The 55,216-nt window shown below is 70.4% G+C and carries 54 protein-coding genes and 2 pseudogenes (2 of these 56 running past the window's edge); 42 read left to right on the top strand and 14 right to left on the bottom strand.

The genetic code is table 11. The features are described 5' to 3' along the window. Together murJ and ACFVY3_RS09730 are read right to left on the bottom strand one after the other, a co-directional pair. Nucleotides 1-361, bottom strand: the start of a protein-coding gene (gene murJ, locus ACFVY3_RS09725) for a murein biosynthesis integral membrane protein MurJ (protein ID WP_400159569.1). Its footprint begins 1,763 nt before the window's first position; only the first 361 of its 2,124 coding nucleotides appear in the window; it begins with the start codon at nt 359-361; its stop codon lies beyond the left edge, outside the window. A 62-nt stretch (nt 362-423) separates the two neighbouring features. Beyond that, nucleotides 424-975: an NUDIX hydrolase gene (locus tag ACFVY3_RS09730; RefSeq protein WP_290257121.1), complete on the bottom strand. Its 552-nt coding sequence runs from the start codon at nt 973-975 to the stop codon at nt 424-426. Between the two features lie 171 nt (nt 976-1,146). On the opposite strand from ACFVY3_RS09730, the gene ACFVY3_RS09735 reads away from it, so the two are divergent. The 5 genes from ACFVY3_RS09735 to ACFVY3_RS09755 all read left to right on the top strand — a co-directional run bounded on the left by ACFVY3_RS09735 (nt 1,147) and on the right by ACFVY3_RS09755 (nt 7,183). Continuing rightward, nucleotides 1,147-2,613 carry a CCA tRNA nucleotidyltransferase gene (locus ACFVY3_RS09735; protein ID WP_290257122.1) on the top strand — a complete coding sequence of 489 codons (1,467 nt, stop codon included), beginning with the start codon at nt 1,147-1,149 and terminating at the stop codon, nt 2,611-2,613. Continuing rightward, the gene (locus ACFVY3_RS09740; RefSeq protein ID WP_290257124.1) at nt 2,613-3,197 is read left to right on the top strand and encodes a histidine phosphatase family protein; all 585 of its coding nucleotides are present in this window, start codon (nt 2,613-2,615) and stop codon (nt 3,195-3,197) included. The genes ACFVY3_RS09735 and ACFVY3_RS09740 overlap by 1 nt, the downstream gene beginning before the upstream one ends. A 727-nt stretch (nt 3,198-3,924) precedes the next feature. Then, the gene (locus tag ACFVY3_RS09745; RefSeq protein WP_290257125.1) at nt 3,925-4,065 is read left to right on the top strand and encodes a hypothetical protein; all 141 of its coding nucleotides are present in this window, start codon (nt 3,925-3,927) and stop codon (nt 4,063-4,065) included. 189 nt (nt 4,066-4,254) lie between these two features. Further along, nucleotides 4,255-5,730, top strand: coding sequence for a glycosyltransferase family 87 protein (locus tag ACFVY3_RS09750; RefSeq protein ID WP_290257126.1), 1,476 nt, complete (start codon nt 4,255-4,257; stop codon nt 5,728-5,730). Then, complete coding sequence (locus ACFVY3_RS09755; protein ID WP_400159570.1) at nt 5,723-7,183, top strand: phytoene desaturase family protein; 1,461 nt, start codon at nt 5,723-5,725, stop codon at nt 7,181-7,183. The genes ACFVY3_RS09750 and ACFVY3_RS09755 overlap by 8 nt, the downstream gene beginning before the upstream one ends. On the opposite strand, the gene ACFVY3_RS09760 is transcribed toward ACFVY3_RS09755, so the two are convergent. Together ACFVY3_RS09760 and ACFVY3_RS09765 are read right to left on the bottom strand one after the other, a co-directional pair. Continuing rightward, the gene (locus tag ACFVY3_RS09760; protein ID WP_400159571.1) at nt 7,180-7,875 is read right to left on the bottom strand and encodes an ABC transporter ATP-binding protein; all 696 of its coding nucleotides are present in this window, start codon (nt 7,873-7,875) and stop codon (nt 7,180-7,182) included. The two genes, ACFVY3_RS09755 and ACFVY3_RS09760, sit on opposite strands and share 4 nt — an antisense overlap. A gap of 62 nt (nt 7,876-7,937) precedes the next feature. Beyond that, nucleotides 7,938-9,029: an ABC transporter permease gene (locus tag ACFVY3_RS09765; RefSeq protein WP_400159572.1), complete on the bottom strand. Its 1,092-nt coding sequence runs from the start codon at nt 9,027-9,029 to the stop codon at nt 7,938-7,940. A gap of 185 nt (nt 9,030-9,214) precedes the next feature. Between ACFVY3_RS09765 and ACFVY3_RS09770 the strand changes: the two genes are divergently transcribed. The 12 genes and pseudogenes from ACFVY3_RS09770 to ACFVY3_RS09825 all read left to right on the top strand — a co-directional run bounded on the left by ACFVY3_RS09770 (nt 9,215) and on the right by ACFVY3_RS09825 (nt 23,753). Then, nucleotides 9,215-10,489, top strand: coding sequence for a sensor histidine kinase (locus ACFVY3_RS09770; RefSeq protein ID WP_400159573.1), 1,275 nt, complete (start codon nt 9,215-9,217; stop codon nt 10,487-10,489). Next, entirely contained in the window at nt 10,486-11,148 is a 663-nt protein-coding gene (locus tag ACFVY3_RS09775; RefSeq protein WP_364138116.1) for a response regulator transcription factor, read from the top strand. Before ACFVY3_RS09770 ends, ACFVY3_RS09775 begins: the two co-directional genes overlap by 4 nt. A gap of 83 nt (nt 11,149-11,231) precedes the next feature. Continuing rightward, entirely contained in the window at nt 11,232-13,268 is a 2,037-nt protein-coding gene (locus ACFVY3_RS09780; protein WP_400159574.1) for a penicillin-binding transpeptidase domain-containing protein, read from the top strand. A 57-nt stretch (nt 13,269-13,325) separates the two neighbouring features. Further along, complete coding sequence (locus ACFVY3_RS09785; protein ID WP_290257133.1) at nt 13,326-15,065, top strand: ABC-F family ATP-binding cassette domain-containing protein; 1,740 nt, start codon at nt 13,326-13,328, stop codon at nt 15,063-15,065. Nucleotides 15,066-15,121: 56 nt separating this feature from the next. Continuing rightward, the gene (locus ACFVY3_RS09790; protein ID WP_290257134.1) at nt 15,122-15,892 is read left to right on the top strand and encodes a DeoR/GlpR family DNA-binding transcription regulator; all 771 of its coding nucleotides are present in this window, start codon (nt 15,122-15,124) and stop codon (nt 15,890-15,892) included. Next, a pseudogene (locus tag ACFVY3_RS09795) lies at nt 15,889-16,191 on the top strand (MFS transporter); the annotation flags it as partial. The gene ACFVY3_RS09790 and the pseudogene ACFVY3_RS09795, both read left to right, overlap by 4 nt. Before the next feature lie 99 nt (nt 16,192-16,290). Further along, a pseudogene (locus ACFVY3_RS09800) lies at nt 16,291-17,058 on the top strand (MFS transporter); the annotation flags it as partial. 57 nt (nt 17,059-17,115) lie between these two features. Then, on the top strand, nt 17,116-18,618 hold the full coding sequence (locus ACFVY3_RS09805) for a bifunctional phosphatase PAP2/diacylglycerol kinase family protein (RefSeq protein ID WP_400159575.1): 1,503 nt from the start codon (nt 17,116-17,118) through the stop codon (nt 18,616-18,618). 138 nt (nt 18,619-18,756) lie between these two features. Beyond that, nucleotides 18,757-19,701, top strand: coding sequence for an ABC transporter ATP-binding protein (locus ACFVY3_RS09810; RefSeq protein WP_400159576.1), 945 nt, complete (start codon nt 18,757-18,759; stop codon nt 19,699-19,701). A 3-nt stretch (nt 19,702-19,704) separates the two neighbouring features. After that, complete coding sequence (locus tag ACFVY3_RS09815; protein WP_400159577.1) at nt 19,705-20,607, top strand: ABC transporter permease subunit; 903 nt, start codon at nt 19,705-19,707, stop codon at nt 20,605-20,607. Between the two features lie 309 nt (nt 20,608-20,916). After that, entirely contained in the window at nt 20,917-22,347 is a 1,431-nt protein-coding gene (locus ACFVY3_RS09820; RefSeq protein WP_290257140.1) for an amino acid permease, read from the top strand. A 77-nt stretch (nt 22,348-22,424) separates the two neighbouring features. Next, the gene (locus ACFVY3_RS09825) at nt 22,425-23,753 is read left to right on the top strand and encodes a M18 family aminopeptidase (RefSeq protein ID WP_400159578.1); all 1,329 of its coding nucleotides are present in this window, start codon (nt 22,425-22,427) and stop codon (nt 23,751-23,753) included. Here the strand turns inward: ACFVY3_RS09825 and ACFVY3_RS09830 are convergent. Further along, nucleotides 23,750-24,436 carry a DUF1345 domain-containing protein gene (locus ACFVY3_RS09830; protein WP_364138142.1) on the bottom strand — a complete coding sequence of 229 codons (687 nt, stop codon included), beginning with the start codon at nt 24,434-24,436 and terminating at the stop codon, nt 23,750-23,752. The genes ACFVY3_RS09825 and ACFVY3_RS09830 overlap by 4 nt on opposite strands. 245 nt (nt 24,437-24,681) lie before the next feature. Here ACFVY3_RS09830 and rpsF point away from each other — a divergent pair, with 245 nt between their 5' ends. The 6 genes from rpsF to ACFVY3_RS09860 all read left to right on the top strand — a co-directional run bounded on the left by rpsF (nt 24,682) and on the right by ACFVY3_RS09860 (nt 28,196). Continuing rightward, the gene (rpsF, locus tag ACFVY3_RS09835) at nt 24,682-24,987 is read left to right on the top strand and encodes a 30S ribosomal protein S6 (protein ID WP_290257143.1); all 306 of its coding nucleotides are present in this window, start codon (nt 24,682-24,684) and stop codon (nt 24,985-24,987) included. 54 nt (nt 24,988-25,041) lie between these two features. Continuing rightward, nucleotides 25,042-25,623, top strand: coding sequence for a single-stranded DNA-binding protein (locus tag ACFVY3_RS09840; RefSeq protein ID WP_290257144.1), 582 nt, complete (start codon nt 25,042-25,044; stop codon nt 25,621-25,623). Between the two features lie 125 nt (nt 25,624-25,748). Next, complete coding sequence (gene rpsR, locus ACFVY3_RS09845; RefSeq protein ID WP_003800144.1) at nt 25,749-25,988, top strand: 30S ribosomal protein S18; 240 nt, start codon at nt 25,749-25,751, stop codon at nt 25,986-25,988. A gap of 17 nt (nt 25,989-26,005) precedes the next feature. After that, nucleotides 26,006-26,458, top strand: coding sequence for a 50S ribosomal protein L9 (rplI, locus tag ACFVY3_RS09850; RefSeq protein WP_290257149.1), 453 nt, complete (start codon nt 26,006-26,008; stop codon nt 26,456-26,458). Nucleotides 26,459-26,603: 145 nt separating this feature from the next. Further along, a complete protein-coding gene (locus tag ACFVY3_RS09855; protein ID WP_290257150.1) occupies nt 26,604-27,458 on the top strand; it encodes a PhzF family phenazine biosynthesis protein in 855 nt (284 codons plus the stop codon). Nucleotides 27,459-27,569: 111 nt separating this feature from the next. Next, nucleotides 27,570-28,196, top strand: a complete 627-nt coding sequence (locus ACFVY3_RS09860; protein WP_364138146.1) for an FMN reductase — start codon at nt 27,570-27,572, stop codon at nt 28,194-28,196. Between the two features lie 38 nt (nt 28,197-28,234). Here the strand turns inward: ACFVY3_RS09860 and ACFVY3_RS09865 are convergent, their stop codons facing one another. Beyond that, nucleotides 28,235-28,801 (bottom strand): hypothetical protein, encoded by a 567-nt coding sequence (locus ACFVY3_RS09865; protein WP_377970974.1) that lies wholly within the window; start codon nt 28,799-28,801, stop codon nt 28,235-28,237. A 589-nt stretch (nt 28,802-29,390) separates the two neighbouring features. Between ACFVY3_RS09865 and dnaB the strand changes: the two genes are divergently transcribed. Next, nucleotides 29,391-30,776, top strand: coding sequence for a replicative DNA helicase (gene dnaB / locus ACFVY3_RS09870; RefSeq protein ID WP_290257154.1), 1,386 nt, complete (start codon nt 29,391-29,393; stop codon nt 30,774-30,776). Here the strand turns inward: dnaB and ACFVY3_RS09875 are convergent. Next, a complete protein-coding gene (locus ACFVY3_RS09875; RefSeq protein ID WP_400159579.1) occupies nt 30,773-31,756 on the bottom strand; it encodes an acyl-CoA thioesterase in 984 nt (327 codons plus the stop codon). The two genes, dnaB and ACFVY3_RS09875, sit on opposite strands and share 4 nt — an antisense overlap. Nucleotides 31,757-31,849: 93 nt before the next feature. Here ACFVY3_RS09875 and ACFVY3_RS09880 point away from each other — a divergent pair, with 93 nt between their 5' ends. The 3 genes from ACFVY3_RS09880 to ACFVY3_RS09890 all read left to right on the top strand — a co-directional run bounded on the left by ACFVY3_RS09880 (nt 31,850) and on the right by ACFVY3_RS09890 (nt 34,245). Continuing rightward, entirely contained in the window at nt 31,850-33,199 is a 1,350-nt protein-coding gene (locus ACFVY3_RS09880) for an MATE family efflux transporter (RefSeq protein WP_400159580.1), read from the top strand. A 26-nt stretch (nt 33,200-33,225) separates the two neighbouring features. Then, nucleotides 33,226-33,819: a hypothetical protein gene (locus ACFVY3_RS09885; RefSeq protein ID WP_400159581.1), complete on the top strand. Its 594-nt coding sequence runs from the start codon at nt 33,226-33,228 to the stop codon at nt 33,817-33,819. Nucleotides 33,820-33,936: 117 nt separating this feature from the next. Further along, nucleotides 33,937-34,245 carry a hypothetical protein gene (locus ACFVY3_RS09890; protein ID WP_377971335.1) on the top strand — a complete coding sequence of 103 codons (309 nt, stop codon included), beginning with the start codon at nt 33,937-33,939 and terminating at the stop codon, nt 34,243-34,245. A gap of 62 nt (nt 34,246-34,307) precedes the next feature. Here ACFVY3_RS09890 and ACFVY3_RS09895 read toward each other — a convergent pair whose 3' ends face one another. Further along, nucleotides 34,308-34,850 (bottom strand): CGNR zinc finger domain-containing protein, encoded by a 543-nt coding sequence (locus ACFVY3_RS09895; protein WP_400159582.1) that lies wholly within the window; start codon nt 34,848-34,850, stop codon nt 34,308-34,310. Between the two features lie 232 nt (nt 34,851-35,082). Here ACFVY3_RS09895 and ACFVY3_RS09900 point away from each other — a divergent pair, with 232 nt between their 5' ends. Next, complete coding sequence (locus ACFVY3_RS09900) at nt 35,083-36,054, top strand: EamA family transporter (RefSeq protein ID WP_400159661.1); 972 nt, start codon at nt 35,083-35,085, stop codon at nt 36,052-36,054. Nucleotides 36,055-36,123: 69 nt separating this feature from the next. Here ACFVY3_RS09900 and ACFVY3_RS09905 read toward each other — a convergent pair whose 3' ends face one another. From ACFVY3_RS09905 to ACFVY3_RS09920, 4 genes are all read right to left on the bottom strand, one after another. After that, the gene (locus ACFVY3_RS09905; RefSeq protein WP_290257160.1) at nt 36,124-36,390 is read right to left on the bottom strand and encodes a hypothetical protein; all 267 of its coding nucleotides are present in this window, start codon (nt 36,388-36,390) and stop codon (nt 36,124-36,126) included. Nucleotides 36,391-36,549: 159 nt separating this feature from the next. Beyond that, nucleotides 36,550-38,871, bottom strand: a complete 2,322-nt coding sequence (locus ACFVY3_RS09910) for a heavy metal translocating P-type ATPase (RefSeq protein ID WP_400159583.1) — start codon at nt 38,869-38,871, stop codon at nt 36,550-36,552. Between the two features lie 74 nt (nt 38,872-38,945). Next, nucleotides 38,946-39,176, bottom strand: a complete 231-nt coding sequence (locus ACFVY3_RS09915) for a heavy-metal-associated domain-containing protein (RefSeq protein ID WP_290257162.1) — start codon at nt 39,174-39,176, stop codon at nt 38,946-38,948. A 93-nt stretch (nt 39,177-39,269) separates the two neighbouring features. Next, nucleotides 39,270-39,677, bottom strand: coding sequence for a metal-sensitive transcriptional regulator (locus ACFVY3_RS09920; protein ID WP_400159584.1), 408 nt, complete (start codon nt 39,675-39,677; stop codon nt 39,270-39,272). Between the two features lie 323 nt (nt 39,678-40,000). On the opposite strand from ACFVY3_RS09920, the gene ACFVY3_RS09925 reads away from it, so the two are divergent. Both ACFVY3_RS09925 and ACFVY3_RS09930 read left to right on the top strand, forming a co-directional pair. Continuing rightward, nucleotides 40,001-41,119, top strand: coding sequence for a WD40/YVTN/BNR-like repeat-containing protein (locus ACFVY3_RS09925; RefSeq protein ID WP_400159585.1), 1,119 nt, complete (start codon nt 40,001-40,003; stop codon nt 41,117-41,119). Between the two features lie 9 nt (nt 41,120-41,128). Next, the gene (locus tag ACFVY3_RS09930; RefSeq protein ID WP_290257166.1) at nt 41,129-41,416 is read left to right on the top strand and encodes a MoaD/ThiS family protein; all 288 of its coding nucleotides are present in this window, start codon (nt 41,129-41,131) and stop codon (nt 41,414-41,416) included. Between the two features lie 157 nt (nt 41,417-41,573). On the opposite strand, the gene ACFVY3_RS09935 is transcribed toward ACFVY3_RS09930, so the two are convergent. After that, nucleotides 41,574-41,810 (bottom strand): hypothetical protein, encoded by a 237-nt coding sequence (locus ACFVY3_RS09935; protein ID WP_290257186.1) that lies wholly within the window; start codon nt 41,808-41,810, stop codon nt 41,574-41,576. Between the two features lie 140 nt (nt 41,811-41,950). Between ACFVY3_RS09935 and ACFVY3_RS09940 the strand changes: the two genes are divergently transcribed. Beyond that, complete coding sequence (locus tag ACFVY3_RS09940; RefSeq protein ID WP_400159586.1) at nt 41,951-43,018, top strand: ATP-dependent DNA ligase; 1,068 nt, start codon at nt 41,951-41,953, stop codon at nt 43,016-43,018. A gap of 138 nt (nt 43,019-43,156) precedes the next feature. On the opposite strand, the gene ACFVY3_RS09945 is transcribed toward ACFVY3_RS09940, so the two are convergent. Then, the gene (locus ACFVY3_RS09945; protein WP_400159587.1) at nt 43,157-44,476 is read right to left on the bottom strand and encodes an MFS transporter; all 1,320 of its coding nucleotides are present in this window, start codon (nt 44,474-44,476) and stop codon (nt 43,157-43,159) included. 226 nt (nt 44,477-44,702) lie between these two features. On the opposite strand from ACFVY3_RS09945, the gene ACFVY3_RS09950 reads away from it, so the two are divergent. The 11 genes from ACFVY3_RS09950 to ACFVY3_RS10000 all read left to right on the top strand — a co-directional run. Continuing rightward, nucleotides 44,703-45,566, top strand: a complete 864-nt coding sequence (locus tag ACFVY3_RS09950; RefSeq protein ID WP_400159588.1) for an IclR family transcriptional regulator — start codon at nt 44,703-44,705, stop codon at nt 45,564-45,566. A 124-nt stretch (nt 45,567-45,690) separates the two neighbouring features. Further along, the gene (locus ACFVY3_RS09955; RefSeq protein ID WP_400159589.1) at nt 45,691-46,572 is read left to right on the top strand and encodes a shikimate dehydrogenase; all 882 of its coding nucleotides are present in this window, start codon (nt 45,691-45,693) and stop codon (nt 46,570-46,572) included. Next, nucleotides 46,572-48,494 (top strand): bifunctional sugar phosphate isomerase/epimerase/4-hydroxyphenylpyruvate dioxygenase family protein, encoded by a 1,923-nt coding sequence (locus tag ACFVY3_RS09960; RefSeq protein ID WP_400159590.1) that lies wholly within the window; start codon nt 46,572-46,574, stop codon nt 48,492-48,494. Before ACFVY3_RS09955 ends, ACFVY3_RS09960 begins: the two co-directional genes overlap by 1 nt. A gap of 79 nt (nt 48,495-48,573) precedes the next feature. Further along, nucleotides 48,574-49,473, top strand: a complete 900-nt coding sequence (gene pcaH, locus ACFVY3_RS09965; protein ID WP_400159591.1) for a protocatechuate 3,4-dioxygenase subunit beta — start codon at nt 48,574-48,576, stop codon at nt 49,471-49,473. Next, on the top strand, nt 49,466-50,050 hold the full coding sequence (gene pcaG, locus ACFVY3_RS09970) for a protocatechuate 3,4-dioxygenase subunit alpha (RefSeq protein WP_400159592.1): 585 nt from the start codon (nt 49,466-49,468) through the stop codon (nt 50,048-50,050). Before pcaH ends, pcaG begins: the two co-directional genes overlap by 8 nt. After that, nucleotides 50,047-51,480, top strand: a complete 1,434-nt coding sequence (locus ACFVY3_RS09975) for a lyase family protein (RefSeq protein ID WP_400159593.1) — start codon at nt 50,047-50,049, stop codon at nt 51,478-51,480. The genes pcaG and ACFVY3_RS09975 overlap by 4 nt, the downstream gene beginning before the upstream one ends. Beyond that, entirely contained in the window at nt 51,473-52,291 is an 819-nt protein-coding gene (locus ACFVY3_RS09980; protein WP_400159594.1) for an alpha/beta fold hydrolase, read from the top strand. The genes ACFVY3_RS09975 and ACFVY3_RS09980 overlap by 8 nt, the downstream gene beginning before the upstream one ends. Then, nucleotides 52,288-52,731, top strand: coding sequence for a 4-carboxymuconolactone decarboxylase (gene pcaC, locus ACFVY3_RS09985; protein ID WP_400159595.1), 444 nt, complete (start codon nt 52,288-52,290; stop codon nt 52,729-52,731). The genes ACFVY3_RS09980 and pcaC overlap by 4 nt, the downstream gene beginning before the upstream one ends. Further along, complete coding sequence (locus ACFVY3_RS09990) at nt 52,724-53,947, top strand: thiolase family protein (RefSeq protein WP_400159596.1); 1,224 nt, start codon at nt 52,724-52,726, stop codon at nt 53,945-53,947. Before pcaC ends, ACFVY3_RS09990 begins: the two co-directional genes overlap by 8 nt. Nucleotides 53,948-53,950: 3 nt before the next feature. After that, the gene (locus ACFVY3_RS09995; RefSeq protein WP_400159597.1) at nt 53,951-54,610 is read left to right on the top strand and encodes a 3-oxoacid CoA-transferase subunit A; all 660 of its coding nucleotides are present in this window, start codon (nt 53,951-53,953) and stop codon (nt 54,608-54,610) included. A 1-nt stretch (nt 54,611) separates the two neighbouring features. Beyond that, a protein-coding gene (locus ACFVY3_RS10000; protein ID WP_400159598.1) for a 3-oxoacid CoA-transferase subunit B crosses the window boundary here: on the top strand, nt 54,612-55,216 show its 5' portion. The gene runs 82 nt beyond the window's last position; 605 of the gene's 687 nt are visible here — the first part of the coding sequence; its start codon is at nt 54,612-54,614; the stop codon falls past the right edge of the window.

The raw sequence follows: 55,216 nt of genomic DNA on the forward strand, positions 1-55,216 counted from the left end.
TCAGGGACAACAGCACGACGACGGCCAGGGTGAGCAGGCGGCTGATGTAGTCGGCGCCGCGGTCCGGGCCCTTGCTGGCCTTGATGATCTGCGGGACCAGGACGGCGTTGAAGACGCCGCCGGCCACCAACAGGAAGATCAAGTTGGGAAGGTTGTTGGCATTGATGAACGTGTCGGTGACCGTCGAGCCGAGGCCCAGGGCCAGCGCCAGCATCCAGGTCTTGGCGAATCCGAGGAACCGCGAGACCAGGGTCCCGGCGGCCATGACGGCGCTGGACCGGGCCTCTCCGGCGCGGGCGGCCTGGGGGGCGGCGGCTTCGGAGGGTGCGGACTTCTCGGGCTGGGGCTGGGCGGCAGACATCATTCTCATCGTCTCACCCGGGCGGCCGAATAGGCGCAACCGCGGCCCGTACGGACGTGGTCCTAGCGGTGGTCGGGAAGGACTTCGCGGGCGAGGTCGGCGATGCGGCGCTCATTGGGGAAGGACAATTTCCGCGCCAGTTCCGTCAGCGGCACCCACGCCACGTCCACGGCTTCCTGGTCGGGATCGTTCTCAATGGTCAGTTCGCCGCCGGTGGCCTGCAACAGATAGTGGTGGACCGTCTTGTGGACCCGGTGCCCGCTGACGGTGAACCAGTAGTCGATGCTTCCCAGCGGGGCGAGGATCTTGCCCTCGATGCCGGTCTCTTCGGCGATCTCGCGGACGGCCGCTTCCTCGTTGCTTTCCTTGCCTTCCGGGTGGCCCTTCGGCAGGCACCACTCGAGGCGGCCGCCGCGGTTGAGCCGGGCGATGATCGCCACGCGCAGTTCGGCGTCGGACGTATCCACCACGACGCCGCCCGCGGAAACTTCCTCCACGGTAGGCAGGGAGGCCTGGCCCGCGTGCTGCTGCGCCGGCGCGACGTTGCCACCGATTGCCGAGGGCAACGGTGCGTTCGTCCTCCTGCCGGGAGCGCTCGGTACGGGGTGGGCCATAAAGTCCACTCTAACTACTCTTGCCCGGACTTGATGACCTAAACGTGACGGGAAAGTGGACGGCGGGAAAATCGGATTCGGCCCGCCCCCGCGGGCCGCCGCGGACGGGCCGGTGTCCCCGGTCCGTCCCGGTGTGGTGCTGGCGGGGATTTCTGACAAGCTTAAGAGACTATGTCGCACCCACATCACCAGACCGAGTCCCACCCCGTCGATTTCCAGGTTGACCCGGTGGTCCTTGAGCTGGGGCGGCGTTTTGCCGACGCCGGCCACGAACTCTCCCTGGTCGGCGGCCCGGTCCGGGACCTCTTCCTGGGCCGTGAATCGCCGGACCTGGACTTCACCACCGACGCCACCCCGGACCAGACCGTCGCGCTGATCAAGAAATGGGCCGACAACTTCTGGGAGATCGGACGCGCCTTCGGGACCATCGGGATGCGCAAGGCCGGTTTCCAGATCGAGATCACCACCTACCGCGCCGAGGCCTACGACCCCGAGTCACGGAAACCTGTGGTGGCGTTCGGATCCTCCCTGACCGATGACCTGCTGCGCCGCGACTTCACCATCAACGCCATGGCCCTCCGGCTGCCCTCGATGGAACTGGTGGACCCGTTCGGCGGGGTCCGGGACCTGCACGCCTCCACGCTGTCCACGCCCGGGTCGCCCGAGGATTCCTTCTCGGACGACCCGCTGCGGATGATGCGGGCCGCCCGCTTCGCCGCGCAGCTGGGTGTGACCGTCCACCCCGACGTCCGCCGCGCCATGACCGCCATGGCGGAGCGGATTAAGATCATTTCCAACGAGCGTGTCCGCGACGAGCTGGTCAAGCTCATCTGCGCCGCCCAGCCAAGGACCGGCGTCGACCTCCTCGTGGACACCGGCCTGGCCGAATACGTGCTGCCCGAGGTGTCCGCGCTTCGGCTCGAATCGGATGAACACCACCGCCACAAGGACGTCTACCAGCACTCGCTGCAGGTCCTGGAGCAGGCCGCGGGCCTGGAGACCGGCGCCGAAGGCCCCGTCCCGGGCCCTGACTTCGTGCTGCGGTTCGCGGCCCTGATGCACGACGTCGGCAAGCCGGCCACGCGGCGCTTCGAGGCGGGCGGCGCGGTGAGTTTCCGGCACCACGACATGGTGGGGTCGAAGCTGACCGCGAAGCGGATGAAGGCGCTCCGCTTCGACAACGACACCATCAAGGCCGTTGCGCGCCTGGTGGAACTGCACATGCGGTTCTACGGATACGGCGACGCCGGCTGGAGCGACTCCGCCGTCCGCCGCTACGTTACCGACGCCGGCCCCCTCCTGGAGCGGCTGCACCGGCTGACCCGGTCCGACGTAACCACCCGCAACCAGCGCAAGGCCGAACGCCTCGCCTTCGCCTACGACGACCTTGAGACGCGGATCGCCGAGCTGCGCGAGCGGGAATCGCTGGAGGCGGTCCGCCCGGACCTCGACGGCGGCGCCATCATGGCCCTGCTGGGCCTCAAGCCGGGACCCGTCGTCGGCCGCGCCTACAAGTACCTGCTGGAAGTACGGATGGAGAACGGGCCGCTCGAGCCCGCCGCCGCCGAAGCCAAACTGCTGGAATGGTGGGCGGCGCAGCCGGAATCCGCCGCCGTCGCACCCTCTGAGGAGTCCTAATGCCCGCACCCGCCAACGGCCCCCGCCCCCAGCTCTGGATCCTCCGCCACGGCGAGACCGAATGGTCCAAGAGCGGCCAGTACACGGGCCTGACGGACCTTCCCCTCACGGTGGAGGGCGAGCAGCAGGCCGTGGAGGCCCGCAAGGTCCTTGACGGGGTCGACTTCGACCTGGTGCTCACCTCGCCGCTGCGCCGCGCCCGCCGCACGGCCGAACTGGCCGGCTTCCCCGACGCACGGCTGGAACCGCTGGCGGTGGAGTGGGACTACGGCGACTACGAGGGCATCAGCTCGGACCTGATCCGGAAGGACAACCCGGACTACCTGATCTGGACCCACGGCGTGCCAAACGGTGAAGCGCTCGACGACGTCGCGGCCCGGGCGGACAAGATCGTGGCCAGGGTGCTGGAGTCCGGCCTCGACAATGTCCTGGTCGTGGCGCACGGGCATTTCTCCCGCATCCTCACTGCCCGGTGGCTGGGACTGGACGCCCACGAGGGACGGCATTTCGTCCTGGGTACAGCCAAGGTCTGCACGCTCGGCTGGGATAAGAAGACCCCCGCAGTAGTGCGTTGGGGCCTCTAAACCCGTCCCTTAAAAGTTTTTCCATAAAACTTTATGGATTAAGTGGTCAACCCCTGCATTCATCATGTAGTTTTATTTCCAACCCCAGAGGCGTCCAGCCGGGGTATCGGCGCTCACCGCCCGGCCTGTCAGCCGGAGCGATGGCACAACAGAAAAGGAGGTTGGGAAAATGATTACTTTGACTCGCGGATGGATGTTCACCCTCACCGCCAACCCGGCCTCCGTTGTTGCCTGGCGCCCGAATTTTGGAATGCACACCTGCTGATTCCGCTCATCGCCGGCCACGTGCCGGGATTGCAGAACCGCCGCTAGCCCGAATCCTCCCGCATCAGGGACGGCGCGGGCTTCGGCGGGACAGTTGCCGGTGAAGCCTCCTTCTTCATCACCTTCGCCCTGCCAGGCCATCACAGCGCGCGGCACCACAATTCGGAACTCTGCTTCCCGGCGGTGCATCTTTCACGCTCAGTGCCGGCATTCTTCGCGTGGCGAATTCACGCACTAAGACGGCTCTTCTTTTGCTGCCCTTTTTAGTGAAATTACCTGCAATTTATCCGGGGTCTATTTGTCATGCCCAGATATCCCGGAAATTCCTTCCCTCTTCACCCCAGGAGTACACGTGTCTGTCGTTCCGTCCCTGACCCGCCCCACACCGCACCCCGGAGCCCTGCCGGTTCGGCCGGATCCCGCCCAGACTTCCATCCCGACCCTCCGGAGGGAGGTGAAACCAATGAAACGACAGCTCCCCCGCGTGCCGGTCTTCCGTCCGCGGCCCGGCCGCAAGGAACGGACGCAGTTCAACGCCCAGCTGCTGGAACAGCGGCGTGAAGACGTCTACCTGACCCTGCACCAGATGGGCCTGATCCGCTGATTCCCTGCTGCCCCGACCGCCCAGGTCACGCACACCGCAGCAGCCATCAGAGGAGGACCCATGAGATTGACCATTCCGAGCTACCCGCCAGGAGCCCACGCGGCAACGCGTGGGCTCCCCCGTTTAACCGGCCGCCCGTAGCCCCCAGGGCCACGTCCGGCCGCCGCGAACCCCCGGTAAGCTCATGGCATGCAGGAGACAATGCCGCCGGACCAGCACCGGAGGAGCCGACTGGTGGTTCCCACCCGCAGTGACCGGCTGCTACGGAACTTCACCGAACTGATCGGCGGACCCATGGGGCGCCGCGCCGCGCCCGGTGTCGTCTCTCCCGGCCTCTTCACCGTCCCGCGGGTGCTTGGAATCCTGACGGTCCTGGCCGCGCTGCTGGCACTCCTGGTCAAGGGCTACTGCCGGAGCAACGGCTGGGAATCCCCCGGCCAGTTCTACGCCACCTGCTACTCCGACTTCCCTGAACTCTTTCGAAACCGCGGACTGGGCAACGGCGCCTTCCCGTTCGTCACCGCCGGAAGTCACTTCGAATACCCGGTCCTGATGGGCTTCATCGCCGGAGCCACCGCCCTTCTGGTACCCGGCTCGGGAACCGGCGCCGGCCGGGTCCTCGCGTACTTCGACGTCAATGCCACCCTGGTGGCGGCCGTCTGGATCGTCGTCGTCCTCGTCACCGCCCGCACGGCCGGCCGGCGGCCCTGGGACGCCGCCATGGTGGCGCTGGCCCCCGGCATCATCCTGGCCGGATTCATCAACTGGGACATGTGGGCCGTGGGTTTCCTGGCCCTGGCCATGTACTTCTTCGCCCGGAACCACCTGGTCCTGGCCGGCATCTGCATCGGGCTGGGCACCGCCACCAAGCTCTACCCGCTGCTGATCCTCGGCGCCATCCTGGTGCTCGCGCTGCGCACCGGACGGATCCGGGCGTTCCTCACCACCGCCGGGGCGGCCGCGGCGGCGTGGCTTGCCGTGAACCTTCCCGCCCTGCTGGCAGACCCGGCCGGATGGAAGTACTTCTACCAGTTCACCGAGTCCCGGCCCGCCGGCTACAGCTCACCCTGGTTCGCGTACAACCTGGTGGCCGGCCGGCTCGGCTGGAAGCCGCTGGAGGCGGCCGTCATCAACTCCCTGGCCATGGACCTGTTCCTGGCCGCCTGCGTGCTGATCGCGCTGCTGGCCCTGGCCGCCCCGCGCCGTCCCCGCCTGGCGCAACTGGTCTTCCTGATCGTGGCCGCCTTCATCCTGACCAACAAGGTCTACTCGCCCCAGTTCGTCATCTGGCTCATCCCGCTGCTGGCCCTGGCCCGGCCGCGGTGGCGCGACTTCCTCATCTGGCAGGCCATCGAGGCACTGCACTGGGCGGCCGTGTGGATGTTCCTGGGTCAGGTCACCAGCGGCGGCCCCTCCCAGCACAACATCGACATGCCCTACTACGTCCTGGCCGTCGTCGCGCACATGCTGGCCACGGCATATCTGATGGCGCGGGTGGCCTGGGACATCGTCGAGCCGGACCGGGACATCATCCGCCGGCAGCGCGTGGACGATCCCCATGGAGGTCCCTTCGACGGCGCCGCTGACCGGCTGCGGATCGACCTCCGGCACCCGGCGGCCTCGGTCCTGCCGTGGCGGACGGCGAAGGTGGGCTCCGATGCCTGACGTCGCGGTGGTGGGAGCGGGTCCCAACGGCCTCGCCGCGGCCGTGACGATGGCCCGCGCCGGCCTCGCCGTGGATGTGTACGAGGCCGCACCCACCCCCGGCGGCGGCCTCCGGACCATGGAACTGATGGAACCGGGCCACCTGCACGACGTCTGCTCGGCCGTCCACCCCATGGCGCTGGCCTCGCCGTTCTTCCGCGGTTTCGGGCTCTCCCGGCGGATCGACGTCGTGACCCCTGAGCTCTCCCACGGGGCGCCCCTCGACGGTGGCCGGGCCGCGCTCGGCTACCGCTCCCTGGAGCGCACGGCAGCCGCCCTGGGCCGCGACGGCGCAGCGTACCGACGCCTGATGACCCCGCTGCTGCAACGCCTCGAGGGAGTCATGGACGTTGCCCTCAACCAGCTTGTGCGGGTCCCCCGGGACCCCGTCGCCGCCGCCGTCTTCGGCCTCCGCACCCTTGAACAGGGCACCCGGCTGTGGGATGCCCGCTTCCGTGAGGATCTCGCCCCCGCGCTCCTGACCGGGGTGGCCGCCCACGCCGTCGCTCCGCTGCCCACCCTCCCGGCCGCCGGCGCCGGCCTGGTCCTCGGTGCCCTGGGACATGCCGGGGGCTGGCCCATCCCGGTGGGCGGTTCCGCCTCCATCGCACAGGCGATGATCGCGGACATCGAAGCCCACGGCGGCCGGATCCACACCGGCACCCGGATCGATGCCCTGCCGGACCTGCCGCCGGCACGGGCCACCCTGTTCGACGTGGCCCCGCCCGGGCTGCTGCGGATCGCCGGCAACCGGCTCCCGGCCCGTTACCGCCGCGCCCTGGAGGACTACCGGTTCGGCAACGGCGCCTGCAAGGTGGACTACATCCTCTCCGGCCCCGTCCCCTGGGCCGCCCCGGAGCTCGCCGGGGCCGGCACGGTCCACGTCGGCGGAACCCGGGCCGAGACCGCCGAGGCCGAGCACCTGGTGGCTTCCGGGCAGCACCCGGAGCGGCCCTTCGTCCTGGTCTCCCAGCCCTCCACCTTCGACACCGGCCGCGCCCCCGCCGGCCGGCACATCCTCTGGACCTACTGCCACGTCCCGGCCGGGTCCACCGTGGACATGGGCGCCGCGGTCACGGCCCAGCTGGAGCGATTCGCCCCCGGCTTCCGGGACCTGATCGTGGACCAGCGGGTGACCACGGCGGCGGACCTCGGCGCCTACAACGAAAACTATGTCGGCGGGGACTTCAGCGCCGGGGCCATGGACCTGCGCGGTCTGCTGGCCCGTCCGGTGTTCCGGCCCGTCCCTTGGCGGACCCCCGTCCGCGGGCTCTATCTCTGCTCTTCGGCCACCCCTCCAGGGCCCGGCGTGACCGGGATGCCCGGCTTCCACGCCGCCCGGCACGTGCTCCGGGACGTCTTTGGTCTCCCGGTTCCCGCACTGGGCCCGGTGGGGGACGCGGCCGCCGGCTAGTGCGCGCCCTGCAGGGCGCCGAGCGAGAGCCGACCGTCGGCCATCGTGGCGACGGCGTCGGTGTGCGGCACCAGGTCCGCGTCGTGGGTGACCATCAGCGTCGCGACGCCGAATTCATCGGTGACCTCCCGCAGCAACCGGACGATGTCCCCGCTGCGCTGCTGGTCCAGCGCCGCCGTCGGCTCGTCCACCAGCAGCAGGACGGGATCGGCCATCAGGGCCCGGGCGATGTTGACGCGCTGCCGCTGGCCGCCGGAGAGCTGGTGCGGCCGGCGGTCCCCGGCGGCGGCCAGGCCCACCCGGTCCAGCAGCGTCCCGGCACGCTCCCGGGCCTGCCGCGGCTGTTCTCCGCGCAGGTGCGCGGCCAGGAGGAGTTGTTCCACGGCGGTCAGGGAGGGCAGGAGGTTGGGCTGCTGGAAGATGATCCCAATCCGGTCCCGCCGCAGCGCCGAGCGGCCCGCGTCGGACAGGGACCCCGCGTCCTGGCCGGCCACCAGGACGGTGCCGGAGCTCGGGCGGGTCAGGGTGGCGGCCACCGCCAGCAGCGATGACTTCCCGGATCCGGACGGACCCAGCAGCGCCAGGAACGTGCCGGCGGCCAGGTCCAAGCTGACCCGGTCCAGGGCGCGCAGCGTGGTGCCGCCGTCGGGGTAGTCGAGGGTGACGTCGCGGAGGCTGAGGACGGACTTCATGAATATGCCTTTCGGGGAATGTTTAGGGTGCGGGTGCGGATGAGGGTGCCGGCGGGGCCGCGTTAGTTGCCGCCGAGGGCCAGCAGCGGGTCAACCCGGGTGACGCCGCGGACCGCGAGGACGGAGGCGGCGAGCCCCAGGAGCACGACGCCGGCGACGGGCAGAAGCGTGGTGGCCGGGCCGGTAAGGAACGGCGCGGCCTTACCTGCGAGCAGTCCGCCGACAACGCCCGCCGCGCCGCCGGCCAGGGCCCCCGCGGCCAGCACGGCGGCGGCCTGGACCATGGCGTCCCGGAGGATGTACGGGGTGGAACCGCCGAGCGCCTTGAGGACGGCGATGTCACGGGTCCGCTGGACGGTCCACACGGTCAGGAAGGCGGCCACCACCAAGGCGCTGATGCCGTAGAGGAAGGACTGCATCAGCAGCAGGGAACCGTTTTCGCTGCGGTAGGAGCCGAGGGCTTGGAAGGAGCCGCTGCGGGTGGCGCTGACGGTTCCCGCGGCGGCGTCGGCGGCGCCGAGGTCCGTCCCGGCCGAGGTGCCGACGGCCAGGACCGTGGCCACGGCGGCCGGGTCGGTGAGGTGTGAGAGGGTGCGCCAGTCCGCCAGGGAGGTCCAGACCACGGCGGTGTGCGAGTACCACTGGTCCGGAACCACCGCGGCGACGGCCAGGGAGCTGCCGCCCACGCTGACCCGGCGCCCCGGTGCGAGGTCCAGGTCCTTGGCCAGGCCAGCTCCGACCACCACGGTGCCCTCGGCCACCGGCGCGGGGGCCAGCGCGCCGTCCCCGGTCACGCCGAAGACGGCGACGTTCGCCGAGCCGGCCGGTTCCCCGCCCGGGGCCACGGCCTGCAAGCGGGTCTGGCTGATGCCCAGCGGCTCCGCGGTGGTGACGCCGTCGTGGTTCTTCCAGCGGGCCAGCTGGGCCGCGGTGACGGAGGACTCCGTGTAGGAGGCGGTGGGTGTGGTCCCGGCGGGGGCGCCGAACACGATGTGGTCCGCCGGGAGGGCGGCGATGGCGGAGGTTGACTGGTTGCCGAGGCCGGCGGTGAGGCCGGAGAGCATCACCAGCAGCAGGGTGATCAGGGCGACGACGCCGCCCATCAGGGCGAAACGGCCCTTGGCGAAGCGGATGTCGCGGAGAGCGAGAAACATGGGTGTCCTTTGCGGGTTGAAAGCCTTTCTTCCACTCTGGCCGGGGCCGGCGGCAATGCCATCGGGTGCCCGGATGATCCCGGCGGGACGATCGGAGGGGCGCGGGATCATCCAAAAGGATGATTACGGTGTCCCGCGGGCCCTGGGCGGGCTCCCGGGCAGGGTGCCAAAGCTAGGCTGAGGACATGGAAAGCGAGGCGGGGGACACCCGGCAGGCGGCGGGCACGGCGGTGATCCTGCGCGTGCTGCGCGTGAGCCTGCACGTCGGCTTCGCGGTGCTCCTGCTGGTGGCGGTTGCGCGGCTGCTGGCCGGCGGCCTGGGCACCGGCGCGGCCTGGCTGCAGCTGGTCCTGGCCGTCGCCCTCGCAGGGGTCTACCTGGCCGGAACGGTCCTGGAGAAGCGGCACGCGGCGCTGCCCGGCCGTTTCGACCCGCGTCCGCATGCCCGCTGGTGGCTCGCGCTGGTGTGCCTGCTCTGGCTGGCGCTGATCGCCGGCAGCGCCGACTTTGTCTGGCTCGCCTTCCCGCTGTTCTTCCTTCAGCTGCAGGTGCTCCCCCGTGCGGCTGCCCTCGCCGCGATCGCCACCAGCACCGCCCTGGTGATCGCCGCGCTCTGGTTCCACGGCGGCGGGGCCGCCGGGACGCCGCTGCAGCTGCCGATGGTGCTGGGACCCAGCTTCGGTGCCGCGTTCGCCGTCGTCACCGGTCTTGCCTACCGGGCGCTCTACACCGAGGCGAAGGAGCAGCGCCGCGTGGCGGAGGAACTCCGCCGCACCCGCGCCGAGCTGGCCCGCAGCGAACACGACGCCGGCATCCTCGCCGAACGCGCCCGGCTGGCCCGCGAAATCCACGACACCCTGGCCCAGGGCTTCTCCAGCATCGTGCTGATGGGGCGCTCGGCGGAGCAGGCGCTGGCCGCGGGCGACGCGGCCCTCGCCGCCGCCCGGCTGCACACGGTCCAGGCCACCGCCGCCGGGAACCTGGCCGAGGCCCGCAACTTCGTCCGCGGGCTGCAGCCGCCCGCCCTGGAACGCGAGTCGCTGCCCACCAGCCTGCGCCGGCTGTGTGAGACCACGGAGGCCGAGGCCGCCGCGCAGGGAACGCCACTGGCCTGCCGGCTTGAGCTCACCGGTACACCCGTTGAGCTGCCCCGGCCCTACCAGGCCACCCTGCTGCGCGCCGCCCAGGCCAGCCTGGCCAACGTCCGCCGCCACGCCGCCGCCGGCACCGCCGTGGTCACGCTCGGATTCCTCGACACGGAGGTCACTATGGACATCTTCGACGACGGCCAGGGCTTCGACCCGCAGGCCATCGCGGGTCGCCCGGACGGCTCCGGCTTCGGCCTGCGCTCCCTGCAGGACCGGCTGACGGCGCTCGGCGGCTCCTTCGCCGTCGAGTCCGCGCCCGGGGAGGGCACCGTGGTGGCGCTCCGCCTGCCGCTGGGCGGTGCGGCCGCATGAACGACATCCGCGTCCTGCTGGTCGATGACCACCCCGTGGTCCGCGCCGGTCTGCGGGCCATGCTGGCCGGCTGCGAGGGCATCACCGTCGCCGCGGAGGCCGCCGACGGCGCCGCCGCGATCGCCGAACTCTCCCGTCTCCACACCCTCGGCGAACCGGCCGACGTCGTCCTCATGGACCTGCAGATGGGCGCGGGCATGGACGGCGTCACCGCGACCGGCCGGATCCGCGCCGGCGCTGCCGGGACGCCCCCGCCCCCGGTCCTGATCCTCACCACCTTCGACTCCGACGCCGACATCCTGGCCGCGGTGGAAGCCGGCGCCAGCGGCTACATGCTCAAGGACGCCCCGCCCGAGCAGCTCCGCGACGCCGTCCTGGCCGCCGCCGCCGGCCGCACCGCCCTCGCCCCCGAGGTTGCGGCGCGGCTGCTCGGCCGGATCCGGAACCCGGAACCGGCCCTCTCCGCCCGGGAGCTGGAACTGCTGGAACTGCTGGCCACCGGCCTGGCCAACCGCGCCATCGCCAAGGAACTGTTCATCTCCGAGGCCACCGTGAAGACCCACCTGGCGCACATCTACGCCAAACTCGGCGTCGACAACCGGACGGCGGCCATCGCCGCGGCGACGCAACGCCGGATCATCCGCCCCGCCGGCGGGTGAGACTGCCCGGCGGGTGAACGCCGGGACCCCGGGGAACGCCGCGTGACACGGCGATGTCCGGGGCTCAGGGCATAATGGCGCGAATGGGGAAAAAACACATACTGACCTTTGGCCTGACCGGACTGGTGCTCGCCGCCTCGTTGGTGGCCTGCGACGACGGCCGCTCGGGGGCCCAGGACGCCGCCAACAAGCTCGCCTCCGGCCTCTCCGCGCTCGACGTCGGCGCGGTCCCGTTCCAGGGCAAGGACTCCTCCGCCGCCAATGACCGGCTGCACGAGGCCTTCAAGGCCCTCGAACCGGCCAAGCCCACGGTCCACGGCGGCGACCTCACCGTGGACAAGGACACCGCCACCCTCCCGCTGGACATCAGCTGGACCATCGGCGGATCCGAATGGAAGTACACCGTGTCCGCCCAGCTGAAGAAGGCCGGAGACACCTGGCAGACCGTCTGGAAGCCGGACCTGCTGGCGCCCGGCCTGACCGACACCGAGGTGCTGGCCACCTCCACGCAGTCGCCCCAGCGGGCCGATATCCTCGGCGCCGGGGACGTGCCGCTGGTGACCTCCCGCGCGGTGGTCAACGTCGGCATCGACAAGCCCGCCCTCGGCGGGGCCGATCCGGCGGCATCAGCCGCGAAGCTCGCGGCCCTGGTGGGCGTGGACCCGGCCGGATACACCCAGCAGGTGCAGGCCGCCGGCCCGCAGGCCTTCGTCGCCGCCATCACCCTGCGCCAGGACGGCCGGACCATCACGGACGAGCAGATCGGCGCGATCCCCGGTGCCCGGGCCATCGCCGATGCGCTCCCGCTCGCCCCCACGCGGACCTTTGCCCGCGCCGTCCTCGGCTCCGTGGCCGAGGCCAGCGCCGAACAGATCGAGAAATCCGGTGGTGCCCTCAAAAGCGGGGACAGCACCGGCACGGGCGGCCTGCAGCAGCAGTACGACGCCCGGCTGCGCGGCACGGACGGCGTTCAGGTCTTTGCCCAAGTCCCCGGCCTCACCCCGGAACAGCGCCAGGCCCAGCCCAACGCCGGCCGCCGCATGCTCTTCCAGGTCGCCATGAAGCCGGGCGCCCCGCTGAAGACCACCCTGGATCCGAAGCTGCAGCAACTGGCCGAGGACACCCTGGCCAAGGTGGGACCGGCGTCCGCGATCGTGGCGCTCCGGCCCTCCAGCGGCGCCGTGCTTGCCGCCGCCTCCGGACCCGGCAGCAACGGCTACGACACCGCCATGCTGGGACAGTACGCCCCCGGATCCATTTTCAAGATCGTCGATTCCCTGGCGCTGATCCGCGGCGGCATGACCCCGGACAGCAAGGTCGACTGCCCCGCCACCCTGGAGGTGGACGGCCGGACCTTCAAGAACGCGGAGGGCTACCCTGCCTCCTCGCTGGGCTCGGTGGCCCTGCGGGATGCCTTCGCGCACTCCTGCAACACCGCCTTCATCAACGCCCGGGACAAGGTCAGCCAGGCCCAGCTGGAAAGCACCGCGGCGTCCCTGGGCGTGGGCGTCGACGCCCCGAAGCTCGGCGCGGCCGCGTTTCTGGGGTCGGTTCCCGGCCAGGCCGGCGGCACCGAACACGCCGCCTCGATGATCGGCCAGGGCAAGGTCCTGCTGTCCCCGCTGGTGGCGGCGGTGATGGCCGGTTCCGTGGCCAAGGGCGCCCCGGTGTCGCCGGTCCTGGTCACCAACCCCGATGCACCCGCCGGCACGGGCACGCCGTCTGGCACGACGTCGACCGCCACCGGCTCCGCGTCTCCCGCCGCGACGGCAGCCTCAAGTGCTTCCGCCAGCGGGTCGCCGGGTGCGACCTCCTCGGCGACCGCCGCCCCGACGGCCTCCGGTACCCCGCTGACCCCGGCCGAGGCGGCGTCCCTGGCCGACATGATGCGCGCCGTCATCACCTCCGGGCACGCCGGCTTCCTCGCCTCCGTTCCCGGCGCCCCGGTGGGGGCCAAGACGGGCACGGCCGAGTTTGGCTCGGACAACCCGCCGAAGACCCACGCCTGGATCGTGGCTACGCACGGCGACCTCGCCGTCGCCGTCTTCGTGGAGGACGGCGGGCTGGGTGCTACCACCTCCGGGCCGCTGCTCAAGGAGTTCCTGACCGGCGCCGGCTAGGCCGGCACCCCGGAGCCCCGCGGCCGTGACCGCGGGGCTCCGTGCGAGGATGGAAGCGTGGCCCATATTGACGTTTCCGGCATCGACTACTTCCTCTCCGATGGCACCCAGCTGCTCAACGGCGTGACCTTCAAGGTCCCCGACGGCACCAAGACGGCGCTGATTGGACCCAACGGAACCGGCAAGACCACGCTCTTCCGCATCATCGCCGGTGACCTCACGCCGGACGAGGGCGTGATCGGCCGCTCCGGCAACATGGGCATCATGCGGCAATTCGTCGGCCAGGTCCGCGACGACTCCACGGTCCGGGACCTGCTGGTCTCCGCCGCGCCGCCCGCGCTGGCCGCGGCCGCGCGCGCCGTCGACGAGGCCGAACTGGCCATGATCGAACATGACGACGAGCCGACCCAGATGAAGTACGCCCAGGCGATCGTGGACTGGGGCGACGCCGGCGGATACGACGTCGAAACCGTCTGGGACGAGGTCTGCATGGCCGCGCTGGGCCTGCCCTTCGACCGCGCCCAGCACCGGCCCGCCTCAAGCCTCTCCGGCGGCGAACAGAAGCGCCTGGTCCTCGAGGCCCTCTTCGCCGGCCCGGACGAACTGCTGCTGCTGGACGAACCGGACAACTACCTGGACGTCCCCGGCAAGCGCTGGCTCGAGGCGAAGCTCAACGAGTCGAAGAAGACCGTGTTCTTCATCAGCCACGACCGCGAGCTGCTGAACAACGCCGCCGGCCGCATCGTCACCCTGGAACCGGGCATCAACGGCGCCGGCGCCTGGGTCCACGGCGGCGGCTTCGGCTCCTACGTAGAGGCCCGCGCGGACCGCAACGCCCGCTTCGAGGAGCTCCGCAAGCGCTGGGACGAGGAGCACGTGAAGCTCAAGGAACTCGTCAACATGTACAAGAACAAGGCCGCGTTCCGCTCCGACATGGCCAACCGGTACCACGCCGCGCAGACCCGGCTGGCGAAGTTCCTCGAGGCCGGCCCGCCCGAGGCCCTGCCGATCGAGCAGAACGTGCAGATGCGGCTCAAGGGCGGCCGGACCGCCAAGCGCGCCGTCGTGGCCGAAAAGCTGGAGCTCACCGGGCTGATGAAGCCGTTCTCCACCGAGATCTGGTTCGGTGACCGGGTGGGCGTGCTCGGCTCCAACGGCTCCGGCAAGAGCCACTTCCTGCGTCTGCTGGCGACCGGCGGCACCGACCCGGAACGCGAACACCTGCCCGTCTCCGCGCTGCCTGCGGCTCCCACCCCTCGCAAGCTCGGGGAGGGGCCCTCGCCGCAGCCGCTTGTCGAGATCGCCGAGGTCCCGCACGAGGGCACGGTGAAGCTCGGCGCCCGGATCCGGCCCGGCTTCTTCGCCCAGACCCACGTCCGCCCGGACCTCCTGGGTAAGACCCTGCTGGAGATCCTGCACCGCGGCGACGAACACCGCTCCGGCCTGGCCCGCGAGGCCGCCGCCGGCGCGCTTGACGGCTACGGCCTGGCGGGCCAGTCCGAGCAGAAGTACGAGTCCCTCTCCGGCGGCCAGCAGGCCCGGTTCCAGATTCTGCTGCTGCAGCTCTCCGGCGCCACCCTGTTGTTGCTCGATGAACCCACCGACAACCTGGACCTGCACTCGGCCGAGGCGTTGGAACGCGCCATCGGCCACTTCGAGGGCACCGTCCTGGCCGTCACCCACGACCGCTGGTTCGCGCGGACCTTCGACCGTTTCCTGGTCTTCGGCTCCGACGGCAAGGTCTACGAATCCGCGGAGCCGGTCTGGGACGAAAAGCGCGTGGACCGGGTTCGATGAATGTGCACATGAGCGTTGCGCGTGATCATTTGATCATTTAACGCTACTGTTTGCTCATGAACACTGAGCAGCGGCACCGCCGCATCGGCGAACTGCTGCGCGGCCGCGACCGCGTGAGCGTGGAGGAACTGGTCGCCGAGTGCGGCGCCTCCGGCGCCACCATCCGGCGCGACCTGGACGTCCTGGCCCTCAACGGCGTGCTCCGCCGGGTCCACGGCGGGGCGCAGAGCCTCGTCGCGGGCGGCGAGCACCCCGAGTACGGCCAGCGCGAACTCGAGGACCAGGACGCCAAGGCCCGCATCGCCGCCGGCGTCGCCGGACTCCTCCGGGACCGGACCCACGTCTGGCTGGACAGCGGCACCACCGCCACCGAGGTGGCCCGGCAGCTGCAACACCGTGAACTGACCGTCATGCCCATGTCCCTGCCCGCCGTCAACGCCCTCGCCGGCGGCGCCACGGCCGGCCGGCGGGCGGCGCTGCTGCTGCCCGGCGGCAGCCTGAGCCCCGGGGAACTCTCCTTCCGCGGCCCGCTGACCGAGTCCACCGTCCGGGCCCTCCGGTTCGACACCGCCGTCGTCACCCCCTGCGCGGTAAGCCTGCGCGACGGCCTGCTGGCCCACGACCTGGAGGACGCCGCCGTCAAACGCGCCGGACTTGAGTCGGCCGGTCGCGTGATCGCCGCCTGCTCGGCGGCCAAATGGGACGCCGGCGCCGTAGCGCTGGTGGCCGCCCTGGACGCCGTGGACGTCCTGGTGACCGACAAAGACCTGACCCCGGCGGACCGCGCCGAACTCGCCCGTCACTGTGTGGAAGTGGTAACCGTATGAGCAAGCTTCAGACCCGCCAACCCCTCAGGGCGGCGGCCACGGCCACCTTCCTGGTCTTCGGCATCAACGGGCTGGTCTTCGCCAGCTGGGCCGCCCGGATCCCCGCGGTCACCGACATCCTGGGCATCACCTCGGGCCAGATGGGAACGCTGCTGCTCTGCGTGGCCGTCGGGTCGCTGATCGCCCTGCCGACCGCCGGCTGGGTGGTCAACCGGCTGGGCACGGCCAACACCATCCGGGCCGCCGGGCTGCTCGCGGCCGTCGCCGGTGCCGGCATCGCCATCTCCCTGAACGCCGGCTCGATCCCCGGGACCGCCGTCTCGCTGTTCTTCTTCGGGATCGGGATCGGGCTCTGGGACGTCTCGCAGAACATCGAGGGCGCCGACGTCGAACACCAACTGGGCCGCACCATCATGCCGCAGTTCCACGCCGCGTTCAGCGGCGGGGCGTTCGTGGGTGCACTGATCGGCGCCGGGCTCTCCCAGCTGGGCATCGGCCTGCCCATCCACCTGCTGGTCATCGCCGCCGTCGTGGTCGTCGCGGCGCTGACGGCGCCCCGCTACTTCCTCCCGCACGCGGCGGAAGCGGACGGATCGCACGACGCCGACGCCGGGGCACCCCGCGCCGGCTCGGCCTGGCGGGAGGGCCGCACGGTGCTGATCGGCGTCGTCGTCCTCGGTGCCACCCTGACCGAGGGCGCCGGCAACGACTGGATCGCCAAGGCGGCCGTCGACGGCCTGGGCGCCCCGCAATCGACGGGGGCGCTGCTGTTTGCCGTCTTCGTCCTCGCCATGACCGCCATGCGCCTGTTCGGCGGCCGGCTGATCGACGGCTACGGCCGGGTGCCGGTGCTGCGCGCCAGCATGGGCGCCGCGGCCGCGGGACTTGCCCTGTTCGTCTTCGCCGGCAACCTCTGGGTGGCGGCCGGGGGCGCGGCACTCTGGGGCGTGGGGGCCGCCCTGGCCTTCCCGATGGGGATGTCCGCCGCGGCGGACGACCCGCGCCGCGCCGCCGTCCGGGTCTCCGTGGTGTCCACGCTGGGCTACGTCGCCTTCCTCGCCGGGCCTCCGCTGCTCGGCTACCTGGGCGACCTGACCGGCATCAGGCTGGCCCTGCTGGCCATCGGGGCGCCCATCCTGCTGGCGCTGCTGCTGGCGGGCGCCGCGAAGCCGCTCCGCGCCGGGTAGGGCACGCCGCCGGCGGGCCGGCAGTAAGGTGGGCAGATGCGAAGCATGCTGGCCAAAACCCCGCGCCACTTTGAGAAGCTGGACCGCCGGCTGGTGCGGAAGGTCTCGCGGCTCCCCCACGGCAGCCACGACGACTTCTTCCGGAACCTCTCCGCCGCCGCCAACCACGGCAAGCTCTGGATCGGGATCGCCGCCGGACTGGCCCTGGTTCCCGGCAAGACCCGCCGGGCCGCCCTGCACGGACTGCTGGCCCAGGGCGTGGCGTCCGCGGTGACGAACGTGGTCTTCAAGTCGCTGCTGCCCCGCCAGCGGCCCCTGCCCGAACACCTGCCGACCTTCCGGTTCGTGAATCCGCAGCCCACCAGCTCCTCCATGCCGTCGGGGCATTCGGCCTCCGCCGTGGCCTTCGCCGTGGGGGTGGGCCTGGTCCGGCCGGCCCTGGGCGCCGCCCTGGCGCCGGTCACCGCCGGAGTGGCCTATTCGCGGGTGCACACCGGGGCGCACTGGCCCTCGGACGTCTTCTTCGGCTCCGCGATCGGCGCCGGGGCGGCCCTCGTGACCAGGCGCTGGTGGCCGGTCCGGCCGCCGTTTCCCGCCGTCCGCCGCACCCCCGTCGAGGCCAACCGGCTGCCCGACGGCGAGGGGCTCGGCATCGCCGTGAACACCCTCGGAGGCTCCTACGCCGACCAGACCGCCGCCGCCCTCCAGGAAGTATTCCCCAAGGCGTATATCAAGGAAATCCAGGCCGGCGAGGACGTCGACGCCGAAATTCAGGCGGTGGCCCGGCGGGAGGGTATCAAGGCCCTCGGCGTCTGGGGCGGGGACGGCACGGTCGGCACCGCCGCGGCCGCCGCCGTCGAACACTCCCTGCCGCTGCTGGTCCTGCCCGGCGGCACCCTGAACCACTTCGCCCGCGACGCCGGCACCCCTACCCTGCAGGCCGCCGTCGACGCCGCGACCCGGGGCGAGGCCGCCCGCGCCGACATCGGCCACGTCGCGGTGGAACGCGGCCTCCCGGACGACCCGGTCCGGCAGCACCTGACCATGCTCAACACCGCCAGCATCGGGCTCTATCCCAACCTGGTCCGGCGCCGCGAACAGCTCCAGCCCGCCCTCGGCAAGCCGCTGGCCGGCGTCGTGGCGATGTTCCGGACCTTCGCCGCCGGAACGCCCAGCACCCTGGTGGTGGACGGGGTGCGGCACAAGCTCTGGATCCTCTATGTGGGCCGCGGCCGCTACTACCCGCGCGATCACGCCCCGCTGGTCCGCCCGGTGCTCGACGACGGCGTCCTGGACCTCCGGATGATCACCGCGGACGAGTCCTTTGCCCGGCTCCGCCTGCTCTGGGCGGTGCTGACCGGGACGGTCGCGACCTCCGGCATCACGCACCTGCGCGAGGCCACGCGGATCCGGGTGGAACCCGCCGGACCCACCATGGTGCTGGCCGTCGACGGGGAGGTCATGCCCGGGGTCCGGGCCGTGGAGTTCTCGGTCCAGGCCGGCGGCCTGGTCTATTACACGCCGCGGGACCAGGACTGACGGGGGTCCCGGCACCCGTGCCGGGACCCTGAGTCGACCCTGAAACATCCCTTAAACCGTTGCCAAACCGGTCCGGTTGGCGGAAGGCATGGGTAGCGTGGGGACCACACAGCCACCGCTACGCAAAGGACCGCTTCCATGATCGAGGCCAGAGGCCTGACGAAGGTCTACGGCGACAAGACCGCCGTCGCCGGAGTTGATTTCACCGTCCAGCCGGGACGGGTCACCGGCTTCCTGGGCCCCAACGGGGCCGGGAAGTCGACCACCATGAGGATGATCATGGGACTGGACCGACCGACGTCGGGCACCGTGACCGTCGACGGCGTCCCGTACGCCCGGCACGCCGCGCCGCTGCGCGACGTCGGCGCCCTCCTCGACGCCAAGGCCGTCCACACCAGCCGGTCCGCCTACAACCACCTGCTCGCCATGGCCGCGACCCACGGCATCCCGAAGCAGCGGGTCCGGGAGGTCATCGAGATGACCGGCCTCGGCGAGGTGGCGCGCAAGAAGGTGGGCGGCTTCTCCCTCGGCATGGGCCAGCGGCTCGGCATCGCCGCCGCCCTGCTTGGCGACCCGCGCACCGTCATCTTGGACGAGCCGGTCAACGGCCTGGACCCCGAGGGTGTGGTCTGGGTCCGCAACCTGGTCAAATACCTGGCCTCCGAGGGCCGCACGGTGTTCCTCTCCAGCCACCTGATGAGCGAAATGGCCGTCACCGCGGACCACCTGATCGTGATCGGCCGCGGCCGGATCATTGCCGACGCGCCGATCCAGGACATCATCACGGGCAAGGACCGGGGCAGGGTGCGGGTCCGCACCGACCAGGCCGCCGAACTGACGCGCCTGCTTACCGCCGACGGCGCCACCGTGGACGGCCAGGAGAACGAACTGCTCGAAGTCACCGGCCTGGAGCCGCGCCGGATCGCCCGGACCGCGCTGGAGCACGGCGTCATGATCTACGAACTCACCCCGCTCCGCGCCAGCCTCGAGGAGGCCTACATGGAGCTGACCAAGGACGAGGTCGAATACCACTCGCTGATCACCACGGGCGACACCGCCCCCGCCCAGGCCGGAGGCAACTGAACCATGAGCTCCACCACCATCGACCCCACGCCCTCCCGCCGCGAACCGGGCGGCCCGGCCCACGCTGCCGGCGGCAGCGGACGCCCCGCCGGCCTCAGCACCGGACCCGGCCCCAGCTTCCCGCGGGTCCTCAACGCCGAATTCATCAAGTTCCGCTCCCTGCTCTCGACCGTGATCCTGCTGGTCGCCACCGCCGCGGTCATCGTGGGCATCGGCGCCCTCGCGTCCTGGGGCATCGGCCAGGCCCTCCAGTCCTCCGGCGCCGATCCCCAGCGCTCCGCCGCACTGGCCGCCCAGGGTGACATCGCGGCGTCGGCCCCGGGTGCCGGGATCTCCTTCGCCCAGTTGATCCTCGGTTCCCTGGCGGTCCTGATCATCAGCTCGGAGTTCACCACCGGCATGGCGCGCTCCACGTTCACGGCCGTACCGCGCCGCATCCCGGCCTTCGTGGCCAAGCTGATCGTCGTGGCGGTCTCCGCGTTTGTTGTCACCGCGGTGTCGCTGTACATCTCCGGCCTCGTGGCGGTGCCGATCTTCGAGCAGTACGGCCACACCCTGGATGTCTCCAGTGACCACTACTGGCGCACCCTGCTGATCAACAGCGCCTACGTGGCAGCCGTCGCCGCCATCGGCCTGGCGCTGGGGGCCCTGCTGCGCAACTCGGCCGGTGGCATCATGGCCCTGGTGGGATTGTTCTTCGTGCTGCCGATCGCCCTGCAGATCATCCAGGGTGACGTGGTCAAGGAACTGCGCAAGTACACCCCGGACAGCACCCTGACCCCGATGACCGCGTCCCAGCACTTCCCGGACACCCTCGAGGCGTGGCAGGCCGCGCTGGTGCTCGGCGCCTGGGTGGTCATCCCGCTGTTCCTGGCTGGCTTCCTGCTGAAGAAGCGCGACGTCTAAACCTGAGCTACCCGCCGGTGCCCCGCCAGGGGTACCCGCGGGTAGCTCAGATGCGGGGCCAGGCAGAGCCTGAAGCAGTGGTTTCAGGCACATTTCAAAATTGACTGGGAGGCAACAGGCTTTGACCGCCGGGCCCCCGGGCTGGAACCGCGCCCGAAATCACGCACCGTAATCTGTGGGATTGCACAGGACACCGCCTTCCGCCGCCGGTCTACTGTGAAACGACCTTGTGGTCCGCAGCACACGCCCCCCGGCCCCTGAGCCCGGCGTGCGGCCCGGACCTAGACCACCCACAAAGGACGGCGCTTCATGCAGGCTGACCAGCAACTCTCCAAGTCCCTCAAACCCCGGCACCTCTCGATGATCGCCATCGCCGGCGTCATCGGCGCCGGGCTCTTCGTCGGCTCCGGCGCCGCCATCCAGCAGGCCGGCCCGGGCATCCTGGTCGCCTACCTGGCCGCCGGCCTCGTCGTCATCCTCGTCATGCGGATGCTTGGCGAAATGGCCGCGGCGAACCCGGAAACCGGTTCCTTCTCCACCTACGCTGACAAGGCCCTGGGCCGCTGGGCCGGGTTCAGCATCGGCTGGCTCTACGCATGGTTCTGGATCATCGTCCTCGGCATCGAGGCCACGGCCGGCGCCGCGATCATGCACCGCTGGGTGCCCGGCATCGACCAGTGGGTCTGGGCCCTGGCCCTGATGATCCTGCTGACCCTGACCAACCTCGGCTCGGTGAAGTCCTACGGTGAGTTCGAATTCTGGTTCGCCTCCATCAAGGTCGCCGCGATCGTCCTCTTCCTGCTCTTCGGCGTCGCCGCCATCCTCGGCCTGATCCCCGGCGTCCCCGCCCCGGGCCTGGACAACCTGGTCAACAAGGGCGGCTTCATGCCCAACGGACCGGGCGCCGTCCTGGCCGGCATCCTGGTGGTCGTCTTCTCCTTCTTCGGCGCCGAAATCGCGACGATCGCCGCCGGCGAATCCGAGAACCCCGTCGACGCCGTCAAGAAGGCCGTGAAGTCCACGGTGTGGCGCATCCTGGTCTTCTACATCGGCTCCATCGCCATCGTCGTGACCCTGCTGCCCTGGAACAGCGCCTCCGTGGCCAAGAGCCCGTACGTCGCAGTGATCGAACTCTTCGGCATCCCCGGCGCCGGCACCATCATGGACATCGTGGTGCTCACCTCGGTCCTGTCCTGCCTCAACTCCGGCCTCTACACCGCCAGCCGGATGCTCTTCTCCCTCTCCCGCCGCGGTGACGCCCCCAAGTCCTGGATGCGGATCTCCAAGCGCGGCGTCCCGGCCGGCGCCGTGCTGGCCTCCACCGTGGTCGGCTTCATCACCGTGGGCCTGAACTACATCGCCCCGGACACCGTGTTCCTCTTCCTGGTCAACACCTCCGGCGCGATCGCCCTGTTCGTCTGGCTCGTCATCGCCGTCTCGCAGCTGATCCTGCGCCGCCGGATGGGCGCCGCCGCCAGCGAACTGCAGCTGAAGATGTGGCTCTTCCCGTACCTGACCTGGGCCGCGATCATCAGCATCGTGGCGCTGCTGATCGGGATGGTGATCCTGGACAGCACCCGCGAATCGCTGCTGCTCTCGCTGGCCCTCGCCGCCGTCGTCGTCGGTATTGGGCTCTTCCGCTACCGCGGCCGGGGCCACGCCCCCGCGGGTGACGCCACCGCCCGAAACGCCGCCGAGGTCACCGACGCCGAGCCCGCCGTCACCGGCCCGGCCAAGTAAATCCCGCCGTTCGCCCCCCGCCGCCACGTCTCCGCGGGCCGGCGGGGGAGGAACGGGCTCCGGTTAGACTCGGAGCCATGTCTTCCACCGCAGCAGAGCACATCCAGGACCTCGGCGCGTACGTCAGCGCCTCCCCGTCGAGCTTCCACGCCGTCCACGAGGCCGCCCGCCGCCTGGATGAGGCCGGGTTCACCGCCCTCGACGAACTGCAGCCCTGGCCCACCGCCGCGGAATCCGACGCCGGCACCGGCCGGTTCTACATGCTGCGCGACGGCGCCCTGATCGCCTGGGTAGTCCCGGAAGGGGCTGGCCCCGTCACTGGCTTCAACATCCTCGGCGCCCACACCGACTCGCCGTCCTTCAAGCTCAAGCCCAAGCCCAGCACCGGCAAGTTCGGCTGGCTCCAGGCCGGCGTCGAGGTCTACGGCGGCCCGCTGCTGAACTCCTGGCTGGACAGGGAACTGCAGCTCGCCGGCCGCCTGGTGATGCTCGACGGCACCGAACACCTCACCGCCACCGGACCGCTGCTGCGCTTCCCCCAGCTCGCCATCCACCTGGACCGCGCCGTCAACGACGGTCTCGCCCTGGACAAGCAGCAGCACATGAACCCGGTTTACGGCCTCGGTGACCCGGCAGATTCCGACCTCCTGGCCCTCCTCGCGGACCGGGTCGAAGGCGCCACGGTGGACCCCGCAAAGATCGGCGGCTACGACGTCGTCATCGCCGACACCCAGCCCCCCGCCGTCTTCGGCGCCCGCGGCGAATTCTTCGCCTCCGGCCGCCTCGACAACCTCTCCGCCACGCACGCCGGCCTCACCGCCCTGATCGCCCACGCCGCGGGGCCCGTCCCGGCGGACGGACCGATCGCCGTCCTCGCCGCCTTCGACCACGAGGAGATCGGCTCCGCCTCCCGCTCCGGCGCCTGCGGCCCGGTCCTCGAGGACGTCCTGGTCCGCATCTCCGACGGCCTCGGCGCCACCGCAAGCCAGCGCCGGCAGGCCTTCGCCGCGTCCTTCTGCGTCTCCGCCGACGCCGGCCACGCCGTGCACCCGAACTACCCCGAACGGCACGATCCGGCCAACCGGCCGGTCCTCAACGGCGGACCGCTGCTGAAGATCAACGCCAACCAGCGCTACGCCACCGACGCCACCGGAGCGGCCCTCTGGGCTTGGCTCTGCGCCGAATCCGGCGTCCCGTACCAGGAATTCGTCTCCAACAACGTGATGCCGTGCGGCTCCACGATCGGGCCGCTGACCGCCACCCGCCTGGGCATCCGCACCGTCGACGTCGGCGTCCCGCTGCTCTCGATGCACTCCGCGCGTGAACTTTGCGGCGTCGAGGACCCGCACCGCCTGGCCACGGTTACGGGCGCCTTCTTCCGCACCCCCGCCGGTCAGGCCGGCTAGGAACTGGCGAGGCCGATCACCACGTTGATGGTGGCGGCGAGGATCACGGTGCCGAAGAGGTAGGAGAGCAGGCTGTGCTTGAGGGCCTCGGCCCGGATGGCGTGGTTCTTCAACGCGGTGTCCGAGACCTGGTAGGTCATGCCCAGGCTGGTGGCGAGGTAGGCGAAGTCCGTGTACTGGGGCGGCTCCGGCTGGTTGAAGTCGATGCCGCCCACTGCGGCCCCCGCCCTGGCAGAGGTGCTGAAGTACAGGGCGGCGTAGCGCAGGGTGAAGAGCGTCTGCACGAGCATCCAGGACAGCGCCGTGGAGGCCAGGGCCAGCAGCCCGCCGGCCAGCCGGAATCCGCCGCTGCCGCTGTGCGAATCGATGACGACGGCGGCAACCGCCGCGAGGCTCGCCAGATTGGCGGCGAGGATCATCAGGTCCGTCACCCGGTGCGAGGGGTCCTCCGAGGTGGCATGGGCCCGCGTCCCCGCCGCATCCAGGCGCCCGATCACGATCCACACCCAGGCGACGTAGACGAAGGCCGCGACGCTCCAGCCCACCGCCGGAGCCTCAACCCACCGGCCGCCGAGGCCGGCGGCCACGCCGGACACCAGTCCGGCGGCGAGCATGACGATGAAACGGAGCCGGCTGCGGCGGACAGGGAAGCCGGAGGACTGCGGAGCGGTGGCCGGGGTCATGAGCAGATCATGGCACAGGGACCTTGGCCGGAAGTTATCCACACCGCCGCCGGCCCGCTTTCCCGTTGCCCTGCCCGGGATTACGGTGGGTGCAGAGTCGCCGAAAACACCCCGGATGCACTAAGCTGTTGAAGTCTGTGCTGCGTCACGCCCCGTTCCGGGTGCGCGGCCGTGCAGTCACCGCAAATGAACCTCCTGTTACGGAAATGCCGTAACCGCTTAGCCCAAAGGAGGTGGGTTCACATATGCGTCCTTACGAATTGATGGTAATCATCGACCCCGAGGTCGAAGAGCGTACCGTTGAGCCGTCGCTTCAGAAGTTCCTGAATGTCATCACCAACGATGGTGGAACCATCGAAAAGGTTGACATCTGGGGCCGTCGTCGACTGGCTTACGAAATCCAGAAGAAGTCCGAAGGTATCTACGCCGTGGTGAACTTCACCGCTGAGCCGGCTACCGCCAAGGAACTTGACCGCCAGCTGAGTCTCAACGAGACCATCATGCGCACCAAGATCATCCGCCCCGAAGAGCAGAAGGTTGTTGCTGAGTAATTCAGCTCCACCCCTCAATCTTTAACCCCGTAGGAACGAACAAGGAGGCAGTAGATGGCAGGCGAGACCACTATTACGGTCATCGGTAATCTCACCAATGACCCCGAACTGAGGTTCACCCCGTCAGGTTCGGCAGTAGCGAACTTCACCATCGCTTCTACGCCCCGCACGTTCGACCGCCAGTCCAACGAGTGGAAGGACGGGGAAACCCTGTTCCTCCGCGCTTCGGTCTGGCGTGAAGCAGCCGAAAACGTCGCCGAGTCCCTGACCAAGGGCATGCGCGTGATCGTTTCCGGCCGCTTGAAGAGCCGTTCCTACGAAACCAAGGAAGGCGAGAAGCGCACCGTTATCGAACTGGAAGTCGACGAGATCGGCCCCAGCCTGCGCTACGCCAACGCCAAGGTCAACCGCACCCAGCGCTCCGGCGGGGGTGGCGCCGGAAACGGCGGCCAGGGTGGCTTCGGCGGCGGCAATAGCGGCGGTTTCGGTGGCAACTCTGGTGGAAACCAGGGCGGCAACTCGGGTGGAAACTGGGGCGGCGGCCAGCAGGCTGCGCAGGATGATCCGTGGGCAACGCCCGGGGTCAGCAATGCCGGCGGCTGGGGCAATGGCCCGGATTCCGAACCTCCTTTCTAAACACCATATAAAGGTCCGACGCCGGACCCGCACGGCCGCCTCAGGGCGGCCGCGAGAGAACGGCGGCGGATCACCACCATCCCGTGGATCAATATCCACGGGCTCCATCGAATAGGAGCTCCACGATGGCTAAGGCTGAACTCCGTAAGCCCAAACCAAAGTCCAACCCCTTGAAGGCCGCTGACATCACTGTCATCGACTACAAGGACGTAGCATTGCTGCGCAAGTTCATCTCCGACCGCGGCAAGATCCGCGCCCGTCGCGTCACCGGCGTCACGGTCCAGGAACAGCGCAAGATCGCACAGGCAATCAAGAACGCCCGCGAAGTTGCTCTGCTGCCTTACTCCGGCGCTGGCCGCGGCTAAGGAAGGGATTAACTAACATGGCAAAGCTCATTCTGACCCACGAAGTCACCGGTCTCGGTGCTGCTGGCGACGTTGTCGAGGTCAAGGACGGTTACGCCCGTAACTACCTGCTGCCCCGCAACTTCGCCCTGACCTGGTCCAAGGGTGGCGAGAAGCAGGTTGAGTCCATCAAGGCCGCCCGCGCCGCCCGCGAGCACGCTTCCCTGGAAGACGCTCAGAAGCAGGCTGCGGCTCTGCAGGCCAAGCCGGTCAAGCTCGTCGTCAAGGCCGGCGAAACCGGCCGCCTGTTCGGCACCGTCAAGCAGGGCGACGTCGCCGACGCCGTTGAGGCCGCTGGCCTCGGCCGCATCGACAAGCGCAAGGTTGAACTGCCGGCTCACATCAAGTCGACCGGTTCCTACCAGGCCAACGTCCGTCTCCACGACGACGTTTCCGCTGTGATCGAACTCGACGTCGTTTCAGGGAAGTAGTCATTACGACTGACTGACTGCACGACGGGGAGGCCCCCGCCTCCGGATCCCCTCAGGGAACCGGGAGCGGGGGCCTTCTGCGTTAACTCCCCGCAGAGGACCGGGCCGCACGCCCGGGACCGGCGGCGGTGATAGCCTGCGGCAGGTGACCGATAATCCTGCACCCCGGCTTCGCCCCTTCGCCCAGGTCGACGTTTTCTCCGCCGAACCCTACCGCGGGAATCCGCTGGCAGTGGTGCTCGACGGAGACGGCCTCGACGCCCAGGCCATGCAGAGATTCGCCAACTGGACCAATCTCTCGGAGACCACCTTCCTGCTGCCGCCCACGGATCCCCGTGCCGACTACCGGGTCCGGATCTTCACCGGCAGCGAGGAGTTTCCCTTCGCCGGCCACCCGACCCTGGGGTCTGCCCATGCCTGGCTCGAGGCGGGCGGCATCCCCCGGCGGGACGGGGAGCTGGTGCAGGAATGCGCCGCCGGTCTGGTGCGCGTGAGGCGCGACGGCGGCCGCCTGGCCTTCGCGGCACCACCGCTGACCCGCTCGGGGCCGGTGGCGGAGGCGGACCTGGGCCGCATCGCGGCCGGGTTGCGGTTGACCCGGCACGAACTCCTGGACGCGTCCTGGCTGGTCAACGGGCCGGAATGGATCGGTGTCCTGCTGGAATCCGCGGAGCAGGTGCTCGCCATCAGGCCCGACTATGCCGCGCTGGCCGGGCTGAAGGTCGGTGTGATCGGCCCCCACCCGGACGGATCGGAGCCGGGCTTCGAGGTCCGCACCTTTATCCCCGGAGACGCGGCCGCTGAAGACCCGGTCACGGGAAGTTTCAACGCCGGGGCGGCCCAGTGGCTGATCGGAACCGGCCGGGCGCCCAGCTCCTACCTGGCGGCGCAGGGGACGGTGCTGGGCCGTGCCGGGCGCGTCCACATCGAGGCTGCCGGTGACGATATCTGGGTTGGCGGAAGCTCCGTGAGTTGCATCGAGGGATTCGTCCTCCTCTGAACGGCTCCTCTGAACGATTGGAGGCATGGGAAGCGGAGGGGAATAAAGCGCCACGGCACCGGCTTCTATAGGTAGATGCAAATGCATGTACCTCGATTTTAGGAGCGCACCGTGGAAACCCGCCGCATTACCGTCCTCTCCGCCGGACTCGGCGTCCCCTCCTCCAGCCGCCTGCTGGCCGACCAGCTGGCGGCCGCCGCCAAGGGCAGGCTGGAGCGCGAGGGCTACGCCGTCACTGTCGACGTGGTGGAACTGCGCGACCTGGCCGTGGACATCGCCAACAACTTCGTCACCGGGTACGCCGGCCCGCGGCTGGCGGAAGTGATCGCCGGCGTCGAGGCCTCTGAGGGCCTGATTGCCGTCACCCCGGTCTTCAGCGCCTCCTACAGCGGTCTGTTCAAGTCCTTCATCGACGTGCTGGACCCCAAGTCCCTCGACGGCAAGGCGGTGCTCCTGGGCGCCACCGGCGGCACGGACCGGCACCAGATGGTGCTGGACTACGCCATGCGGCCACTCTTCAGCTACCTCCGGACGCGTACGGCGGCCACCGGCGTCTTCGCCGGCCCCCAGGACTGGGGGACCGCGGGCGACGGCGGCTCGCCCCTCTCGTCACGGATCGAACGGGCCGCGGGGGAGTTCGCGGCCCTGCTTCAGGGTCCGCAGCCGGGCCGCCGGCAGGAACCCGCGGCGTCGCTGCCCTTCGAGCAGCTGCTGGCCGGCATCTCGGGCGGACACTAGGGAGCAGCGGCGCCCGGACCGGGTGTCAGCGCCGGGTGTCAGTCGTCCAGGAGGGCGATGAACTCCCGGGCCTCGTCGAGGGTGATATCCGAGTGGCGGCAGAGCGCCGCCGCGGCGCCCTCGACGTCGCCTTCGGCGGCCTGGCGGCGGATCCGGCCGTAGATCTCGTCGTTGAGCATGGTGCTGCTGACTTCCCGGGTGACCTCGCCCCTGCTGGCGATGGCACGGTAGCGGTAGGGGAAGTGCTGCGGCGCCTCGGAGTCCTCGGTCGGCGCGTCCGCCGGGGCGGCCTCCCGGAACGGCTGGGGATGGGCCGCCAGCGCCGCGACGGCGTCACGTGCGGCGCGCAGGCCCGTCCCGGTCGCCTCCCGGTAGGCCTGGATGGCGGCCACCGCCTGCCCGCGGGCAATGAGGGCGTAGACCCGGCGGTGCTGGTTCTGGTCCAGGCCCTGCGCGGCGGCACGGGCGGCCTCCGGAGAGGACGGGGCGCCGGTGGGGCCCGAATCCACCCCGGCGTTCCGCCGCCGGCCCAGCGCCCGCGCCACGAGAATGACGACGACGGCGGCGAGCACCAGGATGGCAAGGGGGATGAGTAGGGCTTCCATACGTTCTGGACCAATCCTTGGGGGTGCGGGTGCGGGTTTTGATGCGGGTGCGGGCCGGAGGCCGGTCGGGGCCGGACGGGCCGGCGGTTTGTAGACAGCCGCGGACCGTTATCCACAGCATATTCCGCCCGCCGTATGGCGGAACCCGGGATCGCGGGCGGAGCGGCGCGGAATCGGTGATATGCATCACAGAATAGGCATATGTGCGGAGTTTTCCGGCCGGAATGTGCTGCAGTTTCCCCAGCACAGCCGTCGCGGCTGTGGATGAAAGTTTTCCAAAATTCTTTTGCGTCCACAGCCTGAACGCAGTGTTTCCGCAGGTCAGAGGCGATGTATGAGCGAAACAATATTCTTTTCCACAGAACTTCCCACAGGCTGTGCACAAGCAGGGGGCGGTGCTCCACACCTTATCCACAGCCCCGGTGGACAACCGGCTTGGAGCCAGGCCCCCGGGGGGATAGCGTGGCGGGAGACCAGCGGCAGCCGGGCCCCACACCGCCATCCTGTCAGTGCCCGCTGATACACCTGACGCATGGGACGGAAGCCGCCGGCGGCGGCGCCCCACGGCACACAACGAAGGGCGGCAGTTTTGTCAGTTACGCATCTGGACTCGATCGAGGGAACCCGGGGAGCAGAGGGCAGCCGCAAGCCGCCTCAGGACATTCCGGCCGAGCAGTCCGTGCTGGGCGGCATGATGCTCTCCAAGGATGCCATCGCCGACGTCGTCGAAATCCTGCGCGGCCAGGACTTCTACCGCCCGGCCCACGAGACCATCTATGAGGCCATCATCGACCTCTACGGCCGGGGCGAGCCCGCCGACGCCGTCACCGTCTCCGATGAACTGACCAAGCGCGGCGAAATCAACCGCATCGGCGGGCCCGCCTACCTGCACGAGCTGATCCAGACCGTTCCCACGGCCGCGAATGCCGGGTACTACGCGGAGATCGTGGCCGAACGCGCCGTGCTCCGCCGCCTGGTGAACGCCGGGACCAAGATCGTCCAGCTCGGCTACGGCCAGGACGGCGAGGTGGAGGACCTGGTCAACCAGGCCCAGGCCGAGGTCTACGCCGTGGCCGAGCGCCGCACCGCCGAGGACTACGTGGTCCTCAAGGACGTCATGGAATCCACGGTGGACGAGATCGAGGCCTCAGGCCACCGCGGCGAGGGCATGGTGGGCGTCCCCACCGGCTTCTACGAGCTCGATGAGCTGACGCACGGCCTGCACCCGGGCCAGATGATCGTCATCGCCGCGCGCCCCGCCGTCGGTAAGTCCACGTTTGCGCTGGACTTTGCCCGCTCGGCCGCGATCAAGAACAACCTCGCCACCGTCATGTTCTCCCTGGAAATGGGCCGGAATGAGATTGCCATGCGCCTGCTCTCCGCGGAAGCCACGATCGGCCTGCAGGACCTGCGCAAGGGCACCATCAAGGACGAACAGTGGTCCAAGATCGCCACCACGATGGGCCGGATGAATGACGCCCCGCTGTTCATCGACGACAGCCCCAACATGTCCCTGATGGAAATCCGCGCCAAGTGCCGCCGCCTGAAGCAGCAGCACGACCTCAAGCTGGTCATCCTCGACTACCTGCAGCTGATGAGCTCGGGCAAGAAGGTCGAATCCCGCCAGCAGGAAGTATCCGAGTTCTCCCGTGCCCTGAAGCTGCTGGCCAAGGAACTCCAGGTCCCGGTGATCGCCCTCTCGCAGCTGAACCGTGGCTCGGAACAGCGCCAGGACAAGCGGCCGATGGTCTCCGACCTGCGTGAATCCGGCTCCATCGAGCAGGACGCCGACATGGTCATCCTGCTGCACCGCGAAGACGTCTACGACAAAGAGTCCCCCCGCGCCGGCGAGGCGGACATCCTGATCGCCAAGCACCGTAACGGTCCCACCAAGGACATCGTGGTCGCCTTCCAGGGCCACTACTCCCGGTTCGCCAACATGGCCGGCGACGCCGGCGGCGGCGGGGGCTTCTAGGCCGGACCCGCCGGCCGGTCGGGGAGCAGGTGGTTGGGCAGCCGGTTCCCGGGGGCCCGGCCGCGGATCTCCAACAGCTCCCGGGCGTGGGCGTGCAGCCGCCGGTCCTCGTCCGAGGCCGGCACCCACTGCCGTACCGGGACCGAGGTGCCCGTCGCGTCCCGGGCCACCATCACGGTCAGGCAGTAGGTGGTCAGGTTCAGTTCGTGGCCCTTGGGGTCCCCGGAGCGGACGTGCACCGCGATGTGCATGCCCTTGGTGCCGGTGTACACCAGCCGCGCCTCGACCTCCACGAGGTGACCGATCAGCAGCGGACGGTAGAACCGCACCCCGCCGGAGAACACGGCCACCGTGTCCATCCCGCAGTACCGGGAGGCGCAGACGTAGGCCGCCTCGTCGATCCACTTCATCACGATGCCGCCGTGCACCTTGCCGCCCCAGTTCACGTCCGTGGGCGCGGCCATGAAGCGGAGCGTGACGCGTTCGGCCGTGCCGGCGTCGGTGTATTCCTGCCGGTTCATGGCCTCGACGATCTCCTCGCGGACCTTGATCCGCGCCAGCGAATGGTCCCGCTCCTCGATCTCCGCCGGGGTGGCGGGCTCGAACTGCGGCACCGGGACGGGTTTGCCGTCCGCGCCCACGGCTACGAAAATCACCAGGCACTGGCTGCGCATGGTGGCGGGGCCGCCCTTCGGATCGCCAGAGGACACCACGGTCCGGATGTGCATGGAGGACCGGCCGGTGTAGACGATCGTGGCCTCCACCTCCACCATGTCCCCGCTGTTGACCGGGTCCGCGAAGTGGATGTTGCCCACGTAGGCGGTCACGCAATAAGACTTCGCCCAGCCGACCGCCGCGGCATAGGCGGCTTTGTCCACCCATTCGAGGACCGTCCCGGCGTCCACGGAGCCGCTGTGGCCGACGTCGGTGGGCGCGGCCAGGAAGCGGAGGGTGACGGCATTGTCGGGGGACTCATCCATGCCTGCGAGTGTACTGACGCGGCCGTGGGCGGACACAGGCGCAATGACACATTCGCGCGCACCCGCGCCACACGGGACGGCTAGGGTGGAGCCGTGCCCGCGCAACCCACCACCACCACTATCGCCCGCCCGGACCAGCGCCGGGAGATCCTGCGCCTGGCCGTCCCGGCCTTCGGCGCGCTCATCGCCGAGCCGCTGTTCCTGCTCGCCGACTCCGCGATCGTGGGCCACCTCGGCGTCGCGGAACTGGCCGGCGTCGGTCTCGCCTCCGCCGTCCTGCACACCGCCGTCGGGCTGATGGTGTTCCTGGCGTACTCCACCACCCCCGCCGTCGCCCGCGCCGTCGGCCGCGGCGACCTGGCCCGCGCCCTGGCGTCCGGCCGCGACGGACTCTGGCTGGCGCTGCTCCTTGGCGCAGCCCTGGCCGCCGCCGGCGCCCTCGCCGCCGGGCCGCTGCTGGACCTGATGGGGGCCCATGGCGAGGTGCGCACCTTCGCCGTGGACTACCTTCGCTGGTCGATGCCCGGCCTGGTCGCCATGCTGCTGATCTTCGCCGGGACCGGGGTGCTCCGGGGGCTGCAGGACACCCGGACGCCGCTCGTGGTGGCCACCGCCGGGTTCGCCGTCAACATCGGCCTCAACGCGTTCCTGGTCTACGGGCTGGGGCTGTCCGTCACCGGGTCGGCGCTCGGCACCAGCATCGCCCAATGGGGCATGGCGCTGGTCTATGTGGTGATGGTGCAGCGCACCGCCCGCCGGCACGGGGTCCCGCTGCGGCCGGACTGGCTCGGCATCCGCGCCCTGACGCAGGTGGGGTCTTGGCTGATGCTGCGCACCCTCAGCCTGCGCGTCGCGATCCTCGCCACCGTGCTCGTGGCCACCGCCCAAGGCGCCGTGAACCTGGCCGCCCACCAGCTCGCGATGACCGTCTTCACCTTCCTCGCCTTCGCCCTCGACGCCCTGGCGATTGCCGCCCAGGCCCTGATCGGGAAGGAATTGGGCGCCTCACACCCGGCGGCGGCCCGGGAGCTGACCCGGACCATGGTCCGCTGGGGCCTGGGCTTCGGCGTGCTGACGGGGGTGCTGCTGGCGGTGGCTGCCCCGTGGGCGGGCCTGCTGTTCACCGCCGACGACGGCGTGCGCTCCACCCTGGCGCTGGCGCTGTGGGTCCTCGCCGCGGGCCAGCCGCTGGCCGGCTACGTGTTCGTCCTGGACGGCGTGCTGATCGGCGCCGGGGACGCCACGTACCTGGCGGTGGCGGGCGTCGTCAATCTGCTGGTGTACCTGCCGCTGCTGCTGGTGGTCCGGCTTTCCGGAATCGCCGGGGGAGAGGGGCTGCTCTGGCTCTGGGCCGCGTTCTCCTTCGGCTACCTCGGCGCCCGGGCCGTGACCCTGGGGCTCCGGGCCCGCACGGACCGCTGGATGCGGCTGGGCGACGCCTGAGGCCCGCCAGCGCCTAAACTGGACGGGTGACTCTCCCCGCCACCCCGAGCCCCTCGACCGCCCCGACCGCCGCCCCGGACCTTTGGAAGCCGGTCCTGCTGCGCGCCGCCGTCGCCCTGGTCTTCGGCGCCGTCACCGTCTTCTGGGCGGCTCCGCCGGTCCCGGCGATGGGCTGGACCGCCGGACTCTACCTGCTGGCCACCGGCGTGGTGCTGCTCTGGGGCGCCCGCCGGACCGGCCTGGCCGCCGGCAGTCCGCACGCGCGTCTCCTGGCCGCCGCCGGCGCCATCCTGGCCGGCACCGGGGCCGCCGTGGCGCTGCTGCCCTCCAACCTGGTCTTCGGCGTCGTCGGCGCCCTGGGCCTGGCACTGGCCGGCGCGGCCGAGCTGATCCTGGGGATCGCCACCCGCGGCCGGTCGGTGCTGGCCCGGGACTGGATCACCTCCGGCATCATCGGCCTCGGCACGGCCGTGGGGCTGCCGTTCTTCATCGACCTGGGCCCACACGCCCTCCTCGGTGTGGCCGGCGGGGGCGCCATTATCGGCGGCGTGCTGTGGACGCTGGCCGGGCTGACCCTGCGGCACGATGCGCGGGGCGTTTCCGCCGAGGCCGTAAACTAGACACGACAGGTTCTACCCGGCGTAGAACATTTGCGCGATCGCGACTGCCACGCCCCACGGCGCTGGCGGCAGGAGGAAAGCACCTTGGCACAGCAGAACCCAGGAGAACGCCGCACGATGCGGACTTCGGTCAAGGGACCGCTGATGTTCTCCGCCTTCTTCGCGGTGCTGGCCTTCTTCGCCGTACTCATCTTCGCCTCCGGCGGCAGCGCCAAGGCCCCCCGCTTTGACCTGGCCTTCACCGGCGCCGGCATCGCCTTCATCGTCACCCTGGTGATCGCCGCGATGCTCTCCATGAGCTACAAGGAGAACGCCGAGCACCTCGGCAAGGGCTCCGGCGTGAACCTCAGCTCCCGCCGCCCGGCGTCCTCCCCCCAGCAGGCCCCGCAGCAGGAAGAGTCCGACGGCGGCACCCCCGCCCACTAGGTTCGGCCCCAGCTCACTAGCCGGTCCCCTCTCCAGCGGCGCAGGCAGTCCTCAGCCGCCCCCTAGGACGCGGCCTTCCGTGCCCGGTAAGCCGCCACGTGCGCCCGGTTGGCGCAGTTGCCGGTGTCGCAGTACCGCTTGGAGCGGTTCCGGCTCAGGTCCAGCACGACAGCGTCGCAGTCGTCCGCGGCGCATACCAGCATCCGGTCCATTTCCTTGCTGCGGATGACGTCCACCAGCGCCATCGCCGCCTCCGTGCTCATCCGGTCCGCCAGGGGCGCCTCCGGCGCGGTGGCGTGCAGGTGCCAGTCCCAGCCGTCGTGCTTGCTCAGCTGCGGCAGTGCCCCCGCCTCACGCAGCAGCCGGTTCACGGTGTCCACCGCTTCGGACTCCCCGGCCCGCCAGAGGGCGGTGAGTTCGGTTCGCAACCGCAGGACGCTCTCCAGTTCGGCCACGTCGCGGCTCCGGGCGCCGCTGAAGCCCTCAGCGCTGAGGAACCGGTCCAGGGCGGCCGGATCCGGGAGATGTTCCTCCCCGTTCGCCGCGGTATTGATCAGGTTGACGACGGACCGGAGCGCAATCTCCGTGTCAGGGGCAAAAATCATCTTGACTCCTTACGTTCGACGCACGTACTGTCATGACCATAACCCGACTTTACTCCTGACAGGAGGCAGACCCTTGCCTGCCGCTCGCCGCCCCGCCGGCTCTCCCACCAGCACCCCGCACGACGGGGCCATCCCCGGCAGCCCGGGCACCGGCACCGTTGCCGGCACGCCAGGCACGCCCGCCGCCGGAACCGCCGCGCGGACCGGTGTCTCCTCGTTCCTCGCCTCGGGCCTGGGCGTGGCGCTGTTCTCCTCGGCGGTCTTCGGCCTGTCCGGATCCTTCGCCAAGTCCCTGCTGGAGACGGGCTGGAGCCCCGGCGCCGCGGTCACCGCGCGCCTGACCGGCGCCGCCCTGGTCCTCGCCGTCCCCGCGGCCCTCGCGCTGCGCGGACGCTGGCACCAGCTCCGGGACAACTGGCTCACCGTAGTGCTGTTCGGCGTGATCGGCGTGGCGGCCTGCCAGCTCTTCTACTTCAACGCCGTCGCCCGGCTCTCGGTCGGCGTCGCCCTCCTGCTCGAATACCTTGCCCCGGTGATGATCGTGCTCTGGCTCTGGGTGGCCAGTCGACGCCGGCCCCGGCCGCTGACCGTCGGCGGGACGCTGCTCTCGCTGGCGGGGCTGGTGCTGGTCCTGGACCTCACGGGGGCGGTGCGGATCGACCTGGTCGGCGTGCTCTGGGGCGTGGCGGCCGCCGTCTGCCTGGCCATCTACTTCTTCATCACCGCCAAGGAAAACGACACCCTGCCGCCGATCGTCCTGGCCTCCGGCGGCCTGCTGACCGGCGCCGCCGTGATGTGGCTGGCCGCGGCGACGGGTCTGCTGCCCATGGCCGCCTCCACCGCGGACACCCGCCTGGGTCCCTGGGTGACGCCGTGGTGGGTCTCCCTCGGCGGCTTGGTCCTGCTGGCCACCGTGCTGGCCTACGTCTCCGGGATCGTGGCCGCCCGGGCCCTGGGCTCCAAGGTGGCGTCCTTCATCTCGCTGACCGAGGTGCTGTTCGCGGTGCTCTGGGCCTGGCTGCTGCTGGGCGAGCTTCCCGGGCCGGTGCAGCTGCTGGGCGGCGTGCTGATCGTGGGCGGGGTGCTGCTGGTCCGGCTGGACGAGTTGCGGACGGCCGCCGCGGTTTCGGCGCCGCTGGACCACGCGAACGACGTCGAACCCGTCCCCTGGGCAGGCCGGGCGGGGTCACAAAAGGCGGATTAACAGCAGCAGGTCCGGACGCGGTGCGTCCGGACCTGCTGCGTAGTGGGCGGGTTGATTCCGCGGCCGCGTTTAGCGGGCGGAGGCGCTCTGCTGTTCGGTGGCGTTGCGGACCGCCTGCTGGCCGGCCTGCTGCAGCGCCTGGGACACCCGGGTCAGGGCCGCGACGTGCTCGCCGTTCCACTCGCTGCGGAACTTCTCCGCGTCCGGACCCATCCACTGCGTGCCGGCCAGGACCTTGGTCAGCATCGACTTCTGGTTATCGATTTCCTGCGACCCGGCCTGGAGCTTGGAACCCAGCGCCTTCAGCTGATCAACATCTGCACCCCAAATAGCCATGCGAAAAATCTCCTTAGATCGTCGGACCCGAACCTCTCGGCGTCCCCAGCGGCCCCCGGCTGATCCGGAAGTTCCTATGCCAAGAACCTACCCTGCCGCCTCCGCCAGCGTCGATGGGGACCCCTGCCCATGGAGCCCTGCCCATAGGGAAGGCCCCACTCAGGCTGCGGCCGGCCCCTGCTTCCCGAAGCTGCGGAGGCGGAGCGAGTTGGCCACCACCAGCACGGAGCTGGCGGCCATGGCCGCGCCGGCGATCATCGGGTTGAGCAGGCCCAGGGCCGCCACCGGGATGCCGACGGCGTTGTAAAAGAAGGCCCAGAAGAGGTTCGTCTTGATGGTGCCCAGCGTGCGGCGGGACAGCTCGATCGCCTGCGCCACCTGGGCCAGGTCGTTGCCCATGACGGTCAGGTCCGCGGCCTCGATCGCCACGTCCGTCCCCGAGCCCATCGCGATGCCGAGGTCCGCCTGGGCCAGCGCCGCGGCGTCGTTGACGCCGTCGCCGGCCATGGCCACGGTGGCGCCGTCGTCCTGGAGGGCGCGGACGGCGTCCACCTTCCCCTCCGGTGTGACCCCGGCGTAGACGTCCTCCGGGGCGATCCCGACGGCGGCGGCCACCTGGGCCGCGACGGCGGTGTTGTCGCCGGTCAGCAGGATGGGGCGCAGCCCCAGCCCGCGGAGCCGGGCGATGGCGGCCGCGGATCCGGGCTTCAGGGTGTCGCGCAGGCTGATGAGCCCCGCCGGTGCGCCGTCGACCGCCACCCAGATGGCGCTCGCCCCGGCGGCTTCCTCGGCCGCGAGGGTCTCGCGCTGGCCGCCGGTGAGCGCGACTCCGTTCTCCTCCAGCCAGCCGGAGCGGCCGACGGTGACCGTGTGCCCGTCGACCGTGCCGCGGACGCCGCCGCCGGGGGCGGAGTGGAAGTCCGCGACGGCCGGCAGCCGGTCCGCGGACCCGTCGGCCAGGGCGGCGGCCGCGATGGCCCGGGCGATCGGGTGCTCGGAGGCGGCCTCGGCGGCGCCGGCGAGCCGCAGCACGGCGCCGGCCTCGAAACCGGGGAAGGCGGTGGTGCCCGCGACGGCCAGGTGCCCGGTGGTCACGGTTCCGGTCTTGTCCAGCAGGATGGTGTCCACGGTCCGGGTGTCCTCGAGGACCTGCGGGCCGCGGATCAGAATGCCCAGCTGCGCGCCGCGGCCGGTGCCGGTGAGCAGGCCCACCGGGGTGGCCAGGCCCAGGGCGCAGGGGCAGGCGATGACCAGCACCGCCACCGCGGCCGTGAAGGCCGAGCGGAGGCCGGCGTCGGTGATGTCCGGTCCGGCCGCCAACAACCAGGCGGCAAAGGTCACGACGGCGATGCCCAGCACCACAGGGACGAACACGCCGCTGATGCGGTCGGCCAGCCGGGCGATGGGCGCCTTGCCGGACTGCGCCTGCGAGACCAGCCGTCCCATCTGGGCCAGGGTGGTCTCCGAGCCCACGCGGGTGGCCCGGACCAGGATCCGGCCGGAGGTGTTGATGGTGGCGCCGGTGACGGGGCTGTCCGGGCCGACTTCGACCGGCACGGATTCGCCGGTGACCAGGGAGGCGTCGACGGCGGAGCTGCCCTCGACCACCACGCCGTCGGCCGGGATCTTCCCGCCGGGGCGGACCACGATCACGTCGCCCACCGTGAGCCGGTCCGCCGGCACGGTGACTTCGAGGCCGTCGCGGAGCACGGTGGCGTCCTTGGCCCCCAGGTCCAGCAGCGTTTTCAGCGCATCCCCGGCCTTCTGCTTGGCGTTGGCCTCGAGGTAGCGGCCCAGCAACAGGAAGGTGGTCACCACGGAGGCCACCTCGAAGTACAGGCCCTCCGGTCCCATGCCGGCCATGCCGGGGTGTTCGGTGAGCCGCGGATTGGCCAGCAGCTGCCAGGCGGAGAAGACGTAGGCCGCGGTGACGCCGATCGAGACAAGGGTGTCCATGGTGGAGGACAGGTGCCGGGCGTTCACCGCCGCGGCCCGGTGGAAGGGCCAGGCCGCCCACGTGACCACCGGCAGCGCCAGCAGCCCGGCCACCCAGCCCCAGTTCGGGAACTGCGCGGCCGGCACCATGGAGAGCACGAAGACGGGCACGGTGAAGACGGCGGCGGTGATCAGCCGGGGTTTCAGGGCCGACGCCGCGCCGCGGGTTGCGCCGTCAGTTGCGCCGCCGTCGGACGCTTCGTCCCCGGCGGAGGCATCGTCCACGGCGGGGCGGTCGGCAGGGGGCGTCCGCACGGTGGCCTTGTAGCCCGCGGCGCTCACGGTGGCGGTGAGCTGGTCGTCGCTGATGCCGGCCGGAACGGTCACGCGGGCCGATTCCAGCGGCAGGTTCACCACCGCCTCCACGCCCTCCAGCTTGCCGAGTTTGCGCTCCACCCGGCCCACGCAGGACGCACAGGTCATGCCCTCGATATCGAGTTCCACCACCCGCGTCCCGGACTGGTCCAGCAGCTTGGCGTTTTCCACGGTACGTGCCTCTTTCCTTGCTCCTTCGTGCTGCGGGCGCCTTCTCCGGCGCTCAGTTCTGGTCAGTCGCCTTGTCAGGCTTCGTTAGCGACCACCAGGTAGCCGGCCTCGGCGACGGCCTCGCCGATCTCGGCCGGGGAGAGCTCCCGGGCGGAGCCGATGGTCACGGTGGAGATCCCGCCCGCGTTGAGGTCGACGTCGACGTTCTCCACGCCGTCCAGGGCCTCGAGTTCCTCCGTGACGGAGGAGACGCAGTGGCCGCAGGTCATGCCGGAAACCTCAATGGTGGTGGAAACGGTGCTCATGGTGCTCTCCTTCGTGGGCCGGGACGGCCCTGTTGGTGGCTGGCTGGGTATCTGGATGTGGGGGTTACCGGTGGGGTGGTGCGGCTCGCGGCGTTAGCGCAGGAGCCGGCCGATGGCGTCGGTGGCTTCCTTGACCTTGGCGTCGATGGCCTCCGACCGCAGCTCAGGATCCGGTTCGGCGGCCGCCCCGACGACACAATGGCCGATGTGCTCCTCCACCAGACCCAGACTGACGGCATGCAGGGCCTTGGTGACGGCGGCGACCTGGGTGAGGATGTCGATGCAGTACTTGTCCTCATCGACCATCCGGGCGATGCCGCGGACCTGCCCCTCGATGCGCTTGAGCCGCTTGAGGTAGGCATCCTTGTTCGCGGAATACCCGTGTTGGCCGAAGCCGGTGTGCGGGCCCTCGTGCTGGTCTGTCGCTGCGGTGGTATCTGCGTCCGCACCTGCGGGAATCAGGTCCCCGGCGGCGGCCACTGAAGAATCGGATGCGCTCATGGCCACCAAGATATACCCCTGGTGGGTATGGCGCAAGTACCCCCAGGGGGTATTCGAAGGTGTACGCCGCCGGAGAATGGGCATTAAAAAGCTCCGGAGTGCGTTATTGGGGGATACGCACTCCGGAGCAGTCATTGGGGTAGGCGTTCTTCCGCCTACATCCACGACTCTACGGGGCGCGCGGCGGCTTCGCCAGCACCTCGGATAACTACTTTCGCTTTAGTTTCCCGTGCCCCGGCCGGTCGGGCCGCCGCCGGTGTCCCGGGGAATTTCTCCAAGCGAAGGTGAAAAGACCATTGCGGGCCTTCACTCGTGGTGGTTCGATGGGGGCCATGGCATCCGAGGAAAACTTTGTCCTGGCAATCGGCACGAAAAAAGGGCTGTGGCTGGCCACCAGCCCCGACCGAGAGTCCTGGTCCCTGTCCGGACCGCACTTCCTGATGAGTGAGATCCCCAGCATCGGCATCGACACCCGGGACGGCAAGACCCGGATCCTGGTCGGCGTCCGCTCCGAGCACTGGGGACCCACCGTCTTCCACTCCGACGACCTGGGGGCGAGCTGGACCGAGCCCGAGCAGGGCGCCATCCGCTTCCCCGAGGACACCGGCGCCGCCCTGGAGCGGGTCTGGCAGATCTATCCCGACGCCGAGTCCCGGCCCGGCGTCGTCTGGGCCGGCTGCGAGCCGATCTCGGTGTGGAAGTCCACCGACGGCGGGGAACACTTCGAACTCAACCGCGGCCTCTGGGACCACCCGCACCGCAGCGAGTGGGGCTCCGGCTACGGCGGCGCGGCGGCCCACTCGATCGTCGTCCACCCTGACGGGGAGCGGGTGCACGTGGCCATGAGCACCGGCGGCGTCTACCGCTCCAAGGATGGCGGCCAGTCCTGGGACGCCCGGAACAAGGGCATCTCCGCCTACTTCAACCCCGACCCCTACCCCGAGTTCGGCCAGTGCGTGCATAAGATCGCCGCCGATTCCGCCGTCGATGGCCGGCTTTACGCGCAAAACCACCACGGCGTCTACCGCACGGACGACGACGCCGAGACCTGGGAATCCATCGCGGAGGGGCTGCCTGCGGACTTCGGCTTCGTCATGCTCACGCACCCGCACCGCGCCGGGACGGCCTGGGTGATCCCGCTGAAGGCCGACGGCGAGCGGATCCCCCCGGAGGGGAAGCTGGCAGTGCACCGGACGGACGACGCCGGAGCCACCTGGAAGCGGCTGGACGAGGGCCTGCCCGGCTCCGAATTTAACGCGGTGCTCCGCGATGCGGCCTGCGTGGACACCGCCGAGCCGGCCGGGGTGTACTTCGGCACCCGCGGCGGCAGCGTCTACGCCAGTGCCGACGAGGGTGAGCACTTCACCGAGGTCGCCTCGCACCTGCCCGACGTGCTGTGCGTGCGCGCGGCGCAGGTGGTCGGCGCCCCGGTCCCGGCATGACGGGCCGCCGTGGCTGAGATCAGCGTGCTGCTGCCGAGCGTCCTGGCGCCTCTGGCCGGCGGCCGGTCCGGCCTCGAGGTGGCCGCCGACGGCCCGCTCCCGGTGGGCCGGTTGCTCGACGAGCTGGCCGGCAACTACCCCGCGCTCGGCCGGCGCCTCCGGGACGAGACCGGCAGCGTCCGCCGCTTCGTGAACGTCTACGTTTCCGGCGTCGAAATCCGCCGTCTGCAGGGCCTCGGGACCGAGGTCTCGCCGGGCCAGGAGGTGCTCATCATCCAGTCCGTCGCCGGCGGCTGAGCTCCGGGTGACGCCTTGGCGGTCTGGCGGGATCCTCGGATGTCCAGGTCTTAGGCACCATCGAATGGCTGCACCTGCTGGCCGGGGGCAGTCCTGACTGACTACGCCCGCCGGCCGGTCGTGGGTCTCCGGTCCGGGCGGCGGTTGGATCCCCGGCTCAAGCGACGCGCCACAGGGTGCATTCGTCGGTATTGACGGCCTTCCGCATGCCGCTGTGCCGGTCCAGGATCCAGACGACGCCGATCCCCGGGGCCGTCTCCTGCACACAGCCGCGGCGGATGACGACGTCGTCGTAGTTCGGTCCCACCCGCAGGCGGGCCTCGATCTCGTCCCCCCGCCGCACCTGCTCGAGGCTGCGGATTCGGACAACGTGCGCTGCGGCTTCCTTCAACATGGCGGGCCTCCCGGACTGAAGCTGATGCCTGGACCTGCGGGCACTTCCAGTGTGGGAGCCCATTGTTGCCGCCGCGTTTCGGTGCGGTAAGGAACGGGTTAGTTCTCGACGCCGGGCCGGGTGCAGGCAAGAATGGGCGCATGGACCTGCCCCTGATGCCTCCGGTCGCGCCGATGCTGGCCAAGGCCGTCCCCGCCCTCCCGGAGGGGGAGCTGAGCTTCGAACCCAAATGGGACGGTTTCCGCTCCATCATCTTCCGCGACGGGGACGAGGTGGAGATCGGCAGCCGCAACGGCAAACCGCTGACCCGCTACTTCCCGGAGCTGGTCGAGGCCTTGAAGCGGAACCTGCCGCCGCGCTGCGTCTTGGACGGGGAGGTGGTCCTGGTGGCGGGGGACCGGCTGGATTTCGACGCGCTGCAGCAACGGATCCACCCCGCGGCCAGCCGGGTCAAGCTGCTGGCCGGGCAGACTCCGGCCAGCTTCGTCGCCTTCGACCTGCTGGCGCTGGACGGCGAGGACTTCACCGGCCGACCGTTCGCGGAACGCCGCGGGGCCCTGGAACGCGCGCTGGCCGACAGCAGCGCGCCGGTCCACGTCACGGCCGCGACCCGGGACCGGGACACCGCGGAGCGCTGGTTCAACCAGTTCGAGGGCGCCGGCCTGGACGGGATCGTGGCCAAGGCCCTGGACTCGGTCTACCAGCCGGACAAGCGGATCATGTTCAAGGTCAAGCACCAGCGCACCGCGGACTGCGTCCTGGCCGGCTACCGGGTACACACCTCCGGGCCGGACCGGGTGGGCTCGCTGCTGCTGGGGCTCTACGACGGCGACGGCCTGCTGGCCAGCGTCGGCGTGGTGGGCGCCTTCCCGATGCAGCGCCGGAAGGAACTCTTCGAGGAACTCCAGCCCCTGGTCACGGACTTCGCCGACCACCCCTGGGCCTGGGACCGGCAGGAGGACGGCACCCGAACCCCGCGCAACGCCGAGGGCAGCAGGTGGAGCGGCACTAAGGACCTCAGCTTCGTGCCGCTGCGGCCGGAGCGGGTGCTGGAGGTCAAGTACGACCACATGGAGGGGCCCCGGTTCCGGCACACCACCCAGTTCGTGCGTTGGCGGCCTGACCGGGACCCCCAGTCCTGCACCTACGCCCAGCTGGAGGAACCGGTCGGCTACGACCTGGCCGACGTGCTGGGCGCCGGCCGCTAGGCGTACGCTCCTCCCCGGTTACTGCCGCCTGCTGGCCCCGACACGCCGGAAGGCCCGGCGTGTTCCGTGAACACACCGGGCCTTCCGGGTTGTAACCGGGCGGGAATGTCCGCCCTGGCCTTTCAAACGGAGGCCGGCTCAGCGCAGGCCAAGCTCCTTGGTGGGGACCTTGAAGGTTTCCTTGGCGGTCAGCGCGGAGGCGGCGGCGATGACGCAGATGATGGCGGTGAATATGGTGATCTGGACCCAGCCACCGGCCTTGATGCCACCCATCGCGGCCACGATCGCCGGGGCGAAGCCGGCCATCAGGAAGCCCAGCTGGGTGCCGATCGCCAGGCCGGAGAAGCGGACCTTGGTGCTGAACATCTCGGCGTAGAAGGAAGGCCAGACGGCGTTCGAGGCGGCGTAGCCGAAGGAGAAGAAGCCGATCGCGGCCAGGAACATCAGCGGGACGGAACCGGATTCGAGGCTGAGCAGGAACACAGGGGTCAGCACCGCGCTGGAGAGCGCGCCGTAAATGAAGACGGGCTTCCGGCCGATCCGGTCCGCGAGCTTGCCGAACAGCGGCTGGGTGCCCAGGGCCATCAGGTTCGCGCCGACCACCAGCCAGAGGGTCACGGTGCCGTCCACGTTGGCGACCGTCTTGGCGTAGCTGATGGCGAGGGTGCCGAAGACGGTGGAGACGGCGGCGATGAACGCGCAGGCCACGACGCGCAGCACATCACGCCAGTGGTGCTTGAGCAGGTCGGCCACCGGGATCTTGGAAATCTTGGCGCTCTTCTGGGCTTCCTCGAAGGCGGGCGGCTCGTGCAGGGTGCGGCGGATGAAGAACGCGACCACCACGACGACGGCGCTGAGCCAGAACGGGATGCGCCAGCCGATGCCGTACTTGATCTCGTCCGGCAGGGCCAGGACCGGGATAAAGACGAGGGCCGCGAGGATCTGGCCGCCCTGGGTGCCGGTGAGGGTCCAGGAGGTGAAGAAGGAACGGCGGTTGTCCGGGGCGTGCTCCAGGGTCATGGAGGAGGCGCCGGCCTGCTCGCCGGCGGCCGAGAGGCCCTGGCAGAGCCGGGCGATCACCAGCAGTACCGGGGCCCACCAGCCGACCGTCTTGAAGTCCGGCAGGCAGCCGATGACGAAGGTGGAGGCACCCATCAGCACCAGCGTAAACATGAGGACCTTGCGGCGGCCCACCCGGTCGCCGAAGTGGCCCAGGATGATGGCGCCCACCGGGCGGGCGATGTACGCGAAGCCGAAAGTCGCGAAGGACATGATGGCGGCGTTGGTGTCCGCGTCCGGGAAGAAGACCTTCGGGAAGATCAGGGCGGCGGCGGAACCGAAGATGAAGAAGTCGTAGTACTCGACGGCGCTGCCGAGGAAGCTGGCGAGGGCCGCCTTCTTCGGCGTGCCCGCCGGAGTGGCGGTGCCCGGCGTCGTAGTCGGGAGAGTCTGGCTCATGGTGTTCCTTCGGGGTGACGGCATTGTCGGGGATGGATCTTGGGGGCCGTGCCGGCCGCTGGCTTCCCGGATGCGGCAGCCGATTGACCTGGAGTGGACCCTGTGAAGTAGCCGCATGGTGGGAGCTACTTGCGTGATGTAGCAAGCATGGCTGTGGGGCAGATCACTTGTCAAGGAAAATATTCACCATCTAGCAATAGCTCTCACAATGTGAGAACATCAATCCATGAGTGTGAACCAGGACACAATGCCGGCCGCCGATCAGTCCGGCGCCGAAGCTGCCGCCGATTCCGTTGCCGAGCCGGCCGCCGGGACGGGTCCGGAACCGGCCGCCGGTTCCCGCACCGACATGGTCGGCAAGGCCCTCGGGTTGCTGGTCCTGCTCGGCGACGAACCCCGCGGCGCCAGTGCCGCGGAACTATCCCGCCGCGCCGAGCTGCCGTTCAGCACCACCTACCGGCTGCTGGGCTCGCTGACCCGGGACGGCTTCGTCGATTACGAGCCGGATGGCCGCCGCTATCACCTGGGCCTGCGGGTGTTCCAGCTGGGTCAGCGGGTATCGAACCACCACGGCTTCGCCGGCACCTCGCTGCCCATCCTGCGCCGGGTGACCGAGGAGACCGGGGAGGCCACCATCCTCTCCGTGCGGGACGGCAACCACCACCTGACGGTGAACAAGGTGGACGGCCCGCAGACCTTCCGGGTGACCTCGGATCCCGGGCATCTGGGGGCGCTGCACACCACCTCCGTGGGGAAGGCGCTGGTTGCCTTCGCCGATGACGCCACCCGGAACCGGCTCCTGGAGGAACTCCCGCTCGATCCCCTGACGGAGCGTTCCATTACCGACCGCGGGGACTTCCGCGCCGAAATCGAGCAGGTCCGCGCCCGCGGCTACGCCACCATGGACGAGGAGAACGAGCTGGGCATGCGCGCCGTCGCCGTCCCCGTCTTCAATGCCCAGGGCCATGCCTTCGCCTCCCTGGCCACCGCCGTGCCGGTCTTCCGGATGAGCATGGAGGCCCTCGTGGCGCTGGTGCCCCTGCTGCAGGCGGCGGCCGCGGAACTCTCCGCCAGGCTGCCGCAGCAATAAATAAGTTCGTCATAAGAACATAAGTGCATTATGTGAACACTTCCAGTATTGTTACCCCTATCACTTTCGCCGCCGCCCCGAGCGGTGCGGCGGAGAGGGTGCCGTTGTCAAAGGAGCTAGACGGATGAGCAACCGAGCGGAGTCCTACCTCATAGGCCTCGTGGGTGATGGCGTGACGCCGTCGCTCACGCCGCCCATGCACGAACGGGAGGGCGATGAGCAAGGCCTGCGCTACCTGTACCGGCCCATCGACCTGATCGAACTCGGCCTGCCCGGCACCGCCGTCGGTGATCTCCTCACCGGGGCCGCGCGGCTCGGCTTCAACGGCCTGAACATCACCCACCCCTGCAAGCAGCTGGTCATCGAGCACCTCGACGACCTCACCCCGGACGCCCGCCGGCTTGGTGCGGTCAACACCGTCACCATCCGGGACGGCCGGCTGACCGGCCACAACACCGACTGCTCCGGCTTCGCCGCGGCCCTGGCCGACGGGCTCCCCGACGCCACCCTGGACCGCGTGGTCCAGCTCGGCGCCGGCGGCGCGGGCTCCGCCGTCGCCTACGCCCTGCTCACCGCCGGCGTCCGTGAACTGGACCTTGTGGACACCGACCCCGCCCGATGCGCCGCCCGCGCCGCCGAGCTGGCCGTCCTCTTCCCCGGCGCCACGGTCACGGCACGGACGACGGCGGAGCTGCCGGCCCTGATGCCGCGCGCCGACGGCCTGGTCCACTGCACCCCGGTGGGCATGGCCGCCCACCCGGGCCTGCCGCTGGACGCCGCGCTGCTGGAATCCCGGCACTGGGTGGCGGACATCGTCTACCGGCCGATCGAGACCGAGCTGGTCCGGGTGGCGCGGCAACGCGGCTGCGAGGTCCTCGACGGCGGCCGGATGGCCGTGGGCCAGGCCGCCGACGCCTTCCGCATCTTCACCGGCCGGGAACCGGACGCGGCCCGGATGCGCGGCCACTTCCTGGAACTCGTCGCCGCCGAGGAGGTGGCCGCCTGATGCGCACCGGAATCGCCACCGTCTGCCTCTCCGGCACCCTGCGGGAGAAGATGCAGGCCTGCGCCATCGCCGGCTTCGACGGGATCGAGATCTTCGAACAGGACCTGGTGACCTCGCCGCTGAGCCCGGAGGACATCCGCGCCATGGCCGCGGACCTGGGACTCACCCTGGACCTGTACCAGCCGTTCCGCGACTTCGACAGCGTCCCGGAGGAGCTGCTGGCCGGCAATTTCCGCCGCGCCGAGGCCAAGTTCCGGCTGATGTCCAGACTTGGCATGGACACCATCCTGGTCTGCTCCAACGTGGCCACCGCGTCGATCGACGACGACGACCTCCGGACCGAACAGCTGGCCCGGCTCGCGGAGCTGGCCGGGGAGCACGGGGTCCGGGTGGCGTACGAGGCCCTCGCCTGGGGCCGCTACGTCAACGACTACGAGCACGCCCACCGCCTGGTGGCCCGGGTTGACCACCCGAACCTGGGCACCTGCCTGGACTCCTTCCATATCCTCTCCCGGGACTGGGACACCGCACCGATCGAGGCGCTCGACCCGGAGAAGATCTTCTTCGTCCAGGTCGCAGACGCCCCCAAGCTGTCCATGGACGTGCTGTCCTGGAGCCGGCACCACCGCGTCTTCCCGGGCGAGGGACAGTTCGAGCTGGCCAAGTTCATGGGCCACGTGGTCCGCGCCGGCTACGCGGGACCGGTCTCGCTCGAGGTCTTCAACGACGTCTTCCGCCAGTCCGACGTCGAACGCACCGCCGTGGACGCAATGCGCTCGCTGATCTGGCTTGAGGAACAAAGCGCCAAGTGGCTCACGGGGAACGCGCCCGGCGCCGCCGCCGGCCGGCCCGCCCCGCGCCGGCACCCGATGGAGCTGGCCACGCTGCCGCGGGTGGCCGAACCCGCCGGGTTTAACTTCGCCGAGGTGCGCGCCACGGACACCGCCGCGCTGGAGAGCCTGCTGGGCCAGCTCGGTTTCGGCTTCAACGGCCGGCACCGCAGCAAGAACGTCCAGCTCTGGACCCTCGGCCAGGCCCGGATCATCATCAACGAGGACGCCCCGGCCCCGGCGGAAACCGCCATCGCCGCCGTCGGCTTCGACGTCGATTCGCCCGTGCTCGCCGCGGCCCGCGCCCGGCAGCTCAAGGCCCCCGCCGTGCCGCGCACCAGCCGCGCGGACGAGGAGGTCTTCCAGGGCTTCGCCGCGCCGGATTCCACCGAGATCTTCCTCTGCCAGGGCAGCCCGGACGGCACGGCCGCCTGGGTGGACGAGTTCGGCCCCGGCCACGCGGAGCCCGCCACGGGCGGGGAAACCGAGGGAGCGAGGGCCGTGATCGACCACGTCAACTTGGCCCAGCCTTGGCAGCACTTCGACGAGGCCGTCCTCTTCTACACCAGCGCCCTGGCGCTCCAGCCCCAGCCCTATGCCGAGGTGGCCAGCCCCACCGGGCTGGTCCGCTCGCAGGTCATGGCCACGGGCGACCGGGGCGTCCGGCTGGTACTCAACCTCGCCCCGCTGCACCAGCAGGAGGGCTCCGCGGAGCCAGCCGCCGGGAGCCACGCGCCGCGCCGGACCTACCAGGAGCACATCGCGGTGGCCGTCGATGACCTGGTGGCCACCGCCCGCGCCGCCCGGGACCGGGGCCTGGACTTCCTGCGCATCCCGGCCAACTACTACGAGGACCTGGACGCCCGCTTCGACCTGGACCCGGAGTTCCTCGCCACCCTGCGCGAGCTGAACCTGCTCTACGACCGCGACGCCGACGGCGAGTTCCTGCACTTTTACACCGCCACCGTGGGCAGCGTGTTCTTCGAAATGGTCGAACGCCGCGGCCGCTACGACGGGTATGGTGCCCCCAACGCGCCGGTCCGCCACGCCGTCCAGTACGACCACCGGCACCAGCTGACCCGAACCTCCTGACCCGCACCTCCCGAACTCAACAGCCTGACCCGACCATCATCCGAGAATCACCGATCCAGCACCACGAAAGGAGGCTGCAGTGCCTGAAGAGATGAACCGCGAGACGTTCAACGCGGACCCGCTCACCGAAGACGTGTCCGACGCGGCGCCCCAGACCCCGGCCCAGCCGGCCGTACCCGCCCTGGACACCGCCGCCGAGTCCCAGCAGATCCTCAGCGACGAGATGCAGGCCCTCGGCGCCGCGTATGCGCAGGCCCGTGCCAACGGCGCCGCCGCGGAAATCCAGCCGCGGTTGGACTACCCGCCGTACCGCAGCAGCATCCTCCGGCACCCCACGAAGAGCCTGCACCACGCGGACCCGGAGACCATCGAGCTGTACTCACCGGCGTTCGGGCACATGGACGTGCACGCGCTGGAGTCGGACCTGACCATCCAGCACAACGGCGAGCCCCTGGGTGAACGGATCATCGTCTCCGGCAGGGTCCTCGACGGCGACGGCCGCCCGGTCGCCGGCCAGCTGGTGGAGATCTGGCAGGCCAACTCCTCCGGCCGCTACATCCACAAGCGGGACCAGCACCCGGCCCCGCTGGACCCGAACTTCACCGGCGTCGGCCGCTGCATCACCGGCGCGGACGGCTCCTACAGCTTCACCACCATCAAGCCCGGCGCGTACCCGTGGAAGAACCACCTGAACGCCTGGCGTCCCGCGCACATCCACTTCTCGCTCTTCGGCCACGAGTTCACCCAGCGCATCGTCACGCAGATGTACTTCCCCGGCGACCCGCTCTTCGCCCTCGACCCGATCTACCAGTCGATCGTGGACCAGGACGCCCGGGACCGCCTGGTGGCCACCTACAACCACGACCAGACCAAGCCCGAGTGGGCGCTGGCCTACAACTGGGACATCGTCCTGACCGGGTCCAAGCGGACCTGGACCGAAAACGAGGCCCTCGGCGCGGAAGGCGACCACCATGAGTAAGTTGACCCCCACGCCCGGCCAGACGGTGGGCCCGTTCTACGGCTACGCCCTGCCTTACGCCAAGGACCGCGAACTGCTGCCGCCCGCCACCCCGGGCAGCATCCGGTTGCAGGGCGCGGTCTACGACGGCGCCGGCCACCCGGTCCCGGACGCCATCCTGGAGATCTGGCAGGCCGACGCCGAGGGTAACGTCCCGCATCACCCCGGCTCCCTGGTCCGCGACGGGTACACCTTCACCGGCTTCGGCCGCTGCGCCGTCGGCAACACCGGCGTCTTCACCTTCACCACCGTCAACCCCGGCCCCACCGCCCCGGGTGCCGCGCCGTTCATCTCGGTGGTGGTCTTCGCCCGCGGCCTGATGAACCGGCTCTTCACCCGCGTGTACCTGCCGGAGAACGAGGAAGCCCTGGCCAGCGACCCGCTGCTGTCCACCCTGGACCCGGAGCGCCGCCGCACGCTGATCGCCCGGCGCGAGGCCGACGGCGGCCTGCGTTGGGATATCCGGCTGCAGGGCGAGGGCGAGACGGTGTTCCTCGACTTCGAGGCCGGCTCCGAGGGCGAGGGCTCCGCGCCGTGACGGCTCCCCTTCCCGACGGCGACTTTGGCCTGCTCAGCCCGGTCTCGGCCGCCCCGCGGGTAACGGCGCTGACCGGCGACCGCGCCGTCCTCGCCGCCATCCTGCGGGTCGAGGCCGCCTGGGCCGGGGTTCTCGAGGAGGCTTCCCTGGCGCCCGCCGGGTCCGCCGCCGTCGTTGCGGCGGCCGCGGACGTGGACCGCTACGACCTCGCCGGGATCGCGGTCCGCGCCCAGGGCGGGGCGAACCCGGTCATCCCGCTGCTGGCCGACCTCCGGGCCCGGGTCACCACCCTGGACACGGAGGGCCTCGGGGCGTCCGCCGCGGTGCACGCGTCCCTGACCAGCCAGGACGTGCTGGACTCGGCCCTGATGCTGCTGGCCTCCGACGCCGTCGCCGAACTCCTGGCCGAGGTGCGGGAATCGACGGCGGCGCTGGCCGGGCTCGCCGAACGCCACCGGGACACCGTCTGCGTGGGCCGCAGCCTGACCCAGCACTCGCTGCCCTACAGCTTCGGACTCCGGGCCGCGCAGTGGTTCGCCGGGCTCGTCGACGCCGCGGCCCGCCTGGAGAGCCTGGAGTTTCCGGTGCAGACCGGCGGCGCCGCCGGCACCCTGGCCGCCGGCACCGCACTGGCCGGCCCCGCCAGCACCCCGTTCGAGCTCTCCGACCGGCTCGCCGCCAGCCTCGGCCTGGACCCGGTGGCTGCACCCTGGCACACCAACCGCCTCGCCGTCACGGCACTGGGCGACGCCCTCACCGCGGTCACGGACGCGGCCGGCAAAATCGCCGGGGACGTGCTGTTCCTCAGCCGGCCCGAGGTCGCCGAGCTGTCCGAACCCGTAGCCCCCGGACGCGGCGGCTCCTCGGCGATGCCGCACAAGCAGAACCCGGTCCTCTCGGTCCTGGTCCGCAGCGCCGCGCTGCAGGCCCCCGCGCTGGCCGCCCAGCTGCACCTGGCCGCCGCCAGCTTCAACGACGAACGGGCCGACGGCGCCTGGCACGCCGAATGGCCCGCGCTGCGCTCCCTGCTCCGGCTCGCCCTCGGCGCCGCCGGCCAGCTGCGCGAGCTCACCGCCGGGCTGCAGGTGCACCCGGACGCCATGCGGCGCAACCTGGACCTCTTCGGGCCGCTGCTGCTCTCCGAGGCCGTCGGCGCCGCCGTCGCGCCCCTGCTGGGGGACGGCGGCCGCGCCCGGCTGCAGGAGGTAGTGGACCGCACCCTGCAGGCGCCCGCCGCCGAGCGGGGCGCCACCTACCGCTCGCTGCTGCGGGAGGCCGTCCCCGCCGACGCCCTCACCGACGAACGGCTCGAGGAACTGCTCGACCCCGCGAACTACCTCGGCCAGTCCGGCGGGATCATCCGCCGGCTGCTCGACGCCCGGCCCGGCTTCGCTGACCCGGCCCTCCAGAAAGGTGTTTCCGATGACTAAGCCAACCCTCAAGGCCGTCCTGCTCTCGCCGCAACGCGAACTCGGCGACCGGCCCCTGGTGGTGGTGGGGCCCTCCCTGGGGACCTCCACCCTGCTCTGGAGCCAGGCCGGGGGCCTCCTCGGCAACGCATTCGACGTCGTTGCCTGGGACCTGCCCGGCCACGGGGTCTCCCCGGCCGCGACGGAACCCTTCACCGTGGCCGAACTGGCCGACGCCGTCGTCGAGCTCGTCGATTCGATCTCCCCGGGCGCCCGCTTCCACTACGCCGGCGTCTCCCTCGGCGGGGCCGTGGGGCTGCAGCTGGGCATCAAACACGGCGGCAGGCTCAAGAGCCTCTCCGTACAGTGCAGCGGCGCCAAGATCGGCACCCCCGAGGGCTGGCTGGAGCGCGCGGAGACCGTCCGGAACCAGGGCACCCCGGTGATGATCGAGGGCTCCGCCCAGCGCTGGTTCGCGCCCGGCTTCATGGAGCACGAACCCGAGCGCAGCAGCCGCCTGCTGCACACGCTCAGGGATGCCGACCGGTTCAGCTACGCGTTCTGCTGCGAGGCCCTGGCCGGCTACGACGTCCGCGCCGAACTCGGCAGCATCACCGTCCCCACCCAGGCCCTCGCCGGGGAGTTGGACGAGGTGGCACCGCCGTCGCTCGCGAAGGAAATCGTGGACGGCATCACCGCCGGCGGCGGCACCGCGAACGCCGCCACCCTGGCCGGCGTCGCCCACCTGGCACCCTTCGAGGCCCCCGGGCACGTCGCCGAACTCCTGCGCACCCTCATCACCTGGGCCGAGTCGAACGGGCCAGCACAGTGAGCGGCCCGGAACGGCACGGAGTCGTCCAGCCGGAGGCCACCAGCCGCGAGATCTACGACGGCGGCATGAAGGCCCGCCGCGAGGTGCTCGGCGACGCCCATGTGGACCGGGCCAACGCCGCCAAGGACGACTTCACCGAGGACTTTCAGGACATGATCACCCGGATCGCCTGGGGTGGCATCTGGACCCGGCCGGGCATCAGCCGGCAGATGCGCTCCGCCGTGACCATCACCGCGATGGTGGCGCACGGGCACTGGGAGGAGCTGGCCATGCACATCCGGGCCGCCCTGACCAACGGACTGACCCGGGACGAGATCAAGGAAATCCTGCTGCAGACGGCCATCTACTGCGGGGTCCCCTCGGCCAACACCGCCTTCAAGACCGCCCAGCAGGTGTTCCGCAGCATCGACGAGACCGAAGTGGACAAGAACCATGACTGAGGCTTTTCTGTACGACGCCGTACGGACCCCGTTCGGCAAATTCGGCGGCGGCCTGGCCGGCGTACGCCCGGATGACCTGGCCGCGCACGTGATCGGCGAGGCCGTCCGCCGGGCCCCCGGCCTGGACCCGGAGCGGATCGACGAGGTGGTCTTCGGCAACGCCAACGGCGCCGGCGAGGAAAACCGCAACGTCGCCCGGATGGGCACCCTGCTGGCAGGGCTTCCGGTCGGCGTCCCGGGGACCACGGTCAACCGGCTCTGCGGGTCCTCGCTGGACGCGGCGATCATCGCCTCCCGGCAGATCGCCACCGGCGACGCGGACCTGGTACTCACCGGCGGCGTCGAGTCGATGTCCCGGGCGCCGTGGGTGCTGCCCAAGACCGAAAAGCCCTACCCGGCTGGGGACATGGCCCTGGTGTCCACCACCCTGGGCTGGCGCCTGGTGAACAAGCGGATGCGCCCGGACTGGTCCATCTCCCTCGGCGAGGCCACCGAGCGGCTCCGCCAGAAGTACGGCGTCACTCGGCAGGCCCAGGACGAGTTCTCGGCCGCCTCGCACAACCTGGCCGCCGCGGCCTGGGACGAGGGCTTCTACGACTCCCTCGTCGCCGCCGTGCCGGGCACGGAACTGACGCGGGACGAGGGCATCCGCCCGGGTTCCAGCGCGGAGAAGCTCGCCGTGTTGAAGACCGTCTTCCGCGCCGAGGCCGACGGGCCCGACGGCGGGACCATCACCGCCGGAAACGCCTCCCCGCTCTCCGACGGCGCGTCCGCGGCGTGGCTGGGCAGCGAGGCCGCCGCGGGGCTGCTCGGCCTGGACCCGCTGGCCCGGATCGCCGGCCGCGGCGCGCACGCCAACGACCCTCAGTACTTCGGCTACGCCCCCGTCGAGGCGGCCAACAAGGCCCTCGCGAAGGCAGGGATCGGCTGGGACCAGGTGGGCGCCGTCGAACTCAACGAGGCCTTCGCCGCGCAGTCCCTGGCCTGCATCAACGGCTGGGGCATCGATCCCGCGATTGTGAACCGGCACGGGGGGGCGATCGCCATGGGCCACCCGCTGGGCGCCTCCGGCGGCCGGCTGCTGGGCACCCTGGCCCGCTCCCTGCAGGCGTCCGGCGAACGCTGGGGCGTCGCCGCGATCTGCATCGGCGTCGGGCAGGGCCTCGCCGTCGTCCTCGAAAACGTCACCGCCGGCGCCAGCAAGGGAAAGGCCTGAGCCATGCTGAACTTCGTAGACACGGTGGCCGATGCCGTCGCCGGTATCCGGGACGGGTCCACGGTGATGATCGGCGGCTTCGGCAACGCCGGTCAGCCCTTCGAACTCATCGACGCCCTGCTCGACGGCGGCGCCACCGGCCTCACGGTGGTAAACAACAACGCCGGCCAGGCGGATCAGGGCCTGGCGCTGCTGATCAAGGAGGGCCGGGTGCGGAAGATGATCTGCTCCTTCCCCCGCCAGTCCGACTCCTGGCACTTCGACGAGAAGTACCGGGCCGGGGAGATCGAACTGGAGCTTGTCCCGCAGGGCAACCTGGCCGAACGGATCCGGGCGGCCGGGGCCGGAATCGGCGGCTTCTTCACCCCCACCGGCTACGGCACCATGCTCGCCGAGGGCAAGGAAACCCGGTTCCTGGACGGCAAATGGCAGGTCTTCGAGACGCCCATCCACGCCGACGTCGCCCTGATCAAGGCGCTCACCGCCGACGGCAAGGGCAACCTGGTCTACCGCAAGACCGCCCGGAACTTCGGTCCCATCATGGCCGCGGCTGCCAAGCACACCATCGTCCAGGTCTCCGACGTCGTCCCCACCGGCAGCCTCGACCCGGAAAACGTCATCACGCCCGGAATCTACGTCAACAGCATTGTGAAGGTGGCCTGAGATGAGCACGCAGTCCGAGCGCCAGGAGAGTCTCCGGCGCTCCGAAGAGCCCCTGGGCCGGGACGAGCTGGCCCGCCTGGTGGCCCGGGACATCGCCTCCGGCTCGTTCGTCAACCTCGGCATCGGCCAGCCCACCCTGGTCTCCAACTACCTCGAGCCGGAACAGAACGTCACCCTTCACACGGAGAACGGCATGCTCGGCATGGGACCCGAGGCTACCGGGGGCCAGATCGACAGCGATCTGATCAACGCCGGCAAGATCCCCGTCACCGAGCTGCCCGGCGCCTCCTACTTCCACCACGCGGACTCCTTCGCGATCATGCGCGGCGGCCACCTGGACATCTGCGTCCTCGGCGCCTTCCAGGTCTCCGGGACCGGGGACCTGGCGAACTGGCACACCGGCGCCCCGGACGCGATCCCGGCCGTGGGCGGGGCCATGGACCTGGCCACCGGCGCCAAGGACGTCTTCGTGATGATGACCCTGCTGACCCGCGACGGCGTCTCCAAACTGGTGGAAACCTGCACCTACCCGCTCACCGGAATCGGCTGCGTCACCCGCGTCTACACGGACAAGGCCGTCTTCCTCATCGGGCCCGACGGCGTCAC

Origin of the sequence: Arthrobacter sp. BPSS-3, assembly GCF_044628475.1 — a bacterium.
Lineage (GTDB): Bacteria > Actinomycetota > Actinomycetes > Actinomycetales > Micrococcaceae > Arthrobacter.

What these genes read in the sequence shown, in the direction of transcription:
- ACFVY3_RS09730 (WP_290257121.1), bottom strand. Translation starts at nt 975, where the DNA reads ATGGCCCACCCCGTACCGAGCGCTCCCGGCAGGAGGACGAACGCACCG.
- ACFVY3_RS09735 (WP_290257122.1), top strand. Translation starts at nt 1,147, where the DNA reads ATGTCGCACCCACATCACCAGACCGAGTCCCACCCCGTCGATTTCCAG.
- ACFVY3_RS09740 (WP_290257124.1), top strand. Translation starts at nt 2,613, where the DNA reads ATGCCCGCACCCGCCAACGGCCCCCGCCCCCAGCTCTGGATCCTCCGC.
- ACFVY3_RS09745 (WP_290257125.1), top strand. Translation starts at nt 3,925, where the DNA reads ATGAAACGACAGCTCCCCCGCGTGCCGGTCTTCCGTCCGCGGCCCGGC.
- ACFVY3_RS09750 (WP_290257126.1), top strand. Translation starts at nt 4,255, where the DNA reads ATGCAGGAGACAATGCCGCCGGACCAGCACCGGAGGAGCCGACTGGTG.
- ACFVY3_RS09755 (WP_400159570.1), top strand. Translation starts at nt 5,723, where the DNA reads ATGCCTGACGTCGCGGTGGTGGGAGCGGGTCCCAACGGCCTCGCCGCG.
- ACFVY3_RS09760 (WP_400159571.1), bottom strand. Translation starts at nt 7,875, where the DNA reads ATGAAGTCCGTCCTCAGCCTCCGCGACGTCACCCTCGACTACCCCGAC.
- ACFVY3_RS09765 (WP_400159572.1), bottom strand. Translation starts at nt 9,029, where the DNA reads ATGTTTCTCGCTCTCCGCGACATCCGCTTCGCCAAGGGCCGTTTCGCC.
- ACFVY3_RS09770 (WP_400159573.1), top strand. Translation starts at nt 9,215, where the DNA reads ATGGAAAGCGAGGCGGGGGACACCCGGCAGGCGGCGGGCACGGCGGTG.
- ACFVY3_RS09775 (WP_364138116.1), top strand. Translation starts at nt 10,486, where the DNA reads ATGAACGACATCCGCGTCCTGCTGGTCGATGACCACCCCGTGGTCCGC.
- ACFVY3_RS09780 (WP_400159574.1), top strand. Translation starts at nt 11,232, where the DNA reads ATGGGGAAAAAACACATACTGACCTTTGGCCTGACCGGACTGGTGCTC.
- ACFVY3_RS09790 (WP_290257134.1), top strand. Translation starts at nt 15,122, where the DNA reads ATGAACACTGAGCAGCGGCACCGCCGCATCGGCGAACTGCTGCGCGGC.
- ACFVY3_RS09805 (WP_400159575.1), top strand. Translation starts at nt 17,116, where the DNA reads ATGCGAAGCATGCTGGCCAAAACCCCGCGCCACTTTGAGAAGCTGGAC.
- ACFVY3_RS09810 (WP_400159576.1), top strand. Translation starts at nt 18,757, where the DNA reads ATGATCGAGGCCAGAGGCCTGACGAAGGTCTACGGCGACAAGACCGCC.
- ACFVY3_RS09815 (WP_400159577.1), top strand. Translation starts at nt 19,705, where the DNA reads ATGAGCTCCACCACCATCGACCCCACGCCCTCCCGCCGCGAACCGGGC.
- ACFVY3_RS09820 (WP_290257140.1), top strand. Translation starts at nt 20,917, where the DNA reads ATGCAGGCTGACCAGCAACTCTCCAAGTCCCTCAAACCCCGGCACCTC.
- ACFVY3_RS09825 (WP_400159578.1), top strand. Translation starts at nt 22,425, where the DNA reads ATGTCTTCCACCGCAGCAGAGCACATCCAGGACCTCGGCGCGTACGTC.
- ACFVY3_RS09830 (WP_364138142.1), bottom strand. Translation starts at nt 24,436, where the DNA reads ATGACCCCGGCCACCGCTCCGCAGTCCTCCGGCTTCCCTGTCCGCCGC.
- rpsF (WP_290257143.1), top strand. Translation starts at nt 24,682, where the DNA reads ATGCGTCCTTACGAATTGATGGTAATCATCGACCCCGAGGTCGAAGAG.
- ACFVY3_RS09840 (WP_290257144.1), top strand. Translation starts at nt 25,042, where the DNA reads ATGGCAGGCGAGACCACTATTACGGTCATCGGTAATCTCACCAATGAC.
- rpsR (WP_003800144.1), top strand. Translation starts at nt 25,749, where the DNA reads ATGGCTAAGGCTGAACTCCGTAAGCCCAAACCAAAGTCCAACCCCTTG.
- rplI (WP_290257149.1), top strand. Translation starts at nt 26,006, where the DNA reads ATGGCAAAGCTCATTCTGACCCACGAAGTCACCGGTCTCGGTGCTGCT.
- ACFVY3_RS09865 (WP_377970974.1), bottom strand. Translation starts at nt 28,801, where the DNA reads ATGGAAGCCCTACTCATCCCCCTTGCCATCCTGGTGCTCGCCGCCGTC.
- ACFVY3_RS09875 (WP_400159579.1), bottom strand. Translation starts at nt 31,756, where the DNA reads ATGGATGAGTCCCCCGACAATGCCGTCACCCTCCGCTTCCTGGCCGCG.
- ACFVY3_RS09890 (WP_377971335.1), top strand. Translation starts at nt 33,937, where the DNA reads ATGCGGACTTCGGTCAAGGGACCGCTGATGTTCTCCGCCTTCTTCGCG.
- ACFVY3_RS09895 (WP_400159582.1), bottom strand. Translation starts at nt 34,850, where the DNA reads ATGATTTTTGCCCCTGACACGGAGATTGCGCTCCGGTCCGTCGTCAAC.
- ACFVY3_RS09905 (WP_290257160.1), bottom strand. Translation starts at nt 36,390, where the DNA reads ATGGCTATTTGGGGTGCAGATGTTGATCAGCTGAAGGCGCTGGGTTCC.
- ACFVY3_RS09915 (WP_290257162.1), bottom strand. Translation starts at nt 39,176, where the DNA reads ATGAGCACCGTTTCCACCACCATTGAGGTTTCCGGCATGACCTGCGGC.
- ACFVY3_RS09920 (WP_400159584.1), bottom strand. Translation starts at nt 39,677, where the DNA reads ATGAGCGCATCCGATTCTTCAGTGGCCGCCGCCGGGGACCTGATTCCC.
- ACFVY3_RS09925 (WP_400159585.1), top strand. Translation starts at nt 40,001, where the DNA reads ATGGGGGCCATGGCATCCGAGGAAAACTTTGTCCTGGCAATCGGCACG.
- ACFVY3_RS09935 (WP_290257186.1), bottom strand. Translation starts at nt 41,810, where the DNA reads ATGTTGAAGGAAGCCGCAGCGCACGTTGTCCGAATCCGCAGCCTCGAG.
- ACFVY3_RS09940 (WP_400159586.1), top strand. Translation starts at nt 41,951, where the DNA reads ATGGACCTGCCCCTGATGCCTCCGGTCGCGCCGATGCTGGCCAAGGCC.
- ACFVY3_RS09945 (WP_400159587.1), bottom strand. Translation starts at nt 44,476, where the DNA reads ATGAGCCAGACTCTCCCGACTACGACGCCGGGCACCGCCACTCCGGCG.
- ACFVY3_RS09950 (WP_400159588.1), top strand. Translation starts at nt 44,703, where the DNA reads ATGAGTGTGAACCAGGACACAATGCCGGCCGCCGATCAGTCCGGCGCC.
- ACFVY3_RS09955 (WP_400159589.1), top strand. Translation starts at nt 45,691, where the DNA reads ATGAGCAACCGAGCGGAGTCCTACCTCATAGGCCTCGTGGGTGATGGC.
- ACFVY3_RS09960 (WP_400159590.1), top strand. Translation starts at nt 46,572, where the DNA reads ATGCGCACCGGAATCGCCACCGTCTGCCTCTCCGGCACCCTGCGGGAG.
- pcaG (WP_400159592.1), top strand. Translation starts at nt 49,466, where the DNA reads ATGAGTAAGTTGACCCCCACGCCCGGCCAGACGGTGGGCCCGTTCTAC.
- ACFVY3_RS09980 (WP_400159594.1), top strand. Translation starts at nt 51,473, where the DNA reads ATGACTAAGCCAACCCTCAAGGCCGTCCTGCTCTCGCCGCAACGCGAA.
- ACFVY3_RS09990 (WP_400159596.1), top strand. Translation starts at nt 52,724, where the DNA reads ATGACTGAGGCTTTTCTGTACGACGCCGTACGGACCCCGTTCGGCAAA.
- ACFVY3_RS09995 (WP_400159597.1), top strand. Translation starts at nt 53,951, where the DNA reads ATGCTGAACTTCGTAGACACGGTGGCCGATGCCGTCGCCGGTATCCGG.